The 57,671-nt window shown below is 60.2% G+C and carries 52 protein-coding genes (2 of these 52 only partly in view); 29 read left to right on the top strand and 23 right to left on the bottom strand.

Translation table 11 applies throughout. The annotated features are described in order from the left end of the window. A protein-coding gene (locus tag BLU28_RS11165) for an acyl-CoA dehydrogenase family protein (protein WP_077985679.1) crosses the window boundary here: on the top strand, positions 1-657 show its 3' portion. The gene continues 582 nt to the left of window position 1, outside the view; 657 of the gene's 1,239 nt are visible here — the last part of the coding sequence; its start codon lies beyond the left edge, outside the window; it ends in the stop codon at positions 655-657. 31 nt (positions 658-688) lie between these two features. Further along, positions 689-1,660 (top strand): LysR substrate-binding domain-containing protein, encoded by a 972-nt coding sequence (locus tag BLU28_RS11160; protein WP_077985680.1) that lies wholly within the window; start codon positions 689-691, stop codon positions 1,658-1,660. A gap of 16 nt (positions 1,661-1,676) precedes the next feature. Here BLU28_RS11160 and BLU28_RS11155 read toward each other — a convergent pair whose 3' ends face one another. The 8 genes from BLU28_RS11155 to BLU28_RS11120 all read right to left on the bottom strand — a co-directional run bounded on the left by BLU28_RS11155 (position 1,677) and on the right by BLU28_RS11120 (position 11,553). Next, positions 1,677-3,029, bottom strand: coding sequence for an LLM class flavin-dependent oxidoreductase (locus tag BLU28_RS11155; RefSeq protein ID WP_077985681.1), 1,353 nt, complete (start codon positions 3,027-3,029; stop codon positions 1,677-1,679). Between the two features lie 39 nt (positions 3,030-3,068). Then, positions 3,069-4,664, bottom strand: a complete 1,596-nt coding sequence (locus tag BLU28_RS11150) for an ABC transporter substrate-binding protein (RefSeq protein ID WP_077985682.1) — start codon at positions 4,662-4,664, stop codon at positions 3,069-3,071. 39 nt (positions 4,665-4,703) lie between these two features. Further along, complete coding sequence (locus BLU28_RS11145) at positions 4,704-5,054, bottom strand: DUF3088 domain-containing protein (protein ID WP_077985683.1); 351 nt, start codon at positions 5,052-5,054, stop codon at positions 4,704-4,706. A gap of 441 nt (positions 5,055-5,495) precedes the next feature. Then, entirely contained in the window at positions 5,496-7,085 is a 1,590-nt protein-coding gene (locus BLU28_RS11140; protein ID WP_077985684.1) for an ABC transporter substrate-binding protein, read from the bottom strand. A gap of 34 nt (positions 7,086-7,119) precedes the next feature. After that, positions 7,120-8,319 carry a M20 aminoacylase family protein gene (locus BLU28_RS11135; RefSeq protein ID WP_077985685.1) on the bottom strand — a complete coding sequence of 400 codons (1,200 nt, stop codon included), beginning with the start codon at positions 8,317-8,319 and terminating at the stop codon, positions 7,120-7,122. Between the two features lie 90 nt (positions 8,320-8,409). Then, positions 8,410-9,594, bottom strand: coding sequence for an LLM class flavin-dependent oxidoreductase (locus BLU28_RS11130; RefSeq protein WP_077985686.1), 1,185 nt, complete (start codon positions 9,592-9,594; stop codon positions 8,410-8,412). Next, on the bottom strand, positions 9,585-10,478 hold the full coding sequence (locus BLU28_RS11125; RefSeq protein WP_077985687.1) for an NmrA family NAD(P)-binding protein: 894 nt from the start codon (positions 10,476-10,478) through the stop codon (positions 9,585-9,587). The genes BLU28_RS11130 and BLU28_RS11125 overlap by 10 nt, the downstream gene beginning before the upstream one ends. 7 nt (positions 10,479-10,485) lie before the next feature. After that, the gene (locus tag BLU28_RS11120; RefSeq protein ID WP_006698445.1) at positions 10,486-11,553 is read right to left on the bottom strand and encodes an ABC transporter substrate-binding protein; all 1,068 of its coding nucleotides are present in this window, start codon (positions 11,551-11,553) and stop codon (positions 10,486-10,488) included. Between the two features lie 347 nt (positions 11,554-11,900). Here BLU28_RS11120 and BLU28_RS11110 point away from each other — a divergent pair, with 347 nt between their 5' ends. Next, the gene (locus BLU28_RS11110; RefSeq protein ID WP_077985688.1) at positions 11,901-13,208 is read left to right on the top strand and encodes an NtaA/DmoA family FMN-dependent monooxygenase; all 1,308 of its coding nucleotides are present in this window, start codon (positions 11,901-11,903) and stop codon (positions 13,206-13,208) included. A 77-nt stretch (positions 13,209-13,285) separates the two neighbouring features. Here the strand turns inward: BLU28_RS11110 and BLU28_RS11105 are convergent, their stop codons facing one another. Further along, positions 13,286-14,314 carry an LLM class flavin-dependent oxidoreductase gene (locus tag BLU28_RS11105; RefSeq protein WP_077985689.1) on the bottom strand — a complete coding sequence of 343 codons (1,029 nt, stop codon included), beginning with the start codon at positions 14,312-14,314 and terminating at the stop codon, positions 13,286-13,288. A gap of 423 nt (positions 14,315-14,737) precedes the next feature. Between BLU28_RS11105 and BLU28_RS11100 the strand changes: the two genes are divergently transcribed. From BLU28_RS11100 to BLU28_RS11090, 3 genes are all read left to right on the top strand, one after another. Then, positions 14,738-15,886 carry a mandelate racemase family protein gene (locus BLU28_RS11100; RefSeq protein ID WP_077985690.1) on the top strand — a complete coding sequence of 383 codons (1,149 nt, stop codon included), beginning with the start codon at positions 14,738-14,740 and terminating at the stop codon, positions 15,884-15,886. A gap of 6 nt (positions 15,887-15,892) precedes the next feature. Next, positions 15,893-16,522, top strand: coding sequence for an SGNH/GDSL hydrolase family protein (locus BLU28_RS11095; protein ID WP_004445505.1), 630 nt, complete (start codon positions 15,893-15,895; stop codon positions 16,520-16,522). 80 nt (positions 16,523-16,602) lie between these two features. After that, positions 16,603-18,201, top strand: coding sequence for an ABC transporter substrate-binding protein (locus BLU28_RS11090; protein ID WP_077985691.1), 1,599 nt, complete (start codon positions 16,603-16,605; stop codon positions 18,199-18,201). A 391-nt stretch (positions 18,202-18,592) separates the two neighbouring features. Here BLU28_RS11090 and BLU28_RS11085 read toward each other — a convergent pair whose 3' ends face one another. The 4 genes from BLU28_RS11085 to BLU28_RS11070 are packed head-to-tail and all read right to left on the bottom strand — an operon-like array spanning position 18,593 to position 22,101. Further along, the gene (locus tag BLU28_RS11085) at positions 18,593-19,351 is read right to left on the bottom strand and encodes an ABC transporter ATP-binding protein (protein WP_077985692.1); all 759 of its coding nucleotides are present in this window, start codon (positions 19,349-19,351) and stop codon (positions 18,593-18,595) included. Then, complete coding sequence (locus BLU28_RS11080) at positions 19,351-20,187, bottom strand: ABC transporter ATP-binding protein (RefSeq protein WP_077985693.1); 837 nt, start codon at positions 20,185-20,187, stop codon at positions 19,351-19,353. The genes BLU28_RS11085 and BLU28_RS11080 overlap by 1 nt, the downstream gene beginning before the upstream one ends. A 4-nt stretch (positions 20,188-20,191) precedes the next feature. Next, entirely contained in the window at positions 20,192-21,079 is an 888-nt protein-coding gene (locus tag BLU28_RS11075; protein ID WP_004445513.1) for an ABC transporter permease, read from the bottom strand. After that, positions 21,079-22,101 (bottom strand): ABC transporter permease, encoded by a 1,023-nt coding sequence (locus tag BLU28_RS11070; RefSeq protein ID WP_004445514.1) that lies wholly within the window; start codon positions 22,099-22,101, stop codon positions 21,079-21,081. The genes BLU28_RS11075 and BLU28_RS11070 overlap by 1 nt, the downstream gene beginning before the upstream one ends. Positions 22,102-22,397: 296 nt before the next feature. Here BLU28_RS11070 and BLU28_RS11065 point away from each other — a divergent pair, with 296 nt between their 5' ends. Further along, entirely contained in the window at positions 22,398-23,033 is a 636-nt protein-coding gene (locus BLU28_RS11065; RefSeq protein WP_077985694.1) for a LysE family translocator, read from the top strand. 27 nt (positions 23,034-23,060) lie between these two features. On the opposite strand, the gene BLU28_RS11060 is transcribed toward BLU28_RS11065, so the two are convergent. Further along, positions 23,061-23,789, bottom strand: a complete 729-nt coding sequence (locus BLU28_RS11060) for a FadR/GntR family transcriptional regulator (RefSeq protein WP_004445516.1) — start codon at positions 23,787-23,789, stop codon at positions 23,061-23,063. A gap of 90 nt (positions 23,790-23,879) precedes the next feature. Beyond that, entirely contained in the window at positions 23,880-24,866 is a 987-nt protein-coding gene (locus BLU28_RS11055; protein ID WP_004445517.1) for a GlxA family transcriptional regulator, read from the bottom strand. A gap of 127 nt (positions 24,867-24,993) precedes the next feature. On the opposite strand from BLU28_RS11055, the gene BLU28_RS11050 reads away from it, so the two are divergent. The 7 genes from BLU28_RS11050 (at position 24,994) to BLU28_RS11020 (ending at position 29,803) form a co-directional block, all read left to right on the top strand. Next, the gene (locus BLU28_RS11050) at positions 24,994-25,821 is read left to right on the top strand and encodes an alpha/beta fold hydrolase (RefSeq protein WP_077985695.1); all 828 of its coding nucleotides are present in this window, start codon (positions 24,994-24,996) and stop codon (positions 25,819-25,821) included. Between the two features lie 26 nt (positions 25,822-25,847). Then, on the top strand, positions 25,848-26,639 hold the full coding sequence (locus BLU28_RS11045) for an SDR family NAD(P)-dependent oxidoreductase (RefSeq protein ID WP_077985696.1): 792 nt from the start codon (positions 25,848-25,850) through the stop codon (positions 26,637-26,639). Between the two features lie 13 nt (positions 26,640-26,652). Beyond that, positions 26,653-27,138: a hypothetical protein gene (locus BLU28_RS11040; RefSeq protein ID WP_077985697.1), complete on the top strand. Its 486-nt coding sequence runs from the start codon at positions 26,653-26,655 to the stop codon at positions 27,136-27,138. A 181-nt stretch (positions 27,139-27,319) separates the two neighbouring features. Beyond that, positions 27,320-28,615: a bifunctional sulfur transferase/dioxygenase Blh gene (gene blh, locus BLU28_RS11035; protein ID WP_077985698.1), complete on the top strand. Its 1,296-nt coding sequence runs from the start codon at positions 27,320-27,322 to the stop codon at positions 28,613-28,615. 53 nt (positions 28,616-28,668) lie between these two features. Then, on the top strand, positions 28,669-28,965 hold the full coding sequence (bigR, locus tag BLU28_RS11030) for a sulfite-sensing transcriptional repressor BigR (protein WP_045531466.1): 297 nt from the start codon (positions 28,669-28,671) through the stop codon (positions 28,963-28,965). Further along, positions 28,962-29,369, top strand: a complete 408-nt coding sequence (locus BLU28_RS11025) for a YeeE/YedE family protein (protein WP_175477687.1) — start codon at positions 28,962-28,964, stop codon at positions 29,367-29,369. The genes bigR and BLU28_RS11025 overlap by 4 nt, the downstream gene beginning before the upstream one ends. Beyond that, complete coding sequence (locus tag BLU28_RS11020; protein ID WP_077985699.1) at positions 29,366-29,803, top strand: YeeE/YedE family protein; 438 nt, start codon at positions 29,366-29,368, stop codon at positions 29,801-29,803. The genes BLU28_RS11025 and BLU28_RS11020 overlap by 4 nt, the downstream gene beginning before the upstream one ends. 73 nt (positions 29,804-29,876) lie before the next feature. Here BLU28_RS11020 and gpmI read toward each other — a convergent pair whose 3' ends face one another. The 5 genes from gpmI to BLU28_RS10990 all read right to left on the bottom strand — a co-directional run bounded on the left by gpmI (position 29,877) and on the right by BLU28_RS10990 (position 36,453). Then, the gene (gene gpmI / locus BLU28_RS11015) at positions 29,877-31,394 is read right to left on the bottom strand and encodes a 2,3-bisphosphoglycerate-independent phosphoglycerate mutase (protein WP_077985700.1); all 1,518 of its coding nucleotides are present in this window, start codon (positions 31,392-31,394) and stop codon (positions 29,877-29,879) included. A 351-nt stretch (positions 31,395-31,745) separates the two neighbouring features. Further along, positions 31,746-33,023 (bottom strand): dihydrolipoamide acetyltransferase family protein, encoded by a 1,278-nt coding sequence (locus BLU28_RS11005; protein WP_077985701.1) that lies wholly within the window; start codon positions 33,021-33,023, stop codon positions 31,746-31,748. A 2-nt stretch (positions 33,024-33,025) separates the two neighbouring features. Then, on the bottom strand, positions 33,026-34,039 hold the full coding sequence (locus BLU28_RS11000; protein ID WP_077985702.1) for an alpha-ketoacid dehydrogenase subunit beta: 1,014 nt from the start codon (positions 34,037-34,039) through the stop codon (positions 33,026-33,028). 3 nt (positions 34,040-34,042) lie between these two features. Beyond that, positions 34,043-35,281, bottom strand: a complete 1,239-nt coding sequence (locus BLU28_RS10995) for a 3-methyl-2-oxobutanoate dehydrogenase (2-methylpropanoyl-transferring) subunit alpha (protein WP_077985703.1) — start codon at positions 35,279-35,281, stop codon at positions 34,043-34,045. A gap of 44 nt (positions 35,282-35,325) precedes the next feature. Beyond that, the gene (locus BLU28_RS10990; RefSeq protein WP_077985704.1) at positions 35,326-36,453 is read right to left on the bottom strand and encodes an acyl-CoA dehydrogenase family protein; all 1,128 of its coding nucleotides are present in this window, start codon (positions 36,451-36,453) and stop codon (positions 35,326-35,328) included. 302 nt (positions 36,454-36,755) lie between these two features. On the opposite strand from BLU28_RS10990, the gene BLU28_RS10985 reads away from it, so the two are divergent. From BLU28_RS10985 to panB, 8 genes are all read left to right on the top strand, one after another. Beyond that, entirely contained in the window at positions 36,756-37,229 is a 474-nt protein-coding gene (locus BLU28_RS10985) for an Lrp/AsnC family transcriptional regulator (RefSeq protein ID WP_004445535.1), read from the top strand. A 74-nt stretch (positions 37,230-37,303) separates the two neighbouring features. Then, positions 37,304-38,476: an isovaleryl-CoA dehydrogenase gene (locus BLU28_RS10980; RefSeq protein ID WP_077985705.1), complete on the top strand. Its 1,173-nt coding sequence runs from the start codon at positions 37,304-37,306 to the stop codon at positions 38,474-38,476. 9 nt (positions 38,477-38,485) lie between these two features. Then, positions 38,486-40,087: a carboxyl transferase domain-containing protein gene (locus tag BLU28_RS10975; RefSeq protein ID WP_077985706.1), complete on the top strand. Its 1,602-nt coding sequence runs from the start codon at positions 38,486-38,488 to the stop codon at positions 40,085-40,087. 7 nt (positions 40,088-40,094) lie between these two features. Further along, positions 40,095-42,086 carry an acetyl/propionyl/methylcrotonyl-CoA carboxylase subunit alpha gene (locus BLU28_RS10970; protein WP_077985707.1) on the top strand — a complete coding sequence of 664 codons (1,992 nt, stop codon included), beginning with the start codon at positions 40,095-40,097 and terminating at the stop codon, positions 42,084-42,086. A 1-nt stretch (position 42,087) separates the two neighbouring features. Further along, positions 42,088-43,014 carry a hydroxymethylglutaryl-CoA lyase gene (locus BLU28_RS10965; RefSeq protein WP_077985708.1) on the top strand — a complete coding sequence of 309 codons (927 nt, stop codon included), beginning with the start codon at positions 42,088-42,090 and terminating at the stop codon, positions 43,012-43,014. Then, the gene (locus BLU28_RS10960) at positions 43,004-43,780 is read left to right on the top strand and encodes an enoyl-CoA hydratase-related protein (RefSeq protein ID WP_077985709.1); all 777 of its coding nucleotides are present in this window, start codon (positions 43,004-43,006) and stop codon (positions 43,778-43,780) included. The genes BLU28_RS10965 and BLU28_RS10960 overlap by 11 nt, the downstream gene beginning before the upstream one ends. 138 nt (positions 43,781-43,918) lie before the next feature. After that, positions 43,919-44,797: a pantoate--beta-alanine ligase gene (gene panC, locus BLU28_RS10955; protein WP_077985710.1), complete on the top strand. Its 879-nt coding sequence runs from the start codon at positions 43,919-43,921 to the stop codon at positions 44,795-44,797. Next, on the top strand, positions 44,794-45,633 hold the full coding sequence (gene panB / locus BLU28_RS10950; protein WP_077985711.1) for a 3-methyl-2-oxobutanoate hydroxymethyltransferase: 840 nt from the start codon (positions 44,794-44,796) through the stop codon (positions 45,631-45,633). The genes panC and panB overlap by 4 nt, the downstream gene beginning before the upstream one ends. A gap of 197 nt (positions 45,634-45,830) precedes the next feature. On the opposite strand, the gene rhaI is transcribed toward panB, so the two are convergent. Together rhaI and BLU28_RS10940 are read right to left on the bottom strand one after the other, a co-directional pair. Beyond that, complete coding sequence (gene rhaI / locus BLU28_RS10945) at positions 45,831-47,123, bottom strand: L-rhamnose catabolism isomerase (RefSeq protein WP_077985712.1); 1,293 nt, start codon at positions 47,121-47,123, stop codon at positions 45,831-45,833. Positions 47,124-47,228: 105 nt separating this feature from the next. Beyond that, positions 47,229-49,325 (bottom strand): bifunctional rhamnulose-1-phosphate aldolase/short-chain dehydrogenase, encoded by a 2,097-nt coding sequence (locus tag BLU28_RS10940; protein ID WP_077985902.1) that lies wholly within the window; start codon positions 49,323-49,325, stop codon positions 47,229-47,231. Positions 49,326-49,522: 197 nt separating this feature from the next. Between BLU28_RS10940 and BLU28_RS10935 the strand changes: the two genes are divergently transcribed. From BLU28_RS10935 to BLU28_RS10905, 7 genes are all read left to right on the top strand, one after another. Next, on the top strand, positions 49,523-50,353 hold the full coding sequence (locus BLU28_RS10935; protein ID WP_077985713.1) for a DeoR/GlpR family DNA-binding transcription regulator: 831 nt from the start codon (positions 49,523-49,525) through the stop codon (positions 50,351-50,353). 50 nt (positions 50,354-50,403) lie between these two features. Further along, positions 50,404-51,414 (top strand): rhamnose ABC transporter substrate-binding protein, encoded by a 1,011-nt coding sequence (gene rhaS, locus BLU28_RS10930; RefSeq protein WP_004445550.1) that lies wholly within the window; start codon positions 50,404-50,406, stop codon positions 51,412-51,414. Between the two features lie 223 nt (positions 51,415-51,637). Continuing rightward, a complete protein-coding gene (locus BLU28_RS10925) occupies positions 51,638-53,173 on the top strand; it encodes a sugar ABC transporter ATP-binding protein (protein ID WP_234794402.1) in 1,536 nt (511 codons plus the stop codon). 11 nt (positions 53,174-53,184) lie between these two features. Beyond that, complete coding sequence (locus BLU28_RS10920) at positions 53,185-54,186, top strand: ABC transporter permease (RefSeq protein WP_077985714.1); 1,002 nt, start codon at positions 53,185-53,187, stop codon at positions 54,184-54,186. Beyond that, positions 54,183-55,193 (top strand): ABC transporter permease, encoded by a 1,011-nt coding sequence (locus BLU28_RS10915; RefSeq protein WP_077985715.1) that lies wholly within the window; start codon positions 54,183-54,185, stop codon positions 55,191-55,193. The genes BLU28_RS10920 and BLU28_RS10915 overlap by 4 nt, the downstream gene beginning before the upstream one ends. A 3-nt stretch (positions 55,194-55,196) precedes the next feature. Further along, entirely contained in the window at positions 55,197-55,520 is a 324-nt protein-coding gene (gene rhaM / locus BLU28_RS10910) for an L-rhamnose mutarotase (protein ID WP_004445557.1), read from the top strand. Beyond that, entirely contained in the window at positions 55,517-56,899 is a 1,383-nt protein-coding gene (locus tag BLU28_RS10905) for an FGGY-family carbohydrate kinase (RefSeq protein ID WP_077985716.1), read from the top strand. The genes rhaM and BLU28_RS10905 overlap by 4 nt, the downstream gene beginning before the upstream one ends. A 55-nt stretch (positions 56,900-56,954) precedes the next feature. On the opposite strand, the gene BLU28_RS10900 is transcribed toward BLU28_RS10905, so the two are convergent. Next, positions 56,955-57,671, bottom strand: the 3' portion of a protein-coding gene (locus tag BLU28_RS10900) for an alpha/beta fold hydrolase (protein ID WP_077985717.1). The gene runs 120 nt beyond the window's last position; the window shows 717 of its 837 coding nt (coding positions 121-837); its start codon lies off the right edge, out of view; it ends in the stop codon at positions 56,955-56,957.

The raw sequence follows: 57,671 nt of genomic DNA, 5'->3' as shown, positions 1-57,671 counted from the left end.
ATCACCATCCTCGATGACTGGGACAGCATGGGCCAGCGCATGACAGCGAGCGGCGGCGTGCTACTGGAGAATATCGAGGTTCTGCCGCATGAATTGACGACCCGTAAGCTCGGCAGCCAGATTGGCCGGCACAGTTCGGCCATGCGGCAGCTGCACCTTGCCGCCTCGGCCGCCGGCGCCGTTCAGGGCGCGCTGAATGACGGTGTCGAGTATGTTTTGCGCCAGGCGCGCACCACGCTTCACAGCAGTGCCGAAACCGCCAATCAGGACCCCTTCGTGCAAAAGATGCTCGGCGAAATCAGCGCCGGCGCCTTCGCGGTGAAAACCCTTATCCGCGAAGCAGCCCGAACGCTCGACCGCACCGCGGCCGCCTTCGCCACCGGCGATGAAGAGGCGATCGAGGCGGCCTTGCTGGAAGGCTCGCTCGCCACTGCCCGCACCCAGATCATTGCCTCGCAGCTGTCGCTGACCGTTGCCACCAACCTTTATGAACTGGGCGGCGGCTCGGCGACATCGAGCGACCGGAATTTCGACCGCCACTGGCGCAATATCCGCACGGTCTACAATCACAATCCGCTTGCCCACAAGGCGCGGGTGATCGGTGATTATTATCTCAACGGCACCACGACACATCTCAGGGAAGGCCGGGTGTTCTGACTGTGCGGAAGCCGCCAAAGGAGAAGCAGCAATGAGAACGGAGTTTGTCGCTCCCGCCGGGGGCCGGACAGCTTTTCGCCTGCCGACGCTTTCCCGGCTGCCGCCGTTGACGGCCCTGCGCGCCTTTGTCGTGGCTGCCCGCCACGCCAGCTTCTCACGCGCGGCGGAGGAGCTGCATGTTTCGACCGCTGCCATCGGACAGCAGGTCCGCATTCTCGAAACCCATCTCGGCCAGCCGCTTTTCAGCCGCCAGCGCGGTGAATTGGTGCTGACCGATGCCGGCAGCGCGCTTTATCCCGGTCTGGCGGATGCTTTCGAGACCATGATCGGCAGTCTTTCCGACCTGATGGTTTCGAATGCGCGGCCGCAGTTGAAAGTTCTGGCGGAAGGTTGCTTTGCCGCCCGCTGGCTGGCGCCGCGGCTGGGCAGCATCGTTCCGGCTCTCGGAGACGTCGAACTTTCGATCGAATCCATCGAGGGCGATACCGTCGATCTCACCCATTTTGATGCCGATTGCGCCATCGTCGCCACCGCCGCCCAAATTCCCGGCTTCATTCATGAACCGCTATTTCCCGACACCGTCAGCGCCGTCTGCACCCCGGATTTTGCAACCCGCCATGGCCTTGCAGGCGAACCGGAGCGGTTGCGTGATATCGGCTTTGCGCTGCTGCGTGGTAATGGCCTTGACCCGGCGTTTGAGTGGGCGAACTGGCTTCGCGCCTGCCGCATTCCGCTCAGGCTTTCCGCAACTGGTCCGCGTTTTTCACGCCAGACCGCGCTGATAGAAGCGATCTCATCCGGGCACGGCATAGGCCTGGTGCGTCATTCGCTGATTTCGGAAGAACTGAAAAGCGGCCGCCTGATCGCTCCTTTTGGCTCGCCGCAGCCGACCGCCAGCCGCTATCACCTCCTGACCAGTCCTGACAGGCGGCGGCTGCCGGAGATCGCATCTCTACTCGCCCTGTTGCGCGAGGATATGCGCTCCCTTGAAGCCGCCGCCTGAACACGCCCGCCCCACCTCAGGCGCGTTCCTTTTGCGGCTCTCTCGCCACGTAAATATTGTCAGGCCGTGGCAGGCCATAGTGATCACGCAGCGTGTCGCCCTCATAATCCTCGCGGAAGAGGCCTCGTTGTTTGAGGATCGGCACCACCTCGTCCACGAAGAGATCAAACCCGCCATTCAGCCATGGCGGCATGATATTGAATCCGTCGGCAGCACCCTCGCGAAACCAGGTCTCTATCCAGTCCGCTACCTGTTCCGGTGTGCCTGATATGACCTTGTGACCTCGCCCGCCGGCAAGCCGGTGAAGCAATTGCCGGATCGTCGGGTTTTCACGGTCGATGACGTCGAGAACCAGCTGATGGCGGCTGCTGTTCGCCTGCGCGCGCGTCGCTTCCACGGCCTCCTGCGGCAGCGGTCGGTCGAGATCGGCCGATGACAGGTCTATGCCGGTAATGCGCTGCAATTGCCCAAGCGAAAATGCTGGCTGGATGAGATCGTTGAAGGAGGCCTCAAGTTTTCGTGCCTCCTCTTCGGTTGATGCGATGAAGGGGCTGATGCCGGGTAAGATTTTCACATGGGCGGGATTGCGCCCCGTGGCTGCCACACGCCGCTTGATGTCGGAATAAAAAGACCGCGCACTCTCCAGAGTCTGATGCGCGGTAAAGATTGCCTCGGCATAATGGGCGGCAAAACCGCGGCCCTCCTCCGAGGAGCCTGCCTGAACATAGACTGGCCGGCCCTGCGGTGAGCGCGGCACATTCAGTGCGCCCCGCACCCGATAAAATTCGCCATCGTGATTGGCGGGATGGATGCGGTCTGTTTCGGCAAACAGTCCGCTTTCCTTGTCGGCGACGATGGCATCATCCTCCCAGCTGTCCCAGAGCTTCGTCACCACATCGACGAACTCGATGGCCTGACGGTAACGATCGGCATGCGGCGGATGCTTCTGAAGATTGAAGTTGCCGGCAGCCGCATCCGCCGAGGTCGTAACGATGTTCCAGCCCACACGGCCGCCGCTGATATGATCAACAGAGGCAAACAGCCGGGCGAGATTATAGGGCTCATAATAGGTGGTCGACGCCGTGGCGATGAAGCCGATCTTTTCGGTGACGGCAGCGAGCGCCGCCAGCATGGTGATCGGCTCCAGCCGGTGGCGGGCGGCATAGCGGATATTGGCATCCAGCACCGGCGCATCGGCAAAGAAGATCGCATCCAGCTTCGCCGCCTCGGCCTTGCGGGCGATATCCTGATAAAGCCTGATATCGGTGACGCGGTGCGGCTCCGAATCCGGATGCCGCCAGGCCGCTTCGTGATGTCCGCCCGGATAGATGAAGGCGTTGAGAACAAGCTTTTCGGATTTTCTGCTCATGGAAATGACCTCACTGCTCTAAGAACCAACTGCGGCGGCTCACGCCTCCTTCGTCAGCCATGCCCTGGCCAGATTGCCGCCGAGACCTTCGGCCCCCGTCGCATAATCCTTGATGCGCACGCTGCCGACGACCGGCTGGATGGGTGCGACGAGATTGATGACGGGAAGATCTTTCGCGACAACGGCCTGAAATTCCTTGAAGAAGGCAGCGCGTTTCTCGATGTCAGGCTCCACGGCCGCCGCTTCCAGCAGCCGATCCACCTCCGGATTGGCGTAGTGGCTGGCATTTGAGAATGGCAGGCCGATCTTGAAGTTCTTGCTCCAGTAGACGCGCTGGACGCCGGCCGTCGGATCGAAAGTGTTGGACAGGGATTCCACCGAAAGGTCCCAGGCGCGGTCAGTGTAGACCACCTTCACATAGGTGCCGAAATCGAATTTCTGGATATCGGCCTCAATCCCGATCTTCGACAGCGCCTGCGCGATGAAATCCGAATAGGTCTGCGGATTGAACGGGTTGGTGGTGACGCGGAGCTTGAAGCGCTTGCCGCCCTCCTTGCGCGGGAAACCCGCCTCATCCAGCAATTTTTCCGCCTGCGCGACGTCGAACTTGGCAAAACCGATATCGGGATTGTGAAACTTCGCAAGACCGGGGCTGATCGGCGTCGGCGATGGCACGGCGTAACCGTAAAGCACGGTATCGATCAACGCCGGAACATCGATGGCGTGGGCAATAGCCTGCCGGACCTTCAGTTCCTTCAGATATTCGTTCTCCAGATTGATGACCAGCTGGTTCTGCTGGCCGGCATAGGCATAGATGCGGTCATCCACCTTCAGTGTCGGGATTGCTTTCAGCCGCTCCAGATCGGCGAGCGCCACAGGGTTGGGGCCAATATCCCCTTCCCCGGTTTCCAGCGCCGCCGCGCGGGCGCCCGCATCGTTGATGAGGCGAATGATGACGCGCTCCAGATAGGGGCGCGGCGCATCCCAGTAGTCGGCATTTTTCTCCAGCAGGATATGGCTGCCGGGCACCCATTCCTTGAGCACGAAGGGGCCGCTGCCGATGATCTGGGCAGGCTTGGGATTGTCGGTCGGTTTGAAGGTTTCGAAGATGTGCTTCGGCACGATTGGCGATTCAGACGACGCGAGCGCGGTGATCAGGCCCGGCGCCGGCTTGGAGAGCTTCACCTTCGCGACCAGCGGATCGGAAGTATCGACGCGTTCGACATTCGCGAACGTCGCCCGACCGCGCGGATGGGCCTCTTTCAGCCGCAGGATGGAAAATTCCACATCCGCCGATGTTACCGGTTTGCCGTCATGGAATTTGGCCTTCGGCTGGAGGTGGAAAACATATTCCAGTCCGTCCCCCGATACGCTCCATTCCCTGGCGAGGCTCGGCTTCGGAGAAAGCTCATAGTCATAGGTCAGAAGCCCATCATAAATCTTCGAGCCGATGAACTGCGGTCCGCCCGCACTGGTATTGATGGCCACGAGCTGGGTCGGCTCAGGAAAATAAACGATCTTGAGCGTGCCGCCCGAAACCGGCTCTTCGGCCGCGGCGAAAGAACCGCCCGGGAGCGCCACGAATGCGCCGGCAGCAAGTGCGATCTTATGAAACTGGCGTCTGGAAATGGTCATATCTATCTCCGAAAAATCCGATATGCGGGGTGCGGCAACTCAGTGCAGCTGCGGGAACCCGTGGCGCTCGGCGAGGATTTGCAAAATGCGTTTGGTGTCCTGAATGAAATGCGTCTCGCCCTTGACCGTGACGTCGGCAGGCGCGTCGCCGGCGAAGATCAACAGCGGCAGCGACTGATTTTCCTCCCCCACGGCGGCGATAACCGCCTCACGCGGGCGCTGGAACCCGACGCGTTGGACGTCGATCCCAGCGGCAAGGTCAGGAAACGCGGCGAGCAGACCCTCGATCTGGTTACAATGCGGGCAGACGAACCGGACACCGGGGTGCTTGGGGTCTTCAAAACCGGGAGCGATCAAAAAAAGCGTATCCTTGGCCATGGCATCCATCATGTGAGGGTGAGATTTCCAGCTCACAGTGCAGGCGGCCATAGCGCGGGTCCAGAAAGCAATTCTTGCTTGGAAACGAAGAAAAGCTTTGCGCTAAATTATTGATGAAATTGATTTTTTCTAAATTTTCGTGGATGGCATCGCTGTTTCACCCGATCTGTCTCATGCGCAAAGTTTTTCCCTGAAACAGGCTTGCCGCGCGAAGGTGCAAACAGGATGGAGGGTGGGTTTCGGCAATAAAAAACCCGGCAGAATTGCCGGGTTCTGGTGAGATGCTGTTGGCGTAAAACCTCTCCTTCGTCATGCTCCGGCCTGTCTCGAGCATCTGCGATCTACAAGGCGTAGGATGCCTTGGGAGATCCTCGGTGCAAGACCGAGGATGACGTTGAATGCGGAGAAAAGTTCGTCATAACTCTCACGCGCAGGGTTATTGGATTTCTGTCCTCACTCGCTTTTCCAGGCTGTCGCCAGATCGCCATAGGCAATGTCGATGGTCGTCACGAGCGATTTCAGGCTGGTGTTGCGTAGAATGACGGTCGGCAAAGCAACGATCGAGAAATTCGGCAGCTCATCTCCGACGACTTTCTGGATCTCATGGAACTGCCCGGCCCGCTTCGTTTCATCAACCTCGATGGCGGCCGCCCGGAAAAGATTGTCCACCGTAGGATTGTTATAGTGGGCGGCGTTGACATAAGGCGCGGGGTTCTTGATGCCATCGGACCAGTAAAGACGCTGCACGCCCGCCGTCGGATCGAACAACCGGCTGATGCCATTCACCGTCAGGTCGAAACCGCGCTCGGTATAAACGCGCTTGATGAAGGTGGCGAGATCGCCTTCGACGATATCCACCTTCACGCCGAGTTTGCCGAAGGATGAGCGGAGATATTCGGACGTTTTACGGAAGACGTCGGACGGCAGAAAGGCGAGCCGCAGCGAAAAGCGGGTGCCATCCGCGCCCTTCGGGTAGCCGGCCTTGTCCAGCAACTCATTCGCCTTGGCGAGATCGAAGGGATAGGTGAAAGGCTTTTCGTCGTTATAGGCGGTGAAGACTGCCGGGATGTTGGAACCGGCAGGTTTCGCCGTCCCGAAGAAGATGGCGTCATTGATGAAATCGCGGTCGATGGCGTGGGCCAGCGCGTGACGCACCTCCTTCTTCGCCAGAATTGGGTTCTCCAGATTGAACTCGAACACGGCCGCATTGTTGAGATAAGCGTCGGTATAGACCTCCACAGCCAGTTTCGGATTTTGCCGCAGGCGCTCAAGATCGCTGTAGGAGACATCGGCGGTGTAATCCGCCTCACCCGTCTCGACGGAAATGGTGGTGGAAGCCGCATCAGCGACGAACCGTGCCACGAAACCATCAAGGTAGGGCAGATCGGCCTGCCAGTAATCCGGGTTCTTCTTCAGCTTCACATAGCTTCCGCGTTTCCATTCCTCGAACACGAAGGGGCCTGTGCCGATTGGCGCATTGCCGTTCGGGCTTTCATTGTAGTTTTCCGAAGCATAGGCATGGGCCGGCAATATGGGCGTTTCTCCGCCCGTCAGCGCGCGCAGTAGATAAGGTGCGGGTTTGGAAAGCACCACCACGGCCGTCAGCGGATCAGGCGTTTCGATATCGGCAACATTGGCGAAGGTGATGCGCCCCCGTGGCCCGACCTTCTTGAAGGCAAGCAACGAAAATTTGACGTCCTGCGATGTGAAATCCTTGCCATCATGCCATTTGACACCCTTGCGCAGCTTGAAAGTGTAGCGCAGTCCGTCGGCTGATGTTTCCCAGCTTTCGGCCAGAACCGGATGCGGTTTGAACTCGCTGTCGAACCGCACCAGACCCTCGAGGATTTTCGTGGAAATGGCGCGGGTGCGCGTATTGGAATCGGAAAGCGGCACCAGCGTCGTTGGCTCGCCGAGACCTGCAAAAGTGACGATCCCGCCCTTTTTCGGCGTTTCCGCCGCCAGCGTCGGCAGGGATGGCAGCAATGTGGCTCCGGCCAGGGCGGCACTCAGAAGCAATGTCTTACGTCTTGTAATATCCATGGATGTTTCCTCTTACAGACTTGTTTTTTAAATTTCAGGCAGGTTTCAGCCGAGTTTCCACCAGCCGCGCGAACAGGGTCGCCCCGACGGGCAGGATGTCGTCGTCAACGATGAAACCGGGATTGTGGGCAGGTACCGTGCCGGAATGGCCAAGGGTGAAAAACGCACCCGGTGCGTGTTTCAAAAGATCGGCGAAATCCTCGCTGCCCATGAAGCGGCCGGGCTCGGTGGAAACGCGCTCGTCTCCCAGAACCTCGCGCGCCACGCCGGCAACGATTTCCACTGACGCGTCATCATTGGTGAGGACCGAGAATATGTCGCGAATATCCACCTCAGCAGTCAGGCCATAGGCAGCAGCGATGTGATCCGAGATGGTGCGGATGCGGCCCCTTATGGTTTCGCGCACGCTGTCGGAAAAGGCTCGCACTGTTCCGGCAATCGCGGCCGTTTCGGGAATGACGTTATAGGCTGATCCAGCTTCGATGCGCGTGATCGACAGCACGGCGGGATCGGTGGGCGATACGTTGCGGCTGACGATGGTCTGCAGCGCCTGGATCAGCTCACCCGTTGCCGGCACCGGGTCGCGGGAGACATCGGGATGCGCGGCGTGAGCACCCCGGCCCTTGAGCCGGATGTCAAAGAAATCCGCACCAGCCAGAATGGTGCCCGGCGAAACCTTGAGGTGATTGGGCGCGGCATGGGTGGAATTGTGGAGCCCGTAAATCTCGTCGACCGGAAAATCCTTGAACAGCCCATCGGCAATCATGGCGCGCGCGCCGCCCAGTCCCTCTTCGGCAGGCTGGAAAATGAACACCACCGTGCCGGCGAAATCGCGGGTTTCCGCCAGATAACGGGCGGTGCCGAGCAGGATGGTGGTGTGCACATCATGCCCGCAGCCATGGAACTTTCCGGGGTAGACGGATGCATAGGGCAGTCCGGTTTCCTCGGGCATCGGCAGGGCATCCATATCGGCCCGGAGCCCGATGGAGCGATTGCCCGCATGACGGCCGCGCAGCACGCCAACCACGCCGGTCTTGCCATAACCGCGATGAACCTCGATGCCCCAGGAAGCAAGCTTTTCAGCGACGATGCCTGACGTGCGCACCTCCTCGAAGCCGATTTCGGGATGCTGGTGCAGGTCGTGGCGGATAGAGACGAGTTCGGGAACATAGGTCCCGATCCGGTCGATGATTTTAGGGGCGGGTGTCTTAACGGGATCGACGGCGATATTCACGGTATCTCCTCAGGGCAAACAACATCGTTTTCGCAATCAGACGATTGCGAAGGATTGGGTTCGGATAGGAAAATCAGGGCTGGAAAGGCGTCAGAGCCTCAGGCCCGCCTCCTTCATCAAGGGCAGAATACGCTCGGCGAAATAATCGAGGTCCTCGCGGAAATCGTAGAAATTCAGCTGAACGCCGTCGATCCCCGCCTTTTTCAGGCCGACAAGCTGCTCGACCACCTGCTCGGGCGAACCGATGATTTCGATATTGCCTCCGAGATTGCGGCCCTGCTTGTGGCGTGCATCACCGCGTCCGCGCCAGGCATGGGCGTCGCTGTCGTAATTGTTGGTGGCGAAAGCACGCGTGCCGGGCTGCGGCTTTCCGGCCTCGATGGCATCGGCATAGGCGATCGCCTCCTTCTCCGTATCGCGACTGACAATGATCGGATTGATGATCGTCTTCACCTGCCGGCCATAGGCTTTGGCGCGGTTCTTGATGGTGGCGACATGATCGGGAAGCGCTTCGAGCGCACTGTCTATATGCGCACCGCCCGGCGAAGTGACGAAAACCAGATCGGAATGACGGGCGGCGAAATCGATACCGGCGGGAGAACCCGTCGCTGTCACCAGCGGGGGGCGGCCGAAGGCGGGCTTCGGCGTGATCCAGCCATTGTTGATCGCCCACGGGTTGAGCTTGCCTTCATAAGTGAAGTTTTCGGTTTCTCCCCAAAGGCGGTGGAGCACATCGAACAATTCCCCCGCCATGTCATAACGCTTGTCATGATCGATCCGCTGCCAGCCGAACATTTCATGTTCGATGGCACGGTGGCCGGTGACGATGTTGATGCCCCAGCGCCCTTTGGCGATATGATCCAGCGTCGCGCCATATTTGGCGAGATGCAGCGGATGCAGGGGCCCGTAAAGAACGTGGATGGTGGAGATCAGCAATATGCTCTTCGTCACCGCCGCCATCGCGCCAAGCGCAATGAAACTGTCAAGCGAGGATTCACCGTCATAACCACCCTTCGGCAGCCATTGCGTGCGACTAAAGGCGATTTCGAAACCGAGCTCTTCGGCACGCTTCACCAGCTCGACATTGTAATCGAAGGTCCAGCTGTTGCTGGTCGGCAAGCTGGAGAAATTGATATCCTGCAGATTGAGGAACAGACCGAGCATCAGGGGCTGCTTTATGGCGCGACTGAGCGGGCTGTTGTCGAAATCAGCCGGGCCTTTCAGCTCAAGACCTTTGAGCTCAGAATCTTCGGGTAATGGAACAGTCAGCGCCATGTCTTTTCTCCCTCGGAATGATCGCCCTGTGGGGCAGTCGCCAGCCGCGCGCGCAGATAATCTTCGACACTGCGGGGCTGGCGGCCGGTGATATGGTAGATGGCGTCGGTGATGGATGCGGCGAAACCTTCGCGGATGAGTTCTCCGAATTCACCGATCGCCGTCTGTTCGAAAGCGCCGATATGCGGCGGAAAGACGGGGGCAGCATGGTGCGAAACGCCAACGGGCCGATGCAGGATACGGGCCGCAATGCGGGCAATTTCCAGCGCCGTCAGCGCTTCGCGTCCGGTCAGCACCAATGGGCCGACGAGCGGTGCGCTTGAAGCCAGAGCCTGTACAGCGACATCGGCAATATCGTCGGCATCGATGAAGGAGACCGCCGCATCGCCGAAACGGGCCGGCACGTCCTCGCCTTTGCGAAGCGCGGCGACAGCAGGCTCCAGCGCAACCTGCATCCAGGCGTTCGGCCGCAACACCGTATGCGCGATGCCGCTTGCCGCCAGATATTGTTCCACCTCGCCATGCGCCGCTCCCGAAATCGAGCGTGCAGCATTTCCAATAGTCCAGTCGGAACCGGATATTTTCACGATCCGCGATATACCGGCGGAGAGAGCGGCATCGATGACCGTCTTCTGGTCTGCCGCCAGCGTCTCCCCGATGGGCGAAAGCAGAAACACCCTGTCGGTCCCCCGCGCCGCCGCCTTCAGGCTGGCCCGATCGGAAAAATTACCCTCCGCAATCTCGACCCTGTCGCCCCACAGCTTCAGCGCGTCTTCGCGCCGGCGGGTCAGGACCCGAACCTCCGCCTGACGTTGCAAAAGACGGCTGACGACCCTTTGCCCGAGCTTGCCCGTTGCACCCGTTACAAGAATGATGGCTGCCATGACGTTATCATCTCCCAACAATATGGTGCGCGGTATCCTGCGGTGCAGAAAGGGCGCGTGGATCGGCCCAGTCCTGGACATCGAAATCTTCGGGAATGAATTTCCATTGCAGCAGGAAATCCTTGAAGTGACTGAGCGCATCCAGCTCAGCCGGATCGAGATCGAGTCTCAGATTGCGATATACGTCCGGGCCATTCGCAGCGAGAACCGCCTCCTCGCTGACGCCGATCTCGCGAGCGATGAAACGCACGGCCTCCCCCGGATTGTCATTTGCCCAATCCGCAACGCGCTGAACCGTGGCCACCAGTTCCGCTACCAGATCCGGACGCTCATCGGCAAAAGTGGCGTCCACGGTCAGGGGACGCGGCGTACCGTTATTGATGCGGATCTTCGGATCAGGGTGAAAACCCGTCGATACCACGACCTGGGCGGCGATGAGATTAGCGACAGTGACGCCTTCCGCGCCCTTGACGAAAAATGCATCGATTTGGCCCCGGTGTAATGCTGCGATTTCCTCGCCATAGGGAAGCCGCCGGCGCAGACCGTGGAACCGTTCCTCCGTCGGGCCGAGCAGCACGGGTTCTTTGGCGGCAAGCTCGACAAGCTCGACATCTGCGATGGAAAGCCCCGAGACCGTCAATGCCGACACGATGCCCTTAAGCGAGGTGGCGCGCTGGAAATCGATGATCTCGTCCGGGCGCTTCGGCAGACCGATGCGCCGCCCCTTCAGGTCGCTTCCCTTGCTTATGCCACTTGCGGGCAAGGCAATGACGGCCTGGAACTCGTCGGTTCTTGTCAGCCCCACCAGCCGTGTTTTCCGGCCACCGGATTTCGCCCAGATCGGTGGGATGTTGCCGCCCTGACGGAACGACCAGTCCAGCCGATGATCAAAATGACTCTGGCGAATGGCTGGATCGGCCGCATCGCGAATGGACGAAACGGAGATGCCGTGGTTGGCAAAACTCTGCTCAATCCAGCCCAGTTGCGTTGCGATGGAAAGCGGCGTGGGCGCCGGGCAGCGTGTATACCACACCGTTACGGGTTGGGTTCCCTGGCGAAGAGCGGCGTTGGCCATGGCGTTCGTCCTCGAAATTGCGATCTGGACGGCACGCTACACGCCATAAAACATTTTCTATAGATAAAGTGTACTATTTCAAACGCGATTGAGGAAATTCGTTTCCATCTTACCAGCTCATGCGCCGCATGGCGGAATATCCTTTCGATAAAAGCAGGATTTCGCTGGGATTTTTGTCGGGCATCGATCAGATCGACCACGCGCGGGTGAAACTGGAGACGAAAGTTTTTCTTCTCCACACAGCAAGGATTTTTAACTCGCGACCGGCCCCCCGGCTGTTACGCTTCCCGCAATTGCGCGGCCATACAGGCCGATAATCCAACAGACCCGAAAGAAAAAGTGGCAGCATGAGCAAGACCAAACGCCGGCTCAATCTCAACGTCGGCATCAACACGACAGGATATCTCGCCAATGCCTGGAAATATCGGAGCGGAGACCGGCACGATATAAACGATATCGGATATTACCGACGACTGACGGAACTGGCGTATAAGGGCCGGTTCGACGCCGTTTTCCTTTCCGACCACCCGGCACTGCTGACCGACCCGGCAAGCCGGCCGTTCCACACCATTGATCCGCTCATCCTCTCGACATCGCTTGCCGCACAGGTGCCGGATATCGGCTTTGTGGCAACCGTGTCCTCCACCTACAATTCGCCCTATAATTTCGCCAGACGAACTCAATCCATCGATCTCGTCACCGGCGGCCGGCTGATCGTCAATATCGTTTCTTCCTTTAATCCCAATGTTGCCGCCAATTTTGGCAACGACCCGCTGCCGCCGCGCAGCGAACGTTATGCCAAGGCTACCGAATTCCTGGATGTCGCAAAAAAGCTCTGGTCTAGCTGGGACCCCCGCCGCGAGAGCGACGTGCCGGAGAACCGCTTCTGGGATGCGGCGACAGCCGAAACCATCGATCATGAGGGGCAATATTTCCATGTCAAAGGCCCCCTCAACGTTCCGCGCGGGCCGCAGGGGCATCCCGTTATCGCGCAGGCCGGCGCCTCCGAAGGCGGCATTGATCTCGCGGCACGCCATGGCGAGATCATCTATTGCAATATTCTGTCACGTCCCGCAGGGCAGGCCTTTGGCAAGAAGGTCCGCGACCGCGCCGTCTCCCTCGGGCGCGATCCCTCTGGCATCCGCATCGTTCCCGGCCTCGTCGTCATTCTCGGCGAAACCCGGCAGGAAGCCTTGCGTAAACACGAACTCTACAGCGGCGCCGGTTCGGAAGACGGTCTCCTGGCACGTTTCGCCAGAGAAAACGGCATAGAGCCTCGCGATTTCGACCCCGACGCAAAACTCGATGCCGAGCGTTTCATCCCCGATCAGAACCGGCAATGGGCGGTAGGCATTGGCCTTGGCCTTTCCGATCTTCTGACCCATGAAAAACTGACTGCCCGCGAGGCCGTACGCCGCTCGGAAGGGCACCACCGGCTGCTGCTCGGCACGGCGGAAGAGGTAGCGGACGGCATTATCGACCTCTGGCAGGATGGCACAGTGGATGGCTACACATTACAGCCGCCACGGGCGCCCGATGATATCGCTGAATTCGTCGAACAAGTTGTTCCGGTACTGCAGGATCGTGGGGTTTACCCGCGCGACTATGAAGCCGCGACGATCCGCGACCGCTATGGCCTGCCATACCCCGATTGAAGGACGGACGCGGCAATGTCGCTCAGTCGACCTCCCGCCGGCTTCCATTGAAAGTCGAATGGCGGGAGGTGGCGATGTTATTGCCCCGTCGCCACTTTCAAAACCGGCCTTTCGCCGGAAAGCTGCGGCAGGACAGAGGCGAAATCCGTCACGATCTGGCGATAATCTTCCGGCTGGAATTCATAGGGAAGTTCGAGGCGGAATTCCGAGACAAACGGCAAAACGGGGTCGCTCGACAATCTTTCCAGAATCTCATGCGTCGTCCCGACGATATCCGGCAGGAAAAGCGTGCGGCGCGCCCCATGCGGCGAGGTCGTGCGCTTGTCCCGCTCGGCAACGAATTCCTGGTAACGGCGGCGCGTGGCGGGGCTTGCGCTATCGGTTGGCAGGATCACGCGGCCAAGAGCGACACGCGGTTCGCGCTCATGCGCCCATTCCTGCCGGAAGCGAGCAACGAGAGCCGCCTGAGCGGTCAGAAAATCATCGGTATTCTCGCCGCTGACAATATTGCCCGTCAGAAGATTGAACCCTGCCCTGCCAGCCCAACGCGCAGAGTTCTGCGATCCACCGCCATACCATAACCGGTCCGTCAGCCCCTTGGCGACTGGCCGAAGCCGCGGCACCTGCGCACCGGCCGCATTGCCCGCCTCCGTCTCGTTCGACAGCGGCTCCGATCGCAGCGCCCTCGCCAGCTTCTCAGCGCGCGCGTGGCTGTAGTCCGCGTCTACAACCGTATCGACATAGTCGGAAATAAGATGGGCGAAGGGTGGTGCGCCCACCGAAACCCCCACATTCAGCCGTCCGCGCGACAGGACATCCACGGTGGCCAGATCCTCCGCCAGCCTGAATGGGTTCTCGTAACCGAGTTGAATAACGGCGGTGCCTAACCCGATCCGTCTGGTTCGTTGCGAAGCCGCAGCGAGGAAAGTCGCCGCAGAGGAAACACCCCGCTCCAGATGGCGCTGGCGGACCCAGGCACTATGATAACCCAGCGCCTCTCCTGCTTCGAAAAGCTGCAGGGTTTCTTCCAGCCCCTGTCCCGGATCATCGTCATGATAGTTGCCCGGGACAAGAAAGGCGAAATGGGAGATGTGGGAAAGGGGCATGGGCGCGCATCCGGAAACGAGTTGAAACTCAGCGACGCAAATGCAGCCATCCTGGTTGGGAACGACCGCCCGATGCGACGCATGCTCACACAGCATGCATGATGACGGCGGCAACTGGCGCGGCATGTTCGTTTATAGTCCCGGCCATTGTTGAAAGATCATTGCGCGATTCAATAATACACTAAAATTGTGGACTATCCCTCCACACAGGCCGCCCTCCCGCTTCCTCGGTTTTTTTCCGGAATGAGGCAAATCCGCTAGAGGCTGTTCCTCACCGCCGACCTGTGCAGCGTCGAGCACAAATGACCTTGATTTCCCCCTCCAACATGTAATACAGATTATCATACATGTTGACAAATATTGCATACATGTATGACATTGCGGCGACCAACAACGCCGAGACACCTGCATGAGGGAGGAATTATGATCATTACCGACGTCGAGGTCCGTGTTTTCCGCACGACGACCCGTCGGCACTCGGACAGTGCCGGCCACGCGCATCCGGGTCCGGCGCATCAGGTGGAACAGGCCATGCTGACGATCCGGACAGAGGACGGCCACGAGGGCCATTCTTTCACCGCGCCAGAGATCGTTCGCCCGCATGTCATAGAAAAATTCGTCAAGAAAGTCCTGATCGGTGAGGACCATCGAGACCGCGAACGGCTGTGGCAGGACCTTGCCCACTGGCAGCGCGGTTCGGCCGCCCAACTGACTGACCGCACGCTGGCGGTGGTTGACTGCGCGCTATGGGACCTTGCCGGCCGCTCCCTCAATCAACCTGTATACAAGTTGATCGGCGGTTATCGCGACAAGGTGCTCGCCTATGGCTCCATCATGTGCGGTGACGAACTGGAAGGCGGGCTGGCGACACCGGACGACTACGGCCGCTTTGCCGAGACACTGGTGAAGCGCGGCTACAAGGGCATCAAGCTGCACACGTGGATGCCGCCCGTCAGCTGGGCGCCGGATGTGAAGATGGACCTCAAGGCCTGCGCGGCCGTGCGCGAGGCGGTCGGCCCCGATATCCGCCTGATGATTGACGCTTTCCACTGGTACTCCCGCACCGATGCGCTGGCGCTGGGCCGTGGCCTCGAAAAACTCGGTTTCGACTGGATCGAGGAGCCGATGGATGAACAGTCGCTGTCCTCCTACAGGTGGCTTTCCGACAATCTCGATATTCCGGTCGTCGGCCCGGAAAGTGCGGCCGGCAAACACTGGCACCGTGCCGAATGGATCAAGGCCGGCGCCTGCGACATTCTGCGCACCGGCGTCAACGATGTCGGGGGCATCACACCGGCGCTGAAGACGATGCATCTGGCCGAAGCCTTCGGTATGGAGTGCGAAGTGCATGGAAATACCGCCATGAACCTGCATGTGGTTGCCTCCACCAAGAATTGCCGCTGGTATGAGCGTGGCCTGCTACATCCCTTCCTCGAATATGATGACGGCCACGACTATCTGAAGTCTCTGTCCGATCCGATGGACCGGGATGGCTTTGTCCACGTTCCCGACCGGCCGGGCCTTGGCGAGGACATCGATTTTACCTTCATCGACAACAACCGGGTGAGGTAACGGGCGATGAAAACGGTGCTCGCCTTTGGAGACAGCCTCACCTGGGGCGCGGACCCGGCAACGGGCCTCAGGCACCCCGCCGCATATCGCTGGCCGGAGGTTCTGGAAACCGAGCTTGCCGGCATGGCGAAAGTTTACCCCGAAGGTCTTGGCGGACGAACCACCTGCTACGACGACCACGCCGGTCCGGCCTGCCGCAACGGCGCGCGGGCGCTGGAAATAGCGCTCTCGTGCCATATGCCGCTTGACCTCGTCATAATCATGCTCGGCACCAATGACATCAAACCGGTGCATGGCGGACGCGCGGAAGCCGCCGTTTCCGGCATGCGCCGGTTAGCGCAGATCGTCGAGACCTTCATCTACAAGCCGCGAGAAGCGGTACCGAAACTGCTGATCGTTGCCCCACCGCCCTGCGTTGCAGGCCCGGGTGGAGAACCGGCGGGAGGGCGGGATGTCGGGCAATCGCTCAGGCTTGCGCCGCTTTACCAAAAACTCGCTACCGAACTCGGACATCACTTCTTCGACGCCGGTTCGGTCGCCAGTGCTTCGCCGGTGGACGGCGTGCATCTGGACGCGCCGGCGACAGCGGCGATCGGCCGGGCCCTGGCCACGCCAGTCAAAGATATTCTTGGTTGATCACACGCCGCCCGAGGAGGAACCGGGCACGTGGATCGAAACGTGGAAGGCCGTATGAAGCGGCCGTATTGGGAGGAAAGATGAAACATTTTCTTGCAACAGCAGCACTTGGCGCCCTGCTGATCGGCGCCATGCCGCTCAGCACTTTTGCCGAGACGCCAAAGGACCAGCTCATTGTCGCCACGACCATGAGCAATATCCTCACACTCGACCCCGCCGCCATCACCGGCCGCGAGACCGTGCAGGTTCTGAACAATATCTATGACACCCTGATCGTGCTTTCGCCTGAGGACCGCAGCGTCCAGCCGCGCCTTGCCGAACGCTGGGAAATAGCCGAAGACCGGAAGTCGATCCGTTTCCATTTGCGTGCGGATGCCAAGTTCGCTTCCGGCAATGCCGTGACGGCAAAGGATGTGGCATGGAGCCTCAAACGGCTGCTCGCCCGCAACCTGGCGCAATCATCCTTTCTGAAAACCCGCGGTTTCAAGCTCGAAGAGGCCGACAAGCTTTTCGTTGCCGAAAACGATCAGATCTTCGTGCTGAATATCCCCAAGCCCGACGATCCCAACCTTCTCCTGATGATCCTTGCCCAGAACGGTCCCGGCTCGATCATCGACAGCCAGACCGCGCTTGAGAATGAGAAGGATGGCGATCTCGGCGGCGCATGGCTGACGCTGAATTCCGCCGGCTCCGGCCCCTTCAAGCTGACCCAGTGGAAATCCAACGAATATATCATCCTCACCCGCAACGACGATTATTGGGGTGAAAAGGCCAAGATGAAGCGTATCCTGATGCGCCATCTGCCGGAATCGCAGTCGCAGCGGCTCATGCTGGAAAAGGGCGATATCGACGTTGCCTATTCCCTGCAGGCTCCGGATCTGAAATCACTTGAGGCCGACAAGGCCGTCACCATCGAATCCACACCGGGCTCCGGTTTCTATTACCTCAGCGTTTCGATGAAGGACGAGAAATTCGCGAACAAGAAGGTGCGCGAGGCCTTGCGTTACCTGATTGATTACGATGGTCTCGACAAGGCGGTCATGCCCTATTACGGCAAGCTGCATCAGCGCTCCCTCAGCACCGGCGTCATGGGTGCGCTGCCGGATCAGGGCTACAAGCTCGATATTGAAAAAGCCAAGGCGCTTCTGGCGGAGGCCGGTTATCCTGATGGGTTCAAGACAACGCTGCGCGTGCTTTCGGAAGACCCGTTCATGAAAGCCGCAACGGCGATCCAGAACACGTTGGCCCAGGCAGGCATTCAGGCCGAGCTGATCAGCGGCTCCGGCGACCAGATCTATGGTGCGATGCGCGAGCGCAACTTCGAATTGCTGCTCGGCCGCGGTGGCGGCGGCCAGCAGCCGCACCCGGACAACAACCTGCGCTCGATTGCCTACAACCCCAATAATGCGGATGACGCCAAGCTCACCAATTACCAGAGCTGGCGCACCAGCTTCTTCGACGAAAAGCTGAACAAGATGATCGAGGAAGCGCTTGTTGAGCGCGATGCGGCAAAACAGACGAAGCTTTATGAAGACCTGCAGGGTTATATGGATGAAATCGTCATGTCCATTCAGCCCTTCTCCGAAGTGGTCGACACCGCAGCCTTCCGCAGCGACGTCAAGGGCATGATCGTCAGTCCCTGGCTCTCGAGGTTTGAAGTGGTGAGCAAGGAGCGATAATCGGCCGCCATATCTGCGAGTAAGAAAAGGCGCGGCTAACCCCGCGCTTTTTTTGCTGCCGACGAGGCCTTACAAAGCCGAAATATTCCCCAAAAGTGAGGCATCCGCACTCCGTCACCCCGGACTAGATCCGGGGTCCAGCCCGATCAAGTCCTTGATCGCGCAAGACTCCTCTTATGGCGCAGACACGCCGTAGCTGGATGCCGGATCTAGTTCGGCATGACGGCGGAGAGGCTCCGTTTGTCAGCAGCCCAAGGCCCGATTACCACCGGTCTTTTCTATCTTCGGCCTGCCTCCCTAAAAAAAAATGCCCGGCGGGGAGGCCGGGCAAGGAAGGAGGCTGTTATTATCCGTGGCGCCCCGGAGGAGGACGGTCACGTTATTGGAGCCGTCACGCGCCTTCATATTCCAGTGAGGCGCCGATCAGTTCGCGCGCATAAGGATGCGTTGCATCGTTGCCAGCAATGGCCTCGCGCGGCAGGATTTCGGTTATTTCGCCACGCAGCATCACGGCGAAGCGATCGCACATGTGATCGACCACGGCGAGATCATGGGTCACCATGATGTAGGTGAAACCGCGCTCTTCCCGCAGCCTCTGCAAGAGGTTGAGGATTTCCGCCTGGACCGAGACATCGAGCGCCGAGGTCGGCTCATCGAGCAGCAGCAGCGACGGTTCCAGGATCAGCGCCCTCGCAATCGCCACGCGCTGCCGTTGGCCGCCGGAGAGTTGGTGCGGGAAACGGTCGAGGAAAGACACCGGCAGGCCGACATCAGTGATGACCTTGCGCATGCGCTCCTCGCGGTCGCCGAGCTTGTGGATCGCAAGCGATTCACCAAGCACGGTGCGCACCGATTGGCGGGGATGCAGAGAGCCATAAGGGTCCTGAAACACCATCTGCAGCATGCGGCAGCGCTCGATCAGCGGCACGTCTCGCACCGATCTGCCGTCGATGAGGATATCGCCTGTCCAGAAATCGTTGAGCATTGAGACGCAGCGCAACACGGTGGACTTGCCCGAACCGCTTTCACCGACCAGCCCGAAACATTCGCCGGGCTCGACACGGAACGACACCGAAGGCAGCACTTTCATTGCGGTGTTGCCGCTGCCGAAAGTGATGGAAAGATCGCGGGTTTCGACAGAAACGGCCATTATGCATTCTCCTCCAGCCATTCAGGGCGGCGGTCCAGCACCGCAAGCGGTGCGCGCGCACCGCCGATACGCGGCTGTGCCGCCAGAAGGCCGCGCGTATAGGGATGCTGCGCCTGATCGAGATCGCGGGCGGCCAGCGTTTCCACCACGCGGCCTGAATACATGATCAGCACCCGGTCGCAGAAATTGCGCACAAGGTTGAGATCGTGGCTGATCATGATAAGGCCGATGCCGCGATCGCGCACCAGACCGTCGAGAATGTTCAGCACCTGCAACCGCACCGTCACATCAAGCGCCGAAGTTGGTTCGTCAGCGATGACGAGATCGGGATCGGCAAGCAGCATCATGGCGATCATCACGCGCTGACCCATGCCACCGGAGATTTCGTGCGGATATTGCTCGTAGACACGTGAGGCATCGCGGATCTTCACCGCATCCAGCATCGCCAGCGCCTTTTCCCGTGCCTCGGCTTTTGATGCCCTGAAGTGGCGCAGATAGGTCTCCGTCACCTGATCGCCGACCCGACGGATGGGGTTGAGGGAGAATTTCGGATCCTGAAGGATCATCGACATGCGCCGGCCGCGAACCTTCAGCATCTCCTTCTCATCGAGGGAGAGAAGATCGAGCCCGTCGAAAGCCAGCCTCTCAGCGGTGATCGTTGCCGAAGGCAGGAGGCGCAACAGAGCGCGTCCGACTGTGGATTTTCCCGAACCGCTTTCACCGACAATGCCGAGCCGCTCCCGACCGAGCGTGAAGGAGATGCCGCGCACCGCCTCGGTGGGTGAGCCACCATAACGGATACGGAGATTTTCAACATCAAGGATTGGTTTTTCCATGTTTCTATCTCCGGTTCATCTGCTTCGGATCGAGCGCATCCCGCAGCCCATCACCGAGGAGGTTGAAAGCGAGACTGACAGACAGGATCGCAATGCCGGGAAAGGTCACCAGCCACCAGCTATCCAGCATGTAACGTCGGCCGGTGGCGATCATCGCTCCCCATTCCGGCAGCGGCGGCTGCGCGCCGAGGCCAAGAAAGCCCAGACCTGCGGCGGTCAGAATGACGGTCGCCATGTTCAGCGTCAGTCTGATGAGAACCGAGGGGAGACACATGGGCATGATCGACTTGACGATGATGCGCAGCGGCGACGCGCCCTGAAGCCTTGCAGCGGCAATGTAATCCGCCTTGCGAAAGGTCATGGCTTCAGCGCGGGCAAGACGCGCAATCGGCGGCCATGAGGTGAGCGCAATTGCAATGATCGCATTATTAAGGCTCGGACCCAGTGCTGCGACGAAGGCGAGCGACAGGATGAGGCTAGGGAAAGACAGGAAGATATCCGTGATGCGCATCATCACCGTATCGAACTTGCCGCCGAGATAACCGGATGCCGTACCGACCAGAAGGCCGACGGGACCGACGATGATCGATACCAGCGTGATGATGGTGAGCGTGATGCGAGCGCCCCAGAGAAGACGGCTATAGATATCGCGCCCCAGCTCATCCGTCCCGAAGACATGGCCGTTGCCCGGGGGCTGCAGCGTGTTGGCGAGATTCTGTGCGTAAGGATCATGCGTCGCGAGCCAGGGCGCAAAAATCGCCGAGATGACGAGCAGCAGCAAGATCAGCAGGCCGAAAGCCGATGTCGGGCTCTTGAGCAGGAAGACGATAATGTTCTTCAGCGCGTTCAGCGGCACCGGAAGACGGAAGGAAGTTTCAGCACGGGCCGTCATCAGCGGGTCCTCGGATCGAAAAAGCGGTAGAGAATGTCGGACAGGAGATTGAGCCCGATAAAGATGACGCCGACGATCAGTACACAGGTCATCACGGCATTCATGTCGCCGATGATAAGATTGCTGGTGAGATATTGCCCGAAACCCGGCCAGGCGAAGACGGTCTCAATGAGGACCGCTCCTTCCAGCAGCGAACCGTAAGCCAGCGCGATGATGGTGACCAGCTGCACGCGAATATTGCCAAAAGCATGCAGCCACACCGTCTGCCGCTGCGACAGGCCTTTGACACGCGCGGTCGTCACATATTCCTGCCCCAGCTGATCCAGCATGAAGCTGCGCGTCATGCGGGTGATATAGGCAGAGGAGGAATAGCCCAGCAGGGCAGCTGGCAGGATGAGGTGGTTGATGGCCGACCGGAAGACCTCCATGTCACCCGCAAGCAGGCTGTCGATCAGCAGAAAGCCCGTCCGCTCCTCCACCAGACCGATATAGAACTGGTCCATGCGGCCACCGCCGCCAACGAGGCCGAGATGGGCGTAAAAAACGATCAGCGCGATCATGCCGGTCCAGAAGATCGGCATGGAATGGCCGAACAGGCTGAGAACGCGCACAAGATGATCCTGCCAGCGGTCTTTCTTCACGGCGGCGTAAACGCCCATGGGGATGCCGAGTCCGGCACCGATCAGGATGGCGAAGGTCGCAAGCTCGATCGTCGCCGGCATCACGCTTATGATGTCCTCGATGACGGGGCGGCCCGTGCGGATCGACGTTCCGAAATTGCCGGTGAAGACATCTCCGAGATAATAGACGAACTGCTGCCACAGCGGGCGGTCAAAGCCGAGCGCGTGATAGACCTGTTCATAGGTTTCACGGGTCGCATCCTCACCGACAATGGCCCGCACTGGATCGGCGGGCATCAGGCGGCCAATGAAAAAGGTCAGCAGCAGCAATCCAAGCAGCGTGACCGCAATACTTCCGATCTGGCCGGACAAGCCATAAAGCGAAAGGCGTCTTTTTGACATGATTCCTCCCTTGCCAGTCACCGAACGTGCAAGGAGCGCATCCTGTCTGACAACTACGGTAAAGTTGTCACAGGTGTTGCAGGCTGTCAAGCATCCGACGCCAAAATCGATATCGGCAAGCGCGGGGGTATACAGGCACAGCGTTGCCCAGGCGGCGGTTGCGGCGTTCTTCTTTCCCTAAAGAAGCCCACATTGCCACAACCGCAAAACGCTGTATTCTCCCTGCCCACAGAAGGCTGACATGGAAATTCGTGGCGATTTGACCGCTCGTGTCTGCTGCCTCGGGGGAGGAAAATATGATCGACGTGACGCTCCTGGCCTTTGCCATGGTCGCCTTTATCGGCATTGCAACACCCGGCCCCACCGTCTTGCTGGCGCTTGCCAATGGCTCGAAATTCGGCGTGCGTCGCGCGATGATCGGCATGGCTGGTGCCGTCCTTTCGGATTTCGTCCTGATCGGCGCGGTTGCACTGGGACTGGGGGCTCTTATGGCCGCCTCGGAGTTCTGGTTCGGTGTCGTCAAGTGGGCGGGGGTCTGCTACCTTGTTTACCTTGGCACCATGCTTCTGCGTTCAAGAGGGACGCTTGACGGCGCTCTCGGCTCTGCAGAGGCAAACAGGGCCGCATCGGCGCGCTCGATCTTCCTGAAGAGCTTTCTCGTCGCCGTGACCAATCCTAAGGGATACCTGTTTTTTTCGGCCTTCCTGCCGCAATTCATCGATGTCGCAGCGCCGCAGACTCAGCAATATACCGTACTTGCGCTAATCTTCGCCGGCATCGATTTCATCGTGATGTTCGCATACGCCCTGTTCGGCGCGCAGGCGGTCAGGATATTGCGCAAGTCCGGAGCATTATGGCTCGACCGCATCTGCGGCGGCGCGCTGTTGACGCTTGCTGCTTCCCTGGCGTTTTACCGACGGGCCAACGCATAATTCATTGCCATATCAGCTATTTCCGCCTTACTCAGCCACGGTGCGGGACCGCAGGAGCACCTTGTAACGCTCGAGACTGCCGCGCAGATGCGAGGCCATATATTGGCGCGCGGCATCGGCGTCTCCCTCGATAATGGCATCGACGATCTTGCCGTGCTCCTCTTGAAGGTGGAGGTTGTAATCCTTGGGGCGCGACCCCGGCGCGGCACCCTGTAATTCGCCGCGGGGAATGATACCGGACCGAATGAGTTGAAGAAACTCCGGAAACCGCCTGTTCTGCGTGGCCTGCGCGATGGCGAGATGGAATTCGAAATCGGCGTCCCGCGTTGGTAGCCCGGCGGCGAGACAGTCACCGACACGCCGATGCGCATCCACGATCGATTCCACCTGCACGGCGGAACGGCGCGAGGCCGCCAGCCCGGCGGATTCCACTTCGAACACGGTCCGCAGTTCCAGGAGTTCGATGACCGAGGAAATGCGACCCACGGCGAGATCGTTAAAAGGCAGTTCCTTTGCCGGCTTGGCTTCGACAGCAAAGACCCCTGCGCCCTTGCGTGCTTCAACGAGGCCATCGGCACGAAGAATGGCGATGGCCTCGCGCACAACCGTCCGGCTGACGGAATATTCCCGCGTCAATTCGCTTTCGCTCGGAAGCCGGTCACCCGGGCGGAACACCCCCTCCGCCAGGTCCCGTCGCAAGGCCGAACTGATTTTCGCCGCAAGCGATACTTGCTTGGTGCTGCTCTCGACGTCCATTCCGGCCCACCTGTTTTAAACTTGTCTGGCATGTTAGCAAACACCGGCCACATTGCAAGTGCCGGGTACCACCACCCCATCGGATCAACCTCAGGCAGCAACCATGGCCGAACCGCTGGAAAAGCGGCTTCTATACTCTCCCGGTGAGAGGCCGAGAATGCGGTGAAACACCCGACGAAAGGCGGCAGCGTCCTCATAACCCACCGACCAAGCGATCTGATCGACCGAACGGCGGGTGAATTCCAGCAATTCACGCGCCTTGCCGACCCGCAGGTGCTGGACATATTCGATGGGCTTCATGCCGGTCGCCACCTTGAAGCGGCGCAAGAAGGTTCGCTCCTCCAGCCCGGCATGGCCGGCCATGTCGGTAACGCTTGTCGCCCGCCCGGCACGGGCCTGCAACCAGTGCTGCACCTTCAGGATCGGCTCATCGCCATGCGTCAGCCTTGGGGCGAAACTACTATAATGACGCTGTTCCCGTCCTGACGGGTCGATCAACAGAAACTTGCCGGTCTCGATCATCACGGAAGGGCCGAGCAGCCGGTCGACGATGCGCAGACCAAGATCGGTCCACGCCATCAACCCGCCGGCCGTGATGATATCGCCGTCCTCGATGACGATCTTGTCTATCTCCAGCCGGACATCGGGAAATCGGTCCCGAAAACGTTCCGCAAACAACCAGTGGGTCGTCGCCGGGCGGCCAGCCAGAAGCCCGGTGGCCGCGAGCATGAACGACCCGCCGCAACTGGCAGCCAGCGTCGCGCCCTGGGCGTGCCGGTTAAGCAGCCAGCGGGCGTAAGGCTCGGCTTCCTCGATTTCAGCCGGCCCGGTCAACCGGCCGGGCACAACGAAGATATCGGGATGCCCCGGCCCGCCGGGTTCCGTGTCATAGGAGCGGGAAAATTCACCGCCTTCGCCCATGCTCCAATGGCTGACCCGCAATTTTGGCCCGCCGCGATCCTGTGAAAATACCGACGCGATGGCGAAAAGATCGGTGATGCCATGCACCATGGCGATCTGGCAGTCCCGATAGAGGACCAGCCCCACTTCCAGCGCGCTTCCCGTTACACCCGCCATGCCCAACCCCCGTTTTGTCAGTTTCGGCTCGCTTTCTGTCAGAAGCGCCAATCCATCCCCGGCTGCGTCAAGAGTATCTCTATTCCCACGGGACGCAAGCAAGCTCCCTGCAACAGGAGAGAGAGCCATGACAACGATCACCACCAGAGACGGAACGCACATCTTCTACAAGGACTGGGGCCCGAAAGACGGCCAGCCCATCATCTTCTCCCACGGCTGGCCGCTCAGCGCCGACGCCTGGGACGCGCAGATGGTGTTCTTCGCCAATAACGGTTTCCGCACCATCGCCCATGACCGCCGCAGCCACGGCCGCTCCGATCAGGTTTGGCATGACAACACCATGGATCAATATGCCGACGATCTGGCCGAGTTGATCGAACAACTCGATCTTCACGACATCATTCTGGTTGGCCATTCCACCGGTGGCGGCGAGGTGACACGTTATATCGGCCGCCACGGCACCGCCCGCGTTGCCAAGATCGCTCTCATCGGCGCGGTGCCGCCGCTGATGCTGAAGACGGAAAGCAACGCCATCGGTCTGCCAATCGATGTTTTCGACGGCATCCGTAAGGGCACCTATGATAATCGCAGCCAGTTCTTCAAGGATCTGACCATTCCCTTCTACGGCTACAACCGCGAAGGCGCCGTCATATCCGAAGGTATCCGTGATGAGTTCTGGCGGCAGGGCATGATGGGCGGCCTGAAAGGTCAGCTCGACAGTATCCGCGCCTTTTCGGAAAGCGATTTCCATCAGGACCTGAAAGCTTTCGACAAGCCGACGCTGGTTCTGCACGGCGATGACGACCAGATCGTGCCGGTCGGCGCTTCCGCGCTTTCCACGGTCAAGATCGTCAAACATGCGGTGCTCAAAATCTATCAGGGAGCCGATCATGGCCTGACACAGACCCATCAGGACCGGTTCAACGCCGACGTGCTCGCCTTCATCAACGGCTGAAACCACCGGATACAGGAGACACGGACATGACACAGAATACATTTCTCATCACCGGCGCATCCGACGGCATCGGCGCGGTTTATGCCGAACGTCTGGCAAAACGCGGCCACGATCTCATCCTGGTGGCGCGACGCGCCGAGAAGCTGAAGGCATTGGCCGCGCAGCTGGAAAAGGATCATCACATCGCCGTCGAGGTTCTCTCCGCCGATCTTTCCAGGGCGGAAGATCTTGAAAAGGTCGAGGCGCGGCTGCGTGAGGACCGGCGGATTACCGGCCTCGTCAACAATGCCGGTATCGCTGGTGAAGGCGCGATCACGGCGCTGGACCCAGCCTATGTGACGACGATGATCAACCTCAACATTCTCGCCGTCACGCGGCTTGCGGCGGCCATCGCGCCGCGCCTTGCCGCCGACGGAAAGGGTACGATCATCAACATCACATCAGTTACAGCACTGATGCCGGCAGCATTCACCGCCGTCTACCCGGCCACCAAGGCTTTCGTGCTCGCTTTTACCGAGGCGCTGCAGGCACAGCTTTCACCCTCTGGCGTGCGGGTTCAGGCCGTTCTTCCAGGTATCACCCGCACGGCCATCTGGGAGGAAGAACGGCTCGATACCATTCCGGCCGCGATGGTCATGGATGTGCATGACATGGTGGATGCTGCCCTTGCCGGTCTCGACCTTGGCGAAGCGCTGACCATTCCCTCCCTGCCGGACACTGCCGATCTTGAAAATTTCCTTGCCGCGCGTGCAGCCCTGCGGCCCAATCTCTCCCATGCACTTGCCGCCAGCCGGTATCGTGCAGCCAAACCCGAATAGAGGGATACGTATCATGATCCTTGGACTCACCATTCCCCAATTCACTGCACTGCATGTGGGCTTGAGCTTCATCGGCATTGCTACCGGACTGATCGCCCTGCCCGCTTATGCGGCAGGGCGATGGATGCCCCGCATGATGGCGCTATTCCTCGTCACCACGCTTGCCACCACGCTCACCGGCTTCCTGTTCCCAATCGGAAATTTCACACCGGCACTCGGTGTCGGCGTCATATCGACCCTCGTTCTGGCAATCGCACTTGTCGCGCTTTACGGATACGGTCTGAATGGCAGGGCGCGCATCATTTATACGATCACCGCCACGATGAGCCTCTATCTCAACATGTTCGTCCTGATTGTGCAGGCCTTTCTCAAGGTCGAAACGCTCAACAAGCTGGCGCCGAACGGCAACGAACCACCCTTCCTGATCGCCCAGACGGTCCTGCTTGTAGGAGCGATCTGTCTCGGCTGGAAGGCGACGCGCAGCAGGCTTGCCGTCTGAGGCCAGTGTGAATCCTAATTGATGCCGCAAACATGCCTTGCGCCCTGCCACCCGGGCGCAGGGGATGTTCCGCTAACACACCACAAGCCGCAGATAGCTGAGAAGGTACCTCGCACTCTTGCCATCGATCAATATACATTATACAATAATATATATTGAGTTGTTGCCACAGGAGATGTCGATGAAAGTCGTTAAGATCAACGAGCGCTTGACCGTTGCGGGGCAGCCGACGACCGCCGATTTCCAATCGCTCTCCGCGCAGGGTTATAAAAGCGTCATCAATGCCCGGCCGGATGGCGAAGAGCCGAGCCAACCGGGCAATGAGCAGGAAAGAGGCGCCGCCGGGGCGGCAGGCATGGACTATGGCTTCATCCCGGTCAGCGGCCCTGCCATCACTGAGGCCGATATCCGCGCCTTTCAACAGAAAATGGCGGAAGCGGCAGGCCCCGTTTTTGCCCATTGCAAGGGTGGCACCCGTGCGCTCACGCTTCATGTGCTCGGGGAAGCGCTCGACGGACGCATGGAACGCGGCGACATCGAGGCGTTTGGCAAGGCGCATGGCTTTGATCTTTCCGGCGCCACCCGCTGGCTGGAGCGACGCGCGGCAGCGGTTCCGCACATCAAGGCATTCTTTGATCCGCGCACCTGGAGCGTGCAATATGTCGTTTCCGATCCAGTGACCAAACGCTGCGCCATTATCGATCCGGTCTATGATTTCGATGAGAAATCCGGCGCAACCGGAACGATGAATGCCGACGCCATTCTGAACCATGTGGAAAGCGAAGGCCTGTCGGTGGAATGGATTCTCGATACCCATCCGCATGCCGACCATTTCTCCGCCGCCCATTACCTGAAGCAGAAGACCGGTGCGCAGACAGCCATCGGCGCGAAGATCACCGGCGTACAGCGGCTCTGGCAGGAAAAATACAATTGGCCGGACCTTGAAACCGATGGTTCGCAGTGGGACAGGCTGTTCGAGGCGGGCGACAGGTTCAATATCGGTTCGCTTGAAGCGCGCGTGCTGTTTTCGCCCGGCCATACGCTCGCCTCCGTAACCTATGTGGCGGGAGATGCCGCCTTCGTGCACGATACGCTTTTCATGCCGGATTCAGGCACAGCGCGGGCTGATTTTCCCGGTGGCAGCGCCAGAGAACTCTGGGCGTCCATTCAGGACATTCTCGCCCTTCCGGACGAAACACGGCTGTTCACCGGCCATGATTATCAGCCCGGCGGCCGCGCGCCGAAATGGGAAAGTACGGTGGGCGAACAGAAACGCAGCAATCCACATCTGGTCGGCATGACGGAGGAAAGCTTCATCCACCTCAGGGAAACGCGGGATCGGACCTTGCCGATGCCAAAGCTCATCCTCCATGCCCTGCAGGTCAATATTCGCGGCGGACGCCTGCCGGAGCCGGAGGCAAATGGCAGGCGTTACCTGAAATTCCCTCTTGATGTGCTGGAGGGCAGCACGTGGTAAAGGGAAAGACGCCCGGAAAGCCCCTTCATACTCCTGACATTCCCCTTCCCGCCATGGAGGAACGGGCCGTGGAAGTCGCGCTGCTTTTGAAGACCCTTGCCCACCCTGCGCGGCTGATGCTGGCCTGCACGCTGGCGCAGGGAGAATTCTCCGTGGGAGAGCTGGAAGCCAGGCTGGATATTCGCCAGCCTACACTCTCCCAGCAGCTGGGCGTCCTGCGGGAAGCCGGTGTGGTTGAAACCCGGCGTGACGCCAAGCAAATTTTCTACCAGCTGAGCGAAGCGAAAGCGGCGCAGCTTATCGAGGCGCTTTACACCATATTCTGCGCGCCGGAGGAGGAGACCGCGTGAGCCCCTACTGGTCTTCTCTTTTCGGCGGCATGTTGCTCGGCCTCGCCTGCGTTCTCCTGTTTGTCTTTAACGGCCGCATTGCCGGTATCAGCGGGATCATCGGCAGAACTCTTGGCAGGGAGCGGCGTCTTGCCGATCTCGCTTTCATCGCCGGCTTGCTGGCGGGACCTTATATCCATGCCGCAGCATTCGGCCGGCTGCCCGCAATCACCGTCGCTGCCCCTTGGCCCCTCATCCTGATTGCCGGTCTGCTGGTGGGTTTTGGCACACGCATGGGCTCCGGCTGCACCTCCGGCCATGGCATCATGGGGCTGGCGCGGTTTTCCCGGCGCTCGATCGCCGCAACCGCCACCTTCCTGATCACCGGCATCTTTACTGCGACGATAGCGGGAGCCCTGTCATGAAAAATCCGGCCGTAGCGCGTATTGCACTTGCATTGCTTGCAGGAGCGTTGTTCGGATTCGGCCTTTCGCTGTCGGGCATGGTCGATCCGGCGCGTGTTTCCGGCTTTCTCGACATCGCAAGCGGCCATTGGGACCCGAGCCTGATGTTCGTTCTTGGCGGTGCCGTTATGGTCGCGGCGCCGGGCGTGCTGCTCAGCAGACGTCTCGCCAAGCCCGTTCTCGCCGACGATTTCCGCCTTCCAGCAAAGACCCGCATCGACGGGCCGCTGATAACCGGCTCGGCGATTTTCGGCATCGGTTGGGGGCTTGCCGGCTTCTGCCTAGGCCCGGCACTCTCCGCTGTCGGCCTTGGGCTGATGCCAGTCGTTCTTTTCGTCTGCGCCATGATTGCCGGCATGCTGGCGCACGACCGCCTCTACGCGAAGCAGTCATAGCTTAAAACGCTCGTTCGGAACCTGAAACAGACGGTCGCGCGGGGGTGAAATGCTGCCGCGCGACGACGTATGATTAAAGGTCGATCAGGCTCTTGCCCGTCATTTCCGGCGGCAAGGGCACATTCATCAGCTGCAGCAGGGTGGGCGCGACATCGGCGAGAATACCGTCATGCAGCTTCGCACCTTCAGGGCCACCGAAAAGGATCACCGGAACCGGATTTGTGGTGTGCGCCGTATGCGGGCCGCCGGTCACCGCGTCGACCATGGTTTCGCAATTGCCGTGGTCGGCAATCACAAGCATTGCGCCTCCCACTTTTTCGAGTGCGGCAACCACCGCACCGAGGCCACGATCCACGGCTTCACAGGCCTTGATTGCGGCCTGCAGATCACCGGTATGGCCGACCATATCAGGGTTGGCGTAATTGGTGACGATGAGATCGTAACCCTTGCCGATCGCCTCGACAAATTTTTCCGTTACCTCGGGCGCGCTCATTTCCGGCTGCAGGTCGTAGGTCGCGACCTTCGGGGATTTCGGCATGAAGCGATCTTCACCGACTTCCGGCTCTTCCTTGCCGCCGTTCAGGAAGAACGTCACATGCGGATATTTTTCCGTTTCGGCGAGGCGGAACTGCGTAAGTCCCTGCTTCGCCACCCAGGCGCCAAGCGTGTTGACGATATCGCGCTTCGGGTAAGCCGTGGCCATGAAATCATTGTGCCGGGTAGAATATTCCACCATGCCAAGCAGCGCCGAGAGCACTGGCTTTTCGCGCGCAAAACCGTCGAAATCATCGGCACCGATGGCAAGCAGGATTTCACGCGCGCGGTCAGCACGGAAGTTCAGGCAGAACAGGCCATCGCCGGCCTTGAAGCCTTCGTAACCGTCGATCACGGTCGGCAGGATGAACTCGTCCGTGACTTTATTCGCGTAGCTCTGTGCAACGGCGCTCACCGCATCCCGGGCGTGCTCGCCTTTGGCCAGGACCATCGCGTCATAGGCCTTTTCGACACGCTCCCAGCGGTTGTCGCGGTCCATCGCATAATAACGGCCGATCACGGTGCCGATGCTGGCGCCTTCCGGCAGGCTTGCCACAAGCGCAGCCACAAAATCTTCAGCGGATTGCGGCGCGACGTCACGACCATCGGTGATGGCATGCACCACGACCTTCAGGCCGTGGCTGACCATCAGCTTCACCGCCGCCTGGCCGTGGAGGATATGGCCATGAACGCCACCATCGGAAACGACGCACATCAGATGCGCCACACCGCCTGCGGCCTTCACCTTGGCGGCGAAATCAAGCATCGCCGCATTGCGGAAAAAGCTGCCATCCTCGATTGCAAGATCGATCTGGCCGAGATCCATGGCGACGATGCGGCCCGCACCGATATTGGTATGACCGACTTCGGAATTGCCCATTTGTCCGGTAGGCAGCCCCACCTTAGGACCAAACGTGGTGAGCCTCGCATTCGGGCAGGTGGCGAAAAGCCGGTCCATGGTGGGCGTGTTCGCCAGAACAGGCGCGTTGCTGGATGTATCCTCACTCAGCCCCCAGCCATCGAGAATAGTCAGGACAACGGGCTTGGGAGTTTGCATGGGAGGACCTTTTTCGTTCTGTTGCCGGCGGAGAGCGGACCGCCGGGCACCGGAGCGCCCTCGTCCGCGACTGTGATCGTGATGAGAAAACATGCTTCTCGTTCTTCTCTTCTATACCCGAAGATGACGAACGCAAGCCTATACCGATAGCGAAACAGTTCCGTGAAGGATGAAAACGCGGGCTAAGAAATGCGGTCATGACACGCATACGCCCTCATCCCTGTGCTCGTCACAGGAATCCAGCCGGCGCGCGTCTGCGCGACGGGACGAGTCCTTTCAGCCCAAAGACTTGGGCTGGCTGGGTCCCTTTTACGAGCACAGGGAGGAGGGAGGAGGGAGCACGGATCGCCTTCAATCGATGAAAATAAGCGCCGGCTTTTCCAGAAGCGCCTTGACGGCCTGTATGAAGACTGCCGCATCCCAGCCGTCCACGACACGATGATCGAAGCTCGAAGACAGGTTCATCATCCTGCGCGGCACAAAGCGAATTCCGTCCCAGACCGGCCGCGTCATGATCTTGTTGACGCCGATTATCGCCACTTCGGGGTAATTGATGATGGGCGTCGAAACGACACCACCCAACGCCCCAAGCGAGCTGATGGTGATGGTGGAGCCCATCAGTTCTTCCCGATGCGCCGTCCCGGTGCGAGCGGCTTCGGCAACGCGTGCGACCTCGTCTGCGCACTCCCAAAGGCCGAGCGCTTCCGCGTGGCGCACAACCGGAACGGTGAGGCCTGACGGTGTCTGCGTGGCAATGCCGATATGAACCGCCTCGTAGTGGCTGACGACACCTTTTTCATCGTCGAAAATCGCATTCATACCAGGATGATCGGCAACGGCTTTGACAAGCGCGCGCATCAAAAATGGCAGGACCGTCAGTTTCGGCTGCCCGGAGCGGCGTTTGCCGTTCATCGTAGCGCGCAGATCTTCCAGATCGGTCACGTCGACTTCTTCGACATAGGTGATGTGGGGAATGCGGGAGGCGGAAAGCACCATCTTCTCGGCAATCTTGCGCCTGAGCCCGGTCAGCTTCACCTCTTCGACAGCGCTATCGTGGGGTGCCATCGGTTCAGTGCGCTCCGGCCGCCCCCGCACGGTTAAGAACGCGTCGAGATCGGCATGGGTAATATGCCCGTCGGGACCCGTTCCCTTGACCTGTACAAGATCGATATCGAGATCGTCAGCACGCTGGCGAACGGCCGGAGATGCCAACGGCTTATGGTGCAGTTCGACCGCAGGCGCCGTGTTGGCTTCCCCGGCTTCGCGTGGCACCGGCTGGGTCTCAACGGGTGGCGGCGTGTCCGTCATGTCGGCGGGCGCTTCCTCTTCCGTCATGCGGGTCGGCGCCTCCCCTTCCGGCGCGCTACCATTGGCAGCGACGGCAGCGACATCGGTTTCGATGCGCAGGAGCGGTGCTTTCACCGGCACCGTATTTCCCACCGTTACCGCGAGCCAGGTGACGACGCCCGCCACCGGCGAAGGGATTTCCACCGTCGCCTTGTCGGTCATCACCGCGGCCAGCACCATGTCCTCGTGGACAAGATCGCCCGGTTTGACGTTCCATTCCACGAGTTCGGCTTCCGCCACACCTTCACCGACATCGGGCATGGTTAGAATAAATTCTGCCATGATCAGGCCTCCATGACTTCGACAAGAGCCCGCCCGACGCGGGCTGGCCCCGGAAAATAGTCCCACTCCTGCGCATGGGGATAAGGCGTATCCCAACCTGCGACGCGCACGACGGGAGCCTCAAGGTGATAAAAACAATGTTCCTGCACCAGGGAGACGACTTCTGCCCCGAAGCCGGAGGTCAACGTCGCCTCATGCACCATGACGCAGCGGCCGGTCTTGGAAACCGACTTCACGACGGTATCGAGGTCGAGCGGCAGCAGGCTGCGCAGATCAATGATCTCGGCGTCCACCCCCGTCTCTTCCGCCGCTGCCAGCGCCACATGCACCATGGTGCCATAAGCGATGACCGTGACATCGTTTCCGGGGCGGCGGATTTCGGCCTTGCCGATGGGAATGGTGTAGTGCCCTTCCGGCACCTCCCCCTTCTCGTGTTTGGACCATGGCGTTACGGGTCGGTCATGGTGACCGTCAAACGGGCCGTTATAAAGCCGCTTCGGCTCCAGAAACATTACGGGGTCGGGATCTTCGATGGACGCTATCAGTAGCCCCTTGGCGTCGTAAGGATTGGAAGGAACCACCACTTTCAGCCCGCAGACATGGGTGAAAAGCGCCTCCGGGCTCTGGCTATGCGTCTGGCCTCCGAAAATGCCGCCGCCGGTCGGCATGCGAAGAACGATCGGGCAGGTAAAGTCCCCGTTTGAGCGGTAACGGATACGCGCTGCCTCCTGGGTGATCTGGTCATAGGCGGGATACATGTAATCGGCGAACTGGATTTCGACACAGGGCCGCAATCCATAAGCGGCCATGCCGATGGCGGTGCCGACAATGCCGGATTCGCTGATCGGCGCATCGAAACAGCGGGTTTTACCGTATTTCTGCTGCAGCCCCTGCGTGGCGCGGAAAACGCCGCCGAAATAACCCACATCCTCACCAAAAACCACGACATCGTCGCTGCGTTCCATGGATACATCCATGGCGCTGCGGACGGCTTCAATCATCGTCATTCTTGCCATGTCTTACCATCCTGCCTTCTGGCGCTGGCGGACGAGATGCGCCGGCATCTCGGCGTAAACACCTTCGAAAATATCCTTCTTCGGCGGTTTTTTGCCCTCGTGCAGCGTGCCGTGGCTTTCCGCCTCGCGCTGGGCTTCCAGCACCTCATCGGCGATCTCCGCTTCCGCCTGCCGGTGCCGCTCTTCCGACCAGACGCCACGCAGGATGAGGTGTTTCTTCAACCTCAGGACAGGGTCGCCCAGAGGCCATGCTTCGGACTCGGTCTTCGGGCGGTAGGCGCTCGGATCGTCAGAGGTGGAATGCGCGCCGACACGATAGGTGACGTATTCGATGAGCGTCGGGCCGAGATTGCGGCGCGCCCGCTCCACGGCCCAACGGGCGACGGCATAAACGGCCAGATAATCATTACCGTCGACCCGCAGTGCAGGAATACCGAAACCCAGCCCGCGTGCCGCGAAGGTCCCGGAGCCCCCGCGTGCAATGCCCTGAAAGGTGGAAATGGCCCATTGGTTGTTGACGATGTTGAGAACGACCGGCGCCTTGTAGGTCGATGCAAAAACCATCGCCGAATGAAAGTCCGACTCCGCCGTCGAGCCATCGCCAATCCAGGCGGCCGCAATCTTTGTATCACCCTTGATGGCCGACGCCATCGCCCAGCCCACCGCCTGGACATATTGCGTGGCGAGATTGCCGGATACGGTGAAGAAACCGTGTTCTTTGGAAGAGTAGAGGACCGGCAGTTGCCGCCCGTGCAGCGGATCGAGTTCGTTGGAATAGATCTGGTTCATCATGGTGACGAGTGGATAGTCGTCGGCGATCAGCAGACCTGCCTGCCGATAGGTCGGGAAGTTCATGTCGCCCTTGGAAAGCGCCTTGCGGAAGGCGCAACTCACTGCCTCCTCCCCGAGATGCTGCATATAAAAAGAGGTCTTGCCCTGCCGCTGCGCCATCAGCATACGCGCATCGAAAGCCCGAAGCCTCATCATGTTCTTCAGACCCGTCAGCAGGTCGTCATCCGAAAGCAGCCCGGCCCAAGGTCCGACGGCCTCACCCTGATGATTAAGGACGCGAATGATCGAATATGCGAGATCACGCATGCTTTCCGGCGCTGCATCCACATCCGGGCGCGGCACGGAGCCGGCCTTGGGTATTTTTACATTGGAGAAATCCGGCTCCCCGCCGGGCCGCACCGCAGGTTCGGGAACATGCAGGCTGAGACGTGGCGTTTCTGATATATCCATTCTACTCCTCCCGTCGCGGTCTCCTCCAGACCGCGAAACAATCCTCAAAGGTTCCTCGCGATCACCATCCGCTGGACATCGCTTGTCCCCTCGTAAATCTGGCAGATGCGCACATCGCGATAGATCCGCTCCACCGGATAATCCGCCATGTAGCCGTACCCGCCGTGGATCTGGATGGCGTCCGAACAAACGCGTTCGGCCATTTCCGACGCGAAGAGCTTGGCCATCGAAGCCTCGGAAAGGCAGGGTTCACCCGCTTCCTTCAGCGCCGCCGCATGCAGCACCAGCTGCCGCGCCGCCTGAATGCGTGTCGCCATATCCGCGAGACGAAACGCTACCGCCTGATGTTCGATGATCGCCTGCCCGAAGGCCTTGCGCTCGCGGGCATAATCCCGCGCCGCCTCAAATGCCGCCTGAGCCATGCCCACCGCCTGCGCCGCGATGCCGATGCGGCCGCCTTCCAGATTGGCGAGCGCAATGCGGTAACCCTGACCTTCCTCACCGAGCCGTAAATCGGCAGGAATGGCCATGCCGTTGAAAGCGATCTGGCAGGTATCGGACGAGTGAAGGCCGAGCTTTTCTTCGACCCGGATAACCTCATAGCCCGGCGTATCGGTGGGCACTATGAAGGCGCTGATACCCTTCTTGCCTGCCGCTGCATCTGTAACGGCAAAAACAATGACGACATCGCCATTCTTACCCGAGGTGATGAACTGCTTTGCGCCATCAAGAATATAGCGATCGCCATCGCGACGCGCCCTGGTCTTGAGATTTGAGGCATCGGAGCCAGCCTGTGGTTCGGTCAGCGCAAAGCCACCGATCCATTCGCCGGAGGCAAGCTTCGGCAGAAAACGCTGCTTCTGGTCCTCGGTCCCGAATTTTAGGATCGGCACGCAGCCGACCGAATTATGGACGCTCATGATGGTGGAACAGGCACCGTCCCCCGCAGCGATTTCTTCCAGCGCCAGCGCATAAGCGACAGCACCGGTTTCCGCCCCGCCATACTCTTCGGACACCAGCATGCCGAGGAAGCCGAGCTCGCCCATCGCTTTCAATTCTTCCTTGGGGAAACGGCTTTCCCGGTCACGCGACGCGGCGCCAGGGGCAAGCCTTTCCCGCGCGAAGTCGCGGGCCATATCTCTGATCTGCTGCTGGGATTCAGTGAGCATCATCGCCGCCTCCCGCCAAAAAGCAGAAGCGTATCAGGCGCGTCGCCAGCTGGAATTGGTCGCGAGGGCTGCCCTTGAAAGCACGGGCGGCCCCATCGATCACGACAGGGTCATGCACAGCCAAATTCACCTCCCTTGGCCAGCCCTGACGTGAGGAACCGGCCCGCCGCAAATCTCCTCCAGACCGCGACTGACGTGAACGCTATCACTATCTCGAATTCATTTCAAAGCTATTTTGATTGACAGTTTTTTGATTGGCGATATCTTTGATCCAACAAATAGTCATATCATAGAGCAAATGATCCATGATTGAGCTCGACAGTTTCGACCAGAAGATTCTGCATGTTCTCGGCGATGACGGGCGGGTCAGCTGGCGGGATCTTGCGGCTCGGATAGGCCTTTCCTTCACGCCAACGTTGCGCCGCGTGCGCAAGCTCGAAGAGGAAGGGATCATTCGCGGCTATACCGCCGTGTTTGACGAGAACCGGCTGCTCGGCAATATGGGTGTCTTCATCTCCGTCACGCTGGAGCGGCAGATCAAGGAAGCGCTGACGACATTCGAACATCATGTGGCCTCCATTCCCGAGGTGGTGGGTGGTTACCAGACGAGCGGCAGTTCCGATTATCTGATCCACGCCATGGTGCGGGATCTGCCGCATTACCAGCAGCTGCTGGATTTCCTGACCACGGTTCCCGGCGTGTCGCGCATCCAGTCTAACTTTGCCATCAAGACATTCGTGCGCCGTTCCGCCGCCTTCACCGGGGGTGACACGCCGTAAACAAGGGCTGCCGGCGCGGAGGAGGTGCCGGCTGCTGACAAAGGGACGGCCTGCCGTCCGGAGGAGGAGACGCGATGAGTTTGAACCTCGCCGCCATTTTCGATGCCGATCTCGGCCCGGAAATCGCAGCATTGCGCGACAGCGCAAGTGCATTCGCAGATGATAAAATCGTCCCGCTGGCGGCGGAGATCGACAGGGACGACCGCTTCCCGCGTCAGCTCTGGCCACAAATGGGCGAGCTTGGCCTGCACGGCATTACTGTTTCGGAAGAATTCGGCGGTGCCGACATGGGCTATCTCGCTCATTGCGTGGCGATGGAGGAAATAAGCCGGGCTTCCGCCTCCATTGGCCTTTCCTACGGCGCCCATTCCAACCTCTGTATCAACCAGATCCATCGCTGGGGCACGCAAGAGCAGAAGCACAGATATCTGCCGAAACTCGTCTCTGGCGAGCATGTCGGTTCGCTTGCCATGAGCGAGACGGAGGCCGGCTCGGATGTCGTCTCGATGCGGCTGAAGGCGGAACGCAGGGGCGACCGCTATGTGCTGAACGGTGCGAAAATGTGGATCACCAACGGCCACGAGGCCGATACGCTGGTCGTTTACGCCAAGACCGACATGTCCGCCGGCCCTCGCGGCATCACCGCCTTCCTCATTGAAAAAGGCTTCAAAGGGTTTCGTCCGGCCCAGAAACTCGACAAGCTCGGCATGCGCGGTTCCCCCACCTCGGAACTCGTGTTCGAGGATTGCGAGGTGCCGGAGGAAAACATCCTCGGGCGGTTGAATGACGGCGTGGCGGTGCTGATGAGCGGGCTGGATTACGAGCGCGCCGTGCTGGCCGCCGGCCCCGTAGGTATCATGCAGGCGGCAATCGACCTTGTGCTGCCTTATGCCCGCGAGCGCAAGCAATTCGGCAAACCGATCGGTGAATTCCAGCTCGTGCAGGGTAAGCTCGCGGATATCTATTCGGCGATGAACGCATCGCGCGCTTATGTCTATTCCGTGGCCCGGGCCTGCGACAATGGCCGCATCACGAGGCAGGATGCGGCAGGGGCTATCCTCTTCGCCGCCGAGCGGGCGACGCAGGTGGCGCTGGATGCAATCCAGCTTCTCGGCGGCTCCGGTTACGTGAATGACAGTCCGGCCGGGCGGCTGCTACGCGATGCCAAGCTTTACGAAATCGGCGCTGGCACCAGCGAAATCCGCCGGATGCTGATCGGCCGCGAGTTGGTCAAGGGCAACGGGTGAGGACACGCGATGAAGCTTACGTCCAGTCTGAACCGCGATCCCGCCTTCGCTGCCAATGTCGAGTTCATGTCGGGTCTGGTGGCTGACCTGCGCCAACACGTCGAAAAAATCTCCAGAGGCGGCGGCGACAAGGCCCGCGAACGGCATCTCTCCCGCGGCAAATTGCTGGCGCGCGACCGCATCGAGACACTTCTCGATCGCGGCAGTCCATTCCTCGAATTCTCGCAATTTGCAGCACACGAGGTCTATGACGAACCCGTGCCCGCAGCTGGCATCGTCACCGGCATCGGCCGGGTCTCGGGCCGCGAATGTGTGATCGTCGCCAATGATGCGACGGTAAAGGGCGGCACCTATTATCCGCTGACAGTGAAGAAACACCTGCGCGCGCAGGAGATTGCCGCCGAAAACCGTCTGCCCTGCATCTATCTGGTGGATTCAGGCGGCGCGAACCTGCCCAATCAGGACGAGGTGTTTCCCGACCGCGATCATTTCGGCCGCATCTTCTACAATCAGGCCAATATGTCAGCCGCCGGAATTGCGCAGATCGCGGTGGTGATGGGCAGCTGCACGGCGGGCGGGGCCTATGTGCCCGCCATGAGCGACCAGTCCGTGATCGTCAAAAACCAGGGCACGATCTTCCTTGGCGGCCCGCCGCTGGTGAAGGCGGCAACAGGTGAGGTGGTGAGTGCGGAAGAGCTGGGCGGTGCGGATGTGCACTCCCGGCAATCCGGCGTCACCGATCATTTTGCCCATGACGACCGCCACGCGCTGGCGCTGACCCGGCGGATTGTCTCAACCCTCAACCGCCGCAAGCAGGTGGAGTTGGATATTCGCGAACCGCTGGAGCCGCTTTATCCGGCAGACGAGCTTTACGGCATCGTTCCCGCCGATACGCGCAAACCCTTCGAGGTACGTGAGATCATCGCCCGTCTGGTGGACGGTTCCGAATTCGATGAATTCAAGGCGCTTTATGGCACGACGCTGGTCTGTGGTTTCGCCCACATCCATGGCTATCCCGTTGGCATCATCGCCAATAACGGCATCCTGTTTTCGGAATCGGCGCTCAAGGGCGCGCATTTCATCGAGCTCTGCTGCCAGCGCGGCATTCCCCTGGTTTTCCTGCAGAACATCACCGGCTTCATGGTCGGCAAGGCCTATGAGGCTGGCGGCATTGCCAAGGATGGCGCCAAGCTCGTCACCGCCGTCGCCTCCGCCAAGGTGCCGAAATTCACCGTCATCATCGGCGGCTCCTTCGGGGCCGGTAATTATGGCATGTGCGGCCGGGCCTATTCGCCCCGCTTCCTCTGGATGTGGCCGAATGCCCGCATTTCCGTGATGGGCGGCGAGCAGGCGGCCTCCGTTCTGGCACAGATTCGCCGCGACGGTATCGAAGCTGATGGCCGGCACTGGTCGAAGGAAGGCGAAGAAGCGTTCAAGCAGCCGATCCGCGAAAAATACGAGCGGGAGGGCCATCCCTATTATGCCAGCGCGCGGCTTTGGGACGACGGTATCATCGACCCAAAGGATACCCGCCTCGTCCTCGGCCTCGGTCTGTCCGCCGCGCTCAACGCACCCATTGAACCCACCCGTTTCGGCATATTCAGGATGTGAGGCGACGATGTTTTCGAAAATACTCATCGCCAACAGGGGCGAGATCGCCTGCCGCATCATCCATACCGCCCGCAAAATGGGCATTCGTACCGTCGCCGTTTATTCCGATGCCGATCGTGACGCCATGCATGTGGCGCTTGCCGACGAAGCGATCGCCATCGGCGCTGCACCCGCGCGTGCCTCCTATCTCGATGGCGAAAAGATCATCGCCGCAGCGAAGACAAGCGGCGCGGAAGCCATTCATCCGGGTTACGGTTTCCTCTCGGAAAATGCCGGTTTCGCCGAAGCCTGTGCCGCCGCCGGGCTGGTGTTCATCGGCCCGCCGGCCGCGGCGATCCGCGCCATGGGCGGCAAAAGCGAAGCAAAGGCACTGATGGCCAAGGCTGGCGTGCCCGTGGTTCCCGGTTATCACGATAAGGACCAGGCGGAGGAACGGCTGGGGAATGAGGCGGAAGCCATGGGCTATCCCGTCCTGCTCAAGGCTTCGGCCGGCGGCGGCGGTAAGGGCATGCGCATCGTCAGGCAAAAACGTGAATTTGCGGCGGAACTTGCCGGGGCAAAACGCGAGGCGTCGGCCGCCTTCGGTGATGACCGCATGCTGATCGAAAAATATCTCGAACGGCCGCGCCATGTGGAGGTGCAGATCTTTGCCGATAGCCACGGCAATTGTTTTTCCCTTTTCGAACGTGACTGTTCGATCCAGCGCAGACATCAGAAGGTTTTGGAAGAAGCCCCTGCCCCCGGCCTGCCGGATGCGCTCAGGCAACGTATGTATGAAGCGGCAACAGCCGCCGGCCGCGCGATCGACTATCGCGGTGCGGGAACCGTGGAATTCCTGCTCGATCCTTCCGGCGCATTCTATTTCATGGAAATGAATACGAGGCTTCAGGTCGAACACCCCGTGACCGAGTATATTACCGGTCTCGATCTGGTCGAATGGCAGATCCGTGTTGCGGATGGTGGAACGTTACCGCAGGACTGGGCCGATCTCAGCATGAATGGTCATGCCATCGAGGCCCGTATCTATGCCGAAGACCCGGCGCATGATTTCCTGCCGTCGGTCGGCACCATCAGCCATCTCGTTTTCCCCGACCAGGGCCCTCACGTCAGGATCGACAGCGGCATCCGCGCCGGCGACGCCATCACCGTGCATTACGATCCGATGATCGCCAAGCTTATCGTTTGGGATCGGGACCGAGCCTCAGCCGTGCGGCGTCTGTCGCTGGCGCTGGAAAAGCTGGCGATCTGCGGCGTCACTAGCAACGCCGCCTTTCTGACACGGCTTGCCGGATTGGAAGCTTTCGCCTCAGCCGACCTCGATACGGGTTTCATCACCCGCAACGAGGCTTCGCTCTTTGCTCCAGCCTCGAATGAAGGAAGTGTCATCGCCCTCGCCGCGCTTGGCCTGCTGCTCTCCCGCCGGACAAACGGAATGTCGCAATCAGAGGTGGATCCCCATAGCCCGTGGAACGCGAAGGCCGCATTCCGCCTCAACGCACCGGCGCGGGAAACGCTGAATTTCATGTTTGAGAACCAGCCGTTAAGCGTCGGTGTCACGCATGAGCGTGATGACTTCACGCTCGCAATCGAGGGGCGGACGATCCGGGCCTACGGCAGCCTTTCCGGTGACGGCCAGCTCCTTGCAACCGTGGACGGCCGGAAAAGCCAGGGCTATTTCTTCGCCGAGACCGGCACCTATGCGCTTTTCCTGCATGGCGAGACTTACCACATCAGCCAGCCAGATCCCGTCGAAATCGCGGATTCTTCCGTTCACACCGGTGGCCTGGAAGCTCCCATGCCGGGCGTGATCCGCGCGGTGCTCAGCCGGGACGGTGCTGTCGTGGAGGCCGGCGACGCGCTTGTGGTGATGGAAGCGATGAAGATGGAGCATACGATCCGTGCGCCGGCGAAGGGCATCGTCACGGCCATCAATTGCAATGAGGGCGATATGGTCGCGGCCGGCGCGGTGCTGGTGGATTTCCAGTCGGAAGGAGCATGAGATGAGCTTGCCCCGAACCGTCAGGATCGTTGAGGTCGGCGCACGCGACGGCTTGCAGAACGAGATCACCGAGGTTCCGACCGCGACAAAAATCGAGCTGATCGAGCGGCTGGCTGCAGCAGGACTGAGAACGGTGGAAGCGGGCGCTTTCGTCTCACCCAAAAAAGTGCCGCAGATGGCGGGTTCGAAAGAGGTCTTTAGAGGCCTCGAAAGGCGAGCGGGCACGGCCTATCCGGCGCTTGTTCCCAACATGAGAGGTTTCGAAGCCGCCATTGAAGCCGGTGTGACGGAAATCGCGGTTTTCGTGTCCGCCTCCGAAGGTTTCAGCCAGCACAATATCGGCTGTTCGCGCGCCGAAAGCCTCGACCGTCTGCGCGATGTCGCGGATGCCGCTGCCGTGCGAAATATCCGCATGCGCGGTTACCTTTCCTGCATTGCCGGTTGCCCCTATGACGGAGCAGTTGCGCCCGATGAAGTGGCGGCGATGGCCGATGCCCTTGTTGCGCTCGGCTGCCATGAAATCTCGCTAGGTGATACGATCGGCATCGGCACGGCGGGCCAGATCCGCAAGGTCATTGAGCGGGTGGCGACCGGCATTTCGCGTGAAAAAATCGCCATGCATTTTCATGATACCTATGGGCAGGGCGTCGCCAATGTGCTTGCCTCGCTTCAGGAAGGCATCGTCGTTTTCGACAGTTCCGTTGCCGGGCTGGGTGGCTGCCCCTTTGCGCCGGGGGCGAGCGGCAATGTCGCAACGGAAGATGTCGTTTATCTGCTGGCGGGACTTGGCATAGAGACCGGCGTCGACCTGCTGGCCGTGGCGACAACCGGTGACTGGATAAGCAGGCATCTGGGCAGGTCCAATGCAGCCCGTGCCGGCAAGGCACTTCTCGCCGCGAAACAGAAGGGTGAAGCCCATGGCAAATGAGGTGTTGAGCGAGAAACGCAAGGATGTTCTGTGGCTGACGCTCAACCGACCGGAGGTGCATAATGCCCTGAATGCCGCGATGACCGATGCGCTCGCCCATGCGATCCGCGCCGCCTCCGGCGACCATGGCCTGCGCGCCGTTGTGATAACGGCAGCGGGAGAACGCAGTTTCTGTTCGGGTGCAGATCTGAAGGAAAGTGCGGGCGGCATGTTCCTGTCCCGGGACGGCACGAACCCTATAGCCGACGTCATGCGCGCCATAGAAGGCTGCGACAGGCCCGTCATCGCCCGCATCAATGGCCGGGTTCTGGCGGGCGGGCTTGGCCTCGTTGCCGCCTGCGACCTCGTCTATGCAGCCGATCATGCCGAATTCGGCCTGCCGGAGGTGAAGGTCGGTCTTTTCCCCGCCATGGTCGCAGCGAAACTCCTGGCAAAAATCCCATTGGGCGGGCTTCAGGAAATGGCTTATCTCGGCCACGCGGTCAGCGCCAGTGAGGCGACACGTCTCGGGCTCATAAACCGCGCCGTTCCCCTCGCCAGCCTCGACGGCCTGATCGAAGAGGTTCTTGCAACGCTGCGGCACAATGCACCGGGTGCCATCGCGGCCGGAAAGGCGGCGCTGCTCGCCATGCGCGACATGCCATCGGCGGAACGGCTCGTCTTCGCCGAACGCATCATCGCCGTCGTCAGCGGCAGTGATGAGGCGCGGGAGGGACGTCTGGCCTTTGCGGAAAAACGTCCCCCGCGCTGGACCGGCAAGCCCTGAGGCCAGACCGGCAGGGTGTGTCGATCGCCAACTCCGTTAATCGATATAATGGGTTTGACCGCGTTGACCCCGTTTCACAAATCGCGTTCTATCCAGCACCTTTCGCCGGAGGGTGATCGGGAAGCCGGAGGAGACCCTATGCGCCTTGTAAAAACTGTCGCCGAATTGCGCGATGCGATCGCCGTCTTTCGCCGCGCCGGCAAAACCGTCGGCTTCGTACCGACGATGGGTTTCCTCCATATCGGTCATCTCACGCTGGTTTCCAGGGCGAAGGCGGAAAACGACGTGACGGTGGTTTCCATCTTTGTCAATCCGCTGCAATTCGGCGCCAATGAGGATCTGGCCCGCTATCCGCGCGACCTCGCCCGCGACAGCGCGCTTCTGGAGGAAGCTGGCGTCGACATTCTTTTCGCGCCCGAAGTCTCGGAGATGTATCCGCGTCCAATGGCAACCGTCGTTGACGTGCCGGAACTCGGCAGTCAGCTGGAAGGCGCGGTTCGGCCGGGGCATTTCGCCGGTGTCGCAACCGTGGTGACGAAGCTTTTTAATCTCGTTCAGCCAGATTCCGCCTATTTCGGTGAGAAGGACTATCAGCAGGTAACGTTGATCCGCCGCATGGTCGAGGACCTCGCCCAGCCGGTCAGGGTCGTTCCCGTCACAACCGTGCGGGAGCCGGATGGGCTCGCCTGCTCCTCACGCAACGTCTATCTGAGCGCTGAGGAGCGCGCCGCCGCCGTGATCGTTCCACGGGCGCTGAACGAGGCGGAACGGCTTTATGACCAAGGATTGGATGACCCCGCCGCGTTCGAAGCGGCTCTCGAAACATTTATCGCCGCCGAGCCTTTGGCATGTCCCGACGTCGTTGCGGTACGCGATCCCGATACGCTGGCACCCGTTGCTTCCGCGCAGGCAGGGCCAATATTGGTGGCGCTGTTCGTGCGCCTCGGCAGCACAAGGCTTCTCGACAACCGCGTCATCGGCCGCGAGAGAACAGATAAAAGGGAGGTCGCCCAATGAGCGCCCATGGAAAACAAAAACGGCTGACGACGGCCTCCATCCGGCAGATGAAGGGCGAGGCGCGCATCGTCTGCCTGACCGCCTATACCACACCGATCGCCCGCCTGCTTGACCCGCATTGCGACCTGCTGCTGGTCGGCGATTCCCTCGGCATGGTGCTCTACGGCATGGATACCACAGTCGGCGTGACGCTGGACATGATGATCGCCCATGGCCGCGCCGTCATGCGCGGCGTCGAACATGCCTGCGTCATCGTTGATCTGCCCTTCGGAACCTATCAGGAATCCAAGGAACAGGCCTTCCGCAACGCCGTGCGGCTGATGCAGGAAACCGGCTGCGACGGCGTGAAGCTGGAGGGAGGCGAGGAAATGGCGGAGACCATCGCCTTCCTGGTAGCCCGCGGCATTCCCGTCTTCGGCCACGTCGGTCTGATGCCACAGCTTGTTCATACGGCCGGCGGCTTCCGCGCGCTGGGGCATTCTGATGCGGAAAGGCAAAAGATCTGGCGTGACGCGATTGCGGTGGATCAGGCGGGCGCCTTCGCCATCGTTGTAGAAGGCACAGTCGAGCCGCTGGCCCGCGAGCTGACGGAAAAACTTGCCGCGCCCACCATCGGTATCGGCGCATCGCCAGCCTGTGACGGGCAGGTGCTGGTTTCCGACGACATGCTCGGCCTCTTCACCGATTTCAAACCAAAATTCGTCAAGCGTTTCGCCGATCTGGGCCCGACGATCTCCGAAGCGGCGGCGGCCTACGCCGATGAGGTTCGCGCAGGGGCGTTTCCCGGGCCGGAGCATACGTTTCAGGTGCGCCGGCAATCGCCTTCTGGGACGTAATGAAGGCGCGCAGCGGGCGGGGGCGCTTCGTGACCAACACCTTCACCTTCGTCATGCTCGGGCCTCTCCCGAGCATCTATTACCGATCGATTTTATGCAAAGCAGGCAGATCCTCGGCACAATGCCGGGGATGACGTCGAGATAGAGGCAAGGTGTGTAGTCAGCCTCGGCTCCCCCCTGTTCCAACGACACCGAATTTATACAATCCCGCCGCTGCCGCCAACCGAAGCCGGGCGCTTCGCCGCAACCTGCTCGCGATAGCCGCTTGCCCGATAGGCCGCAATCGGATCAATCGCGCCGCCTGCCAGTTGCCGCGCCTGAGCGAGAATCGGTTCGACATCGGTGCGGTAGGCCCGCTTCAGCACATCTGAAGCCATCAATGCATCATTGTCCTGCTGGTAGCCGTCAAGAGCCACACGATCCACCAGCAGCGCCTGCGCATAGGCACGACGGATTTCGTTGGCGCTGGAGATCAGGCTTTCGATCGGGTCCGTCACATTATGCGACTGATCGATCATGTGGGCGGGATGGAAACCCTTCACCCCGCGATGTTCGGCGTCGACAAGTTCGTTGAAAACCAGGAACAGGCGGTAAGGGTCGATTGAGCCGGCATCCAGATCGTCATCGCCATATTTGCTGTCGTTGAAGTGGAAACCGCCGAGCTTGCCGAACTGTATCAGCCGGGCGACGATCATTTCGATATTGGTGTTGGGCGCATGGTGACCAAGATCAACGAGGCAGAAGGCCTTGTCGCCGAGCGCGTTGGCGATAAGATAATTGGTGCCCCAATCCTGCACGACGGTGGAATAAAAGGCCGGCTCATACATCTTGTGTTCGGAAAAGATGCGCCAGTCATCCGGCAGCGCCTTGTAGATGTCGGCCATTGCGGCGAGATAACGCTCGAAACTTCTGGTAAAATTGCTCTGTCCGGGGAAGTTGGAGCCATCACCCACCCACACCGTCAGGGCCTTGGAGCCGATGGCCCTACCGATTTCGATACATTCGAGATTGTGTTCCACCGCCTGCCGGCGTGTGGCGGCGTCGGTGTGGCTGAGCGAGCCGTATTTGTAGGAATGGCTCTGGCCCAAAGCATCCGAAAACGTGTTGGAGTTCATGGCGTCGAAGCCGAGACCGAGCGCATCGGCATGGGCCTTCAATCGCTTCGGGTCTTCCTTGTCCCACGGAATATGCAATGAAACATTGGGCGTCGCCCGCGTCAGCTGGTTGATGACGGCGCAATCATCGAGCTTGTCGAAAATGCCGCGTGGCTCGCCCGTGCCCGGGAAACGGGCAAAACGGGTTCCGCCGGTGCCGACGCCCCAGGAGGGCACGGCAACGAAAAATTCGGCGACCCTGGTTGTGACGGCCTCGATATCGATATTGCGGCGCGCGAGCTGGTTGCCAAGCGCCTGATAGTCGTCTTTCTGTGCGCCGGCGCGCTTTTCGTTTTCAGCCGCGATCACATCAGCGGCGATTTTCGTCTCGGTCATTTTTTCCTCCCGAACGATGAACACAACAGGTGCTTCGACCCGCGACACCGCCACCCCGTCATTCCGGCCTTGAGCCGGAATGACGGGGTGGGACCTGCCGGACGTCTACCGGGTAAAGCTCTGCGCATTGCCCGCATCGACATTGATGATGTTGCCGGTGGACTTTGCGGAGGCGTCGGACGCCAGGAAGTAGATCGCCTCAGCGATATCTTCCGGAAAGACATTGAGTTTTAGCATGGAGCGCTTTCTGTAATGTTCCTCCAGGTCGGTCACTTCGATCTTGGAAGAGGCCGCGCGCTGCTCGCGCCATTCGCCGCTCCAGATCTTCGAACCGCGCAGCACGGCATCGGGATTGACGGTGTTGACGCGAATGCCGGCCTCCGCCCCCTCAAGCGCAAGGCAACGGGCGAGATGAATTTCTGCCGCCTTCGCGGTGCAATAGGCCGAGGCATTGGGTGAAGAGGCAAGGCCGTTCTTGGAAGCGACAAAAACGACGTTGCCGCCGAGATTCTGGCGCCGCAGCAGCCGGAATGCTTCTCGCGAAACGAGGAAATAGCCTGTCGCGAGAATGTCGATATTCTTATTCCACATGGCAAGCGTCGTCTCTTCCACCGGAGCGGAAGAAGCGATACCGGCATTGGAAACGAGGATATCCACGCCTCCGAATTCCACACTCGCTTCCGCGAAGGCGGAAATCACTGCATTCTCCTGCGTCACGTCAAGCTTGACGGTACGCACCGCATCCGCACTGTACCGCTTGACGAAATCGCCCTTCGCAGCCTCCAGCGCCGCTTCGTCGATATCGGCCAGCACCACACAGGCACCCTCGCCCGCCAGCCGCTCCGCCGTCGCCCGGCCGATGCCGCCGGCGCCGCCCGTAACGAAGGCCACGCGGCCCGCAAGGCTCTTCGGCTTCGGCATGCGCTGCAGCTTCGCTTCTTCCAGCAGCCAATATTCGATATCGAAGGCTTCCTGCTCCGGAAGACCCTGGTATTCCGACACGGTGGACGCGCCACGCATGACGTTGATGGCGTTGACATAAAATTCGCCAGCGATGCGGGCCGTCGCCTTGTCTTTAGCGAAAGACAACATGCCGACGCCGGGGATGAGGAATATCACCGGGTTCGGATCACGCATTTTTGGCGAATTATCGTGGCGGCAAGCTTCATAATAGCGCGTGTAATCCGCGCGATAGTCCTCCAGCGCCTTGTCTAGGCTGGCCGTCAGCGAATCCACATCTGGATTTGCGGTATCGAGATCAAGGATCAGCGGACGAATTTTCGTGCGCAGGAAATGGTCAGGGCAGGATGTGCCCAGCGCACCGAGCGGTTTCAAATCCTTCGAATTGACGAATTCCAGAACGGCATCCTGATCGTCAAAATGGCCGAGCTTGCGTTCTTCACGGCCGATGCGGCCACGGATTTCCGGCATCAACCGGGCGGCGATGGCCCGACGTTCGGCAACCGGCAGGCTTTTGGCCACTGCCCCGCCGAAGATCACCTTGCCTTCGGTCTTTCCCGCAAACCATTCGATCGCCTTGTTGATGATGGCGAGCGTCAGTTCGTAACACGCCTTGGCGTCGTTATCCCAGGTGAAGAGGCCGTGGCTTTCCAGCACGACGCCCTTGGCTTTCGGATTGGCCTTGACGAAAGCTTCCAGATCGAGGCCCAGCTGAAAACCGGGGCGACGCCAGGGCAGCCAACCGATGTCGTCGCCGAAAATCTGCTGCGTCAATTCCTTCGAGTTTTTCGAGGCGGCGATAGCGATGATCGCATCGGGATGCATATGGTCGACATGATCATAAGGCACGAAACCGTGCAGCGGCGTATCGATGGAGGCCGCGCGCGGATTGAGGTTGAAGGTGCAATGCGGCAGGAAGCCGACCATGCGGTCCTCATCCTGAACACCCTTGTAAATGCCCTTCAGCGCTTCCAGCTTGTCGAGATAAAGCGTTGCAAAACCATCGAGCTTGATGGTGCCGACATCGCCGCCGGAGCCCTTCACCCACATGACGCGGACCTTCTCGCCCGTCAGGGGATCGGTTTCAAGCACCTTTGCTGATGTGTTCCCGCCGCCGTAATTGGTGATGCGCTTGTCGGCACCGAGCAGATTGGAGCGATAAAGAAGCTTTCCCGGCTCATCGAGCGTTCTGGCATAAGCGTCGTCCCAACGGCTTTCGAGAAGGCGGGATGTTCCCGTCATATCTTCCTCCCACATGGTCTTCATTCGCGAACCGACACCGGCCCGCCTCCTTTGACGGCAGGTATCGCGCATCCAAAAGCATAATGTCAATCAAAAACGATCATAAATTTTCATTGTGCAGCGCGATATTGATTAATTTGATCGTTGTTGATTGACAACGTAAAGAGATTGCGAATAATCACGATCAGGAGGACCAAATGCACGAACGCGAACGCCATCGCATCATCTTGAGCGCCATACAGGAGAAACCTGTGGTGACGGTGCAGGACATTGCGGAATTGACGGATGCGTCGGAAGCGACCATTCGGCGGGACATTGCGTCTCTGCACGTGCAGGGCAAGTTGCGGCGCGTGCGCGGCGGTGCGGAAGCGGTGCATCCGCCGCAGCTCGGCAATCTGGCCGCGCGGCCTTTCCGCGTGTCCGAATCAGTCAATATCGATAAGAAACGCGCAATTGCGCGCAAGGCGGTCGATCTCTGCAATGACGGCGATGCGATCATCCTGAATGGCGGCACCACGACATTCCAGATGGTGCATTATATGGCGGCGCGCCGCCTGCAGGTGATGACCAATTCCTTCGCCATCGCCGAGCATCTGGTCAAGCATTCCAAATGCAATGTCAGCGTGCCGGGTGGCGCGATCTATCGTGACCAGAGCCTGATCCTGTCGCCCTTCGAGAATGACGCAATCCGCAACTTCTATGCACGTCGGATTTTTCTCGGGGCGCAGGGCGTGGGTGCGCTCGGCATCATGGAATCCGACGCGCTGGTCATACAGAGCGAGCAGAAGCTGATGCGGCAGGCGGAAGAGCTGATCGTGATGGTCGATTCCTCGAAATTCAGGAAACGGTCCAGCCTCATTCTCTGCCCGCTCGAGAACGTCTCGACCATCATCACCGATGACGGGATTTCTGACGAGGCGGCAAGGATGGTGGAAGATGCCGGGGTAGAGCTGCTGATCGCCGGCGCAGTGGCGGAAGCGAAAACGGCCGGTCCGCCGGATGAGGAGAATTCTTCGTCGGTCGCTTGAGGAGCGCCGGCAGGGAAGTTGCAAGGTTCAAAAACGGGAGGAAAAGGGACATGAAACTTACACGCAGAACATTGACGAGCGTACTCGCGCTCGGCGCGGCACTCTCCGTCGCCGGCCTCGGCGGCGTTGCACAGGCCGCCGACGTGAAGATCGCGCTGGTGGTGAAATCGCTTGGCAACGGCTTTTTCGAAGCCGCTAACAAGGGCGCACAGGAAGCCGCAAAGGACCTCGGCGGAGTCGAGATCATCTATACCGGCCCGACCAGCACAACGGCGGAAGGCCAGATCGAAGTCATCAATTCGCTGATCGCGCAGGGCGTCGACGCCATTGCCATTTCCGCCAACGATCCCGACGCCGTGGTTCCAGCGCTGAAAAAGGCGGCCCAGCGCGGCATCAAGGTCATCTCCTGGGATTCCGGTGTTGCGCCGGAAGGCCGCATACTCCAGCTCAACCCCTCGTCCAACGCGCTGATCGGCAAGATGTGCCTGCAGCTCGCCGCATCGCATCTGGAAGGCGGCAAGGGCGATTTCGCCATTCTTTCGGCCACCACCACGTCCACGAACCAGAACATCTGGATCGACGAGATGAAGAAGCAGCTGAAGGACTTCCCCGGCCTCAACCTTGTCACCACGGTTTACGGTGACGATCTGGCCGACAAGAGCTACCGCGAAGCGCAGGGCCTTCTCTCCTCGCAGCCGAATGTGAAGGTCATCGTCGCGCCAACCACGGTTGGCGTTCTCGCCGCTTCGCAGGCCGTGAAGGATGCCGGCAAGATCGGTCAGGTCTATGTCACCGGTCTTGGCCTGCCTTCCGAAATGGCCGGCGCCATCAAGTCGGGCGCGACCAAGGAATTCGCGATCTGGAACCCCATCGACCTCGGCTATTCCGCCACCCAGATCGCCTATCGCCTCGTGAAGGGCGAAACCGACGGCAAGCCGGGTTCGGAAATTGAAGCCGGCCGTATGGGCAAGATCAAGGTTGGCGAAAACAGCGAAGCGGCGATGGCTGATCCGTTTGTTTATGACGCGAAAAATATCGATCAGTTTTCGAAGATTTTTTGATCGGAGAAATTGCTGACGGCGGGTGGAGGGTTACCCCCCTCTGCCCTGCCGGGCATCTCCCCCACAAGGGGGGAGATCAGCCAGACTATAACACTCGCTCACTCTCAACTTTAGTGATGGCCTCAACGGTGCCGCATATCGATCTCCCCCCTTGAGGGGAGATGCCCGGCAGGGCAGAGGGGGTAGCTCCTCGCCGCTTCACACAAACCGACCGGTAAGACGAATGATGCGTGCCGAACCTCAAATCCCAAACGCTGCAGAAGCTCCCAGCGCCACGCCCATTCTCGAAATGCGCGGCATCAGCCAAATATTCCCCGGCGTCAAGGCGCTGGATGGCGTCGATATTGCGCTTTACCCCGGCAAGGTCACCGCGTTGATCGGCGAAAACGGCGCGGGCAAATCCACGCTCGTCAAGATCCTCACCGGCATTTACCGCCCGAACGAGGGCGAAATCCTTCTCGACGGCCAGCCCGTCAATTTTCACAGCGCACAGGACGCCATCGATGCCGGCGTGACGGCCATTCATCAGGAAACCGTGCTGTTCGATGAGCTTTCCGTCGGTGAAAACATCTTTCTCGGCCATGCCCCGAAGGGCCGTTTCGGCCTGATCGACTGGAAGACCATCAATACGCGTGCGAGAATTCTGCTGGAACAGCTCGAAAGCGCCATCGATCCGACGATCCGGTTGAAAGACCTATCGATCGCACAGCGCCACCTCGTCGCCATTGCCCGCGCCCTGTCGGTCGAGGCGCGCATCGTCATCATGGACGAACCGACCGCCGCCCTTTCGCGCAAGGAAATCGATGATCTCTTCCGCATCGTCGAAAACCTGAAGCGGCAGGGCAAGGCTATCCTCTTCATCAGCCACAAATTCGATGAGGTCTATGAGATTGCAGAAAACTATGCCGTCTTCCGGGACGGCAGGATGGTGGGCGCCGGCACGCTCACGACCACCCCGCAGGATGAAATCGTTCGGCTGATGGTTGGCCGTGATGTAACGAATGCCTTTCCAAAGCAAGCTGTTACGCTGGGTCCCACGGTTCTTTCAGTCCGCGATTACTCTCATCAGACCGAGTTTCGCGATATTTCGCTCGAGTTACGCAAGGGCGAAATTCTTGGCCTTTACGGGCTGATCGGCGCCGGGCGTTCGGAGCTTTGCCAGTCGCTGTTCGGCATCACCCGCCCGGCTTCGGGTGAAGTGATGTTGAACGGCCAACCCATCACAATCCGCTCGCCGGAAGATGCCATCCGCGCCGGTATCGTCTACGTTCCGGAGGAACGCGGCCGCCACGGTCTGGCGCTCGACATGCCGATCTACCAGAACATGTCGCTGCCTTCACTCACACGCACCTCGCGCAAGGGCTTCCTGGCCGCCGCCAACGAATTCGCGCTTGCGCGCAAATATGCCGCGCGGCTCGATCTGCGCGCCGCCGCCCTTTCGGTGCCGGTCGGTACGCTTTCAGGCGGCAACCAGCAGAAGGTGGTGATCGGCAAATGGCTCGCCACCCAGCCAAAGGTCATCATCCTCGATGAGCCGACAAAGGGCATCGATATCGGCTCCAAGGCAGCGGTGCACGGCTTCATCAGCGAGCTCGCAGCCGAAGGCCTGTCGATCATCATGATCTCGTCCGAACTTCCCGAAATCCTCGGCATGTCCGACCGCGCCATCGTGATGCGCGAAGGCCTGATGGCAGGCCAGTTCGAACGCGCCGATTTTTCCCCGGAAAAGCTGGTGCGCGCCGCCACTGGCAATGCCTGAGAGGGGCTAACATGCAACGTCTACTCAAAAACCGCGAATGGCTGCTGGCGGGCATCATCATCGTCATGATTGCGGGCTTTGCCCTACGCGCCCCCGGCTTCGGCCGGCCCGGCAATCTCGTCAACATCTTCAACGATACCTCCATTCTCATCATTCTGGCGCTGGGCCAGATGGCGGTCATCCTTACAAAATCCATCGACCTCTCGGTCGCCGCCAATCTTGCCTTTACCGGCATGGCGGTGGCGATGACCAACGCTGCCTTTCCGGGCATTCCGCTGCCGCTTCTTATCGTCATGGCTGTCGGCATCGGCGCGTTTCTCGGCTCGCTCAACGGCGTTCTGGTCTGGTGGCTCGGCATTCCGCCCATCGTCGTCACGCTTGGTACACTCACCATCTATCGCGGCATGGCCTTCGTGCTTTCGGGCGGCGGCTGGGTGAATGCGCACCAGCTATCCCCCACTTTCCTCAACGTGCCGCGCACCATGATCCTCGGCATGCCGGTCCTTTCCTGGGTGGCGATGCTCATCATCGCCGGCGCCTGGCTGGTGCTCGGCCGGACTTCCTTCGGCCGCTCCGCTTATGCCTCGGGCGGTAATCCGAGTGCAGCCGTTTATGCGGGCATCGATGTCGGCCGCACGCGCTTCTTCGCCTTCGTGCTCTCGGGCGCGCTCGCCGGTCTCGCCAGCTATCTCTGGGTCTCGCGTTACGCGGTTGCCTATGTCGACATCGCCGCCGGCTTCGAGTTGGACAGCGTGGCGGCAAATGTGATCGGCGGCATTTCGATTGCGGGCGGCATCGGTTCGGTGGCGGGTGCCGTGCTCGGCGCGCTGTTCCTCGGCGTCATCAAGAACGCGCTTCCCGTCATTGGCATCTCGCCCTTCGCGCAGATGGCGATATCAGGCGTCGTCATCGTGCTCGCCGTCGTCTTCAACGCCCGCGCCGAAGCCAGGAAAGGCCGCATCATCCTGCGGGACCGCGCCGCGGGTGATCAGCCCAAGGAGGCCGCAGCATGAGCACGCCATCCCAATCAACACAAAGCCCGCGGATCATTCCGGACAAGCTGGGAACACCTCTACGTCGCATCATGGGCAGCTGGGAAGTGCTGCTGCTCGGCGTCGCGATCCTGATCTTCATCGCCAATTCGCTGGCCTCACCCTATTTCCTCAATGCCTGGAACCTGTCTGATGCGACGTTCAATTTCACGGAAAAGGCCATCATCGCATTTGCCATGGCGCTGCTGATCATCGCCGGTGAGATCGATCTCTCGGTCGCCGCCATCATCGCGCTCGCGTCCACCGCCATGGGCGCTGCGGCGCAGATGGGCGCCGGCACGCCGGGCCTTGTTGCGATCGGCATCGGCACCGGGCTTTTGTGCGGCGCCTTCAACGGTTTCCTGGTCGCCGGGCTGAAACTGCCGTCCATCGTCGTCACCATCGGTACCATGAGCCTGTTTCGCGGCATTTCCTACATGGTGCTGGGTGATCAGGCCTATGGCAAATACCCTGCCGATTTCGCCTATTTCGGTCAGGGTTACGTCTTCTGGGTGATTTCGTTCGAATTCGTCCTGTTTATCGCCATGGCCATCCTCTTCGCCATTCTGCTGCATGCCAGCAATTTTGGCCGGCAGGTCTATGTGATCGGCAACAACCCGTTCGCCGCCCGTTTCTCCGGCATCCCCGTCGAGCGGGTGAAGTTCATCCTCTTCCTGCTCACGGGCCTGATGAGCGGCATTGCCGCCGTCTGCCTCACCTCGCGGCTCGGTTCCACGCGGCCGTCGATTGCTCAGGGCTGGGAGCTGGAGGTCGTGACGATGGTTGTGCTGGGCGGCGTGTCGATCCTCGGCGGCTCCGGCACCATCGCAGGCGTCGTCATCGCAGCCTTCGTCATGGGCCTCGTCACCTTCGGGCTTGGTCTTTTGAATGTGCCCGGCATCGTCATGTCGATCTTCGTCGGGCTGCTGCTGATCATCACCATCGCCATCCCCATCGTTGTCCGCCGCCTTCGGTCCATGAGAAGCTGAGCCATGACGGAACTCGAAAAATACGCCTTCAAGATGAAACTCTTTCCGGGAAAAGAGGCCGAATATAAAAAGCGCCATGACGAGATATGGCCGGAACTGGTGACGCTGCTGCACGAGGCAGGGGTGAGTGACTATTCCATTCATCTCGACCCGGAAACCAACATCCTTTTCGGCGTGCTGACGCGCCCGAAGACCCATCGCATGGCTGCTCTGCCAGAGCATCCCGTGATGAAAAAGTGGTGGGCCCACATGGCCGATATCATGGAGAGCAATCCCGATAATTCGCCGGTCGCAAAAGATCTGGTGACGGTGTTCCATCTGCCATGAGCGAGAGCACCAGACGGGACCGCGTCGCGGTCATCGATATCGGCAAGACCAACGCCAAGGTCGTCGTCATCGACACCGGCAGCGGCGAGGAGATTGCCAGCAAAAAACAGGCGAACCCCGTCCTCCGCGATGGAATTTATCCGCATTACGATGTGGAGATGCTCTGGCGCTTCATTCTCTCCACGCTTCGGCGTTTCGGCCAGAAGCCCGGCTTCGATGCGATTTCCATCACGACCCATGGCGCTTCGGCAGCACTTCTCGATGGGAACGGCGACCTCGCCATGCCTGTGCTCGATTATGAACACGGCTATTCCGCAGCCATTGAGGAAGCCTATCGCAACATCCGGCCCGATTTTGCCGAGACCGGTTCACCACAGCTTCCCGCCGGGCTGAACCTTGGCGCGCAAATCCATTTCCAGAAGACGACCTTTCCGAACGATTTCGCCAGGGTGCGCAGCATCGTTACCTATCCACAATATTGGGCGGGACGTCTGACCGGCATTCGGGCCACGGAAACGACCTCGCTCGGCTGTCATACCGATCTCTGGAACCCGCGCAGGAAGAGCTTCTCCTCGCTCGTCGAGCGTCTCGGTATCGAGACGTTGATGGCGCCGGTCCGCTCCGCTTTCGATGTCCTGGGTACAATCCACCAATCACTGGCAATCGAAACCGGCCTTTCGCCGCATATGCCGGTCTATTGTGGAATCCACGATTCCAACGCCTCGCTCCTGCCGCATCTTCTGCGCCGCGACGGTGATTTTTCGGTCGTCTCCACAGGCACCTGGGTGGTGAATTTCGCCATTGGCGGCGCGGCGGGTGCGCTCGATCCCATCCGCGACACACTCCAGAATGTCGATGCTTTCGGCCGTCCCGTTCCCTCCTCCCGCTTCATGGGCGGCAGGGAATATGAAATGCTGGCACAGCAATTCGGAGAAGCGAAAGACGAAGCAATAGACGCAGCTCTCGGCGGCGTCGTTGCCAGGGGCATGATGCTGCTGCCGAGTGTTGTCAGCGGCTCCGGCCCGTTTCCGGACAAGACGGCGCAGTGGCTCGGCGATAAAAACGCCACGGCTGCAGAGCGGCACGCGGCGACATCGCTTTACCTGGCGTTGATGACGGAATTCAGCCTTTCGCTCATCGGGCGGAAAGGTCCCATCCTTGTCGAAGGCCCCTTCGCCAGCAACGCCCTTTATCTGAAGGCGCTGGCCGGCTTTGCAGAGACGGACGTAACGGCGGTTGAAGGATCAACCGGCACCAGCGCGGGCGCGGCCCTGCTCACCGGCATCAAACCGCTTGCCGGTCGAGAGCGCCATTTCACTCCGGACGACATTCCAGGTCTCACCTCTTACCGCAATGTCTGGCGAGGCCACCTCGCCTGATGCGAAACGCAAAATGCGGCCGAATGATCGGCCGCATTCTGATGTCGCAAAAGTATCAGCCCTTGATGAAGGCCAGGAGATCGGCGTTCAGCACATCGGCATTGACGGTGAGCATGCCATGCGAGAAGCCGGGATAGGTCTTCAGTGTGCCGTTTTTCAGCAGCTTGACCGACTTGTGAGCGGAGTCGGCGATCGGAACGATCTGGTCGTCCTCACCGTGCAGAACAAGCGTCGGAACGCTGATATTCTTCAGGTCCTCGGTCTGGTCGGTTTCAGAGAAGGCCTTGATGCCGTCGTAATGGGCCTTTGCGCTGCCCATCATGCCCTGACGCCACCAGTTCTGGATCACGCCTTCATGCACGGTCGCGCCATCGCGGTTGAAGCCATAGAACGGGCCGGCCGGTACGTCGCGGAAGAACTGCGCACGGTTTGCGGCAAGCGATGAGCGGAAGCCATCGAAAACCTCCATCGGCAGGCCTTCCGGATTGGCTTCGGTCTTGACCATGATCGGCGGTACGGCGGAAACGAGAACCGCCTTGGCGACACGGCCGGCGGGCTCGCCATGCTTGGCGACATAACGGGCAACTTCGCCGCCGCCGGTGGAATGGCCGATATGGACGGCATTCTTCAGATCGAGCGCTTCAACGACGGCGAAGGCGTCGGCGGCGTAGTGGTCCATGTCATGACCATCGGCGACCTGGGTGGAACGGCCGTGACCACGGCGGTCATGGGCGACAACACGAAAACCCTTGGAGACGAAGAACAGCATCTG

It is taken from the genome of Agrobacterium pusense (assembly GCF_900102105.1).
GTDB classification, from domain to species: domain Bacteria; phylum Pseudomonadota; class Alphaproteobacteria; order Rhizobiales; family Rhizobiaceae; genus Agrobacterium; species Agrobacterium pusense.
The sequence above is the reverse complement of the archived record's forward strand: the minus strand, read 5'-3'. Positions and strand labels throughout refer to the sequence as shown.

Coding starts and splice junctions, on each gene's coding strand:
- BLU28_RS11160 (WP_077985680.1), top strand. CDS start 689: ATGAGAACGGAGTTTGTCGCTCCCGCCGGGGGCCGGACAGCTTTTCGC.
- BLU28_RS11155 (WP_077985681.1), bottom strand. CDS start 3,029: ATGAGCAGAAAATCCGAAAAGCTTGTTCTCAACGCCTTCATCTATCCG.
- BLU28_RS11150 (WP_077985682.1), bottom strand. CDS start 4,664: ATGACCATTTCCAGACGCCAGTTTCATAAGATCGCACTTGCTGCCGGC.
- BLU28_RS11145 (WP_077985683.1), bottom strand. CDS start 5,054: ATGATGGATGCCATGGCCAAGGATACGCTTTTTTTGATCGCTCCCGGT.
- BLU28_RS11140 (WP_077985684.1), bottom strand. CDS start 7,085: ATGGATATTACAAGACGTAAGACATTGCTTCTGAGTGCCGCCCTGGCC.
- BLU28_RS11130 (WP_077985686.1), bottom strand. CDS start 9,594: ATGGCGCTGACTGTTCCATTACCCGAAGATTCTGAGCTCAAAGGTCTT.
- BLU28_RS11125 (WP_077985687.1), bottom strand. CDS start 10,478: ATGGCAGCCATCATTCTTGTAACGGGTGCAACGGGCAAGCTCGGGCAA.
- BLU28_RS11120 (WP_006698445.1), bottom strand. CDS start 11,553: ATGGCCAACGCCGCTCTTCGCCAGGGAACCCAACCCGTAACGGTGTGG.
- BLU28_RS11110 (WP_077985688.1), top strand. CDS start 11,901: ATGAGCAAGACCAAACGCCGGCTCAATCTCAACGTCGGCATCAACACG.
- BLU28_RS11105 (WP_077985689.1), bottom strand. CDS start 14,314: ATGCCCCTTTCCCACATCTCCCATTTCGCCTTTCTTGTCCCGGGCAAC.
- BLU28_RS11100 (WP_077985690.1), top strand. CDS start 14,738: ATGATCATTACCGACGTCGAGGTCCGTGTTTTCCGCACGACGACCCGT.
- BLU28_RS11095 (WP_004445505.1), top strand. CDS start 15,893: ATGAAAACGGTGCTCGCCTTTGGAGACAGCCTCACCTGGGGCGCGGAC.
- BLU28_RS11090 (WP_077985691.1), top strand. CDS start 16,603: ATGAAACATTTTCTTGCAACAGCAGCACTTGGCGCCCTGCTGATCGGC.
- BLU28_RS11085 (WP_077985692.1), bottom strand. CDS start 19,351: ATGGCCGTTTCTGTCGAAACCCGCGATCTTTCCATCACTTTCGGCAGC.
- BLU28_RS11080 (WP_077985693.1), bottom strand. CDS start 20,187: ATGGAAAAACCAATCCTTGATGTTGAAAATCTCCGTATCCGTTATGGT.
- BLU28_RS11075 (WP_004445513.1), bottom strand. CDS start 21,079: ATGACGGCCCGTGCTGAAACTTCCTTCCGTCTTCCGGTGCCGCTGAAC.
- BLU28_RS11070 (WP_004445514.1), bottom strand. CDS start 22,101: ATGTCAAAAAGACGCCTTTCGCTTTATGGCTTGTCCGGCCAGATCGGA.
- BLU28_RS11065 (WP_077985694.1), top strand. CDS start 22,398: ATGATCGACGTGACGCTCCTGGCCTTTGCCATGGTCGCCTTTATCGGC.
- BLU28_RS11060 (WP_004445516.1), bottom strand. CDS start 23,789: ATGGACGTCGAGAGCAGCACCAAGCAAGTATCGCTTGCGGCGAAAATC.
- BLU28_RS11055 (WP_004445517.1), bottom strand. CDS start 24,866: ATGGCGGGTGTAACGGGAAGCGCGCTGGAAGTGGGGCTGGTCCTCTAT.
- BLU28_RS11050 (WP_077985695.1), top strand. CDS start 24,994: ATGACAACGATCACCACCAGAGACGGAACGCACATCTTCTACAAGGAC.
- BLU28_RS11045 (WP_077985696.1), top strand. CDS start 25,848: ATGACACAGAATACATTTCTCATCACCGGCGCATCCGACGGCATCGGC.
- BLU28_RS11040 (WP_077985697.1), top strand. CDS start 26,653: ATGATCCTTGGACTCACCATTCCCCAATTCACTGCACTGCATGTGGGC.
- blh (WP_077985698.1), top strand. CDS start 27,320: ATGAAAGTCGTTAAGATCAACGAGCGCTTGACCGTTGCGGGGCAGCCG.
- bigR (WP_045531466.1), top strand. CDS start 28,669: ATGGAGGAACGGGCCGTGGAAGTCGCGCTGCTTTTGAAGACCCTTGCC.
- BLU28_RS11020 (WP_077985699.1), top strand. CDS start 29,366: ATGAAAAATCCGGCCGTAGCGCGTATTGCACTTGCATTGCTTGCAGGA.
- gpmI (WP_077985700.1), bottom strand. CDS start 31,394: ATGCAAACTCCCAAGCCCGTTGTCCTGACTATTCTCGATGGCTGGGGG.
- BLU28_RS11005 (WP_077985701.1), bottom strand. CDS start 33,023: ATGGCAGAATTTATTCTAACCATGCCCGATGTCGGTGAAGGTGTGGCG.
- BLU28_RS11000 (WP_077985702.1), bottom strand. CDS start 34,039: ATGGCAAGAATGACGATGATTGAAGCCGTCCGCAGCGCCATGGATGTA.
- BLU28_RS10995 (WP_077985703.1), bottom strand. CDS start 35,281: ATGGATATATCAGAAACGCCACGTCTCAGCCTGCATGTTCCCGAACCT.
- BLU28_RS10990 (WP_077985704.1), bottom strand. CDS start 36,453: ATGATGCTCACTGAATCCCAGCAGCAGATCAGAGATATGGCCCGCGAC.
- BLU28_RS10985 (WP_004445535.1), top strand. CDS start 36,756: ATGATTGAGCTCGACAGTTTCGACCAGAAGATTCTGCATGTTCTCGGC.
- BLU28_RS10980 (WP_077985705.1), top strand. CDS start 37,304: ATGAGTTTGAACCTCGCCGCCATTTTCGATGCCGATCTCGGCCCGGAA.
- BLU28_RS10975 (WP_077985706.1), top strand. CDS start 38,486: ATGAAGCTTACGTCCAGTCTGAACCGCGATCCCGCCTTCGCTGCCAAT.
- BLU28_RS10970 (WP_077985707.1), top strand. CDS start 40,095: ATGTTTTCGAAAATACTCATCGCCAACAGGGGCGAGATCGCCTGCCGC.
- BLU28_RS10965 (WP_077985708.1), top strand. CDS start 42,088: ATGAGCTTGCCCCGAACCGTCAGGATCGTTGAGGTCGGCGCACGCGAC.
- BLU28_RS10960 (WP_077985709.1), top strand. CDS start 43,004: ATGGCAAATGAGGTGTTGAGCGAGAAACGCAAGGATGTTCTGTGGCTG.
- panC (WP_077985710.1), top strand. CDS start 43,919: ATGCGCCTTGTAAAAACTGTCGCCGAATTGCGCGATGCGATCGCCGTC.
- panB (WP_077985711.1), top strand. CDS start 44,794: ATGAGCGCCCATGGAAAACAAAAACGGCTGACGACGGCCTCCATCCGG.
- rhaI (WP_077985712.1), bottom strand. CDS start 47,123: ATGACCGAGACGAAAATCGCCGCTGATGTGATCGCGGCTGAAAACGAA.
- BLU28_RS10940 (WP_077985902.1), bottom strand. CDS start 49,325: ATGACGGGAACATCCCGCCTTCTCGAAAGCCGTTGGGACGACGCTTAT.
- BLU28_RS10935 (WP_077985713.1), top strand. CDS start 49,523: ATGCACGAACGCGAACGCCATCGCATCATCTTGAGCGCCATACAGGAG.
- rhaS (WP_004445550.1), top strand. CDS start 50,404: ATGAAACTTACACGCAGAACATTGACGAGCGTACTCGCGCTCGGCGCG.
- BLU28_RS10925 (WP_234794402.1), top strand. CDS start 51,638: ATGATGCGTGCCGAACCTCAAATCCCAAACGCTGCAGAAGCTCCCAGC.
- BLU28_RS10920 (WP_077985714.1), top strand. CDS start 53,185: ATGCAACGTCTACTCAAAAACCGCGAATGGCTGCTGGCGGGCATCATC.
- BLU28_RS10915 (WP_077985715.1), top strand. CDS start 54,183: ATGAGCACGCCATCCCAATCAACACAAAGCCCGCGGATCATTCCGGAC.
- rhaM (WP_004445557.1), top strand. CDS start 55,197: ATGACGGAACTCGAAAAATACGCCTTCAAGATGAAACTCTTTCCGGGA.
- BLU28_RS10905 (WP_077985716.1), top strand. CDS start 55,517: ATGAGCGAGAGCACCAGACGGGACCGCGTCGCGGTCATCGATATCGGC.